This window comes from Streptomyces sp. NPDC051219, assembly GCF_040682335.1.
In the GTDB taxonomy this organism is placed as follows: domain Bacteria; phylum Actinomycetota; class Actinomycetes; order Streptomycetales; family Streptomycetaceae; genus Streptomyces.
This window is the reverse complement of the sequence record NZ_JBFBAS010000008.1, coordinates 113483-171153: the sequence shown is the minus strand read 5'-3', so window position 1 is coordinate 171153 and position 57671 is coordinate 113483. Positions and strand designations below refer to the sequence as shown.

Below are 57671 nucleotides of genomic sequence, written 5' to 3'. Positions count from 1 at the left end.
CGACCACCGTGCCGGTGCCCTGGAACTGCATGGTGAACAGGGCGCCGCCGGGGATGCCGTGGCCCTCGATCCTGCGGACCTCGTGCTGCAGCGACTCGTCGAAGGCGAGGACGTTCTCCGCGGAGACACAGATCCCGTCGCCCTGCAGTTCGATCGAGTGCAGGTGCGCTCCCTCGTCGGCGAGGAACACCTGGCCGCGGCCGGTGCAGCGCATCAGCTGCATCTCCTGGCCGGTGGCATTGCCCACGATACGGCCGGCGAATCCGGCGCTCTTGTAGCTGAAGTCGACCTTGCCCTGGTAGAGCACCATGCTGCCCTGACGGGCGAGCACGGCGGTGCCGCCCATCGACAGATCCACGCGCATGAGCTGCTGGTTCTGGGGCGTCCAGCGGGAACCGGTCGCGGCTTCCTTGTACGGCTGCAAGGCGGCCTGAAGTCCGGCGCCGGTCTGCGGGACGTTCTGGGGGACGCCCTGGGGCTGTCCGTACGCACCGGGCGGCTGGCCCGGAACCTGGCCGAACGGCGGCTGCTGGGGCGGCTGTCCGTACTGCTGCGGCGGCGCCGGGGGCTGTCCGTACGGCGCGGGCGCCGCCGGGGCCTGGCCCGGGATCTGGCCGAACTGCGGCGGCGTGGGCGGCTGTCCGTACGGGGCCGGGGCGGCCGGCGGAGCCAACGGGGCAGCCATCGTCGGCGCCGTGTGCATCTGCCCGGCGGGAGACTGCGGCGCCTGGGGAGCGGCCGGGGCGCCGAAGGAGGGTGCGGGGGCGGCGGCCTGCGGCGGCGGGGCGAAAGACGGGGCGGCGGCCTGCGGCTGTGCCGCTGACTGGTCCTCGGCGACCTCGCCGCCGAAGTTCCGCAGCAGCGCGTCGAGCCCGCCGTCGAAGCCCTGACCGACGGCGGCGAAACGCCACACGTCCTTCAGGTAGAAGTCACCGAGCATGACCGCGCGCTCGGTGGTGAACTCCGAGCCGGTGAAGGCGTACCTGACGACCTCTTCACCACCCGCGACGATACGGATGTAACCGGGGCCGACCTGGGACATCTGTCCCGCGCCGTCGATGGTGGCGGTGAAGGACAGCTTGTGGATGTTCGCGGGGACACGGTCCAGGGTGACGCGGAAGGACTCGGTGTCACCGGCCTGCGCACCCAACTGCTGAATGGACTCTTCCGGTGACTTCGGCTGGTTGAAGAAGATGAAATAGCGGTCGTCCGACAGCTGCTCATTCGCATCGAGGCCGAAGCAGCTGATGTCGAACGTCAGCCCGGGGCCGGCGATCTGCACACCTACGTACAGATCCGTCCCCGCTGTGAGGTCACTGACTTTGGCCTTGTGGCCGCGTTGGAATTCCCTGGCCATGCGTAACGACCGTCCCCCATCCCGAATGTGAATGCGTCGCGCCAGGCTAACCGCAAAACCCGACAATGAGCGAAGTCGGTACAGAGCCGGTACAGATCACTTTGCGTCACTCGCCCCGCGCGGCCGGCAGGTGCGGCAACCGGTCGGCGGCCACCACTCCTTCGAGGTAACCGCGGGCCCGTTCGGTCCGAGGATAGGCCTCCAGCAGCCGCCAGAAACGCGGCCCGTGCCCGGGGACCAGGAGATGGGCCAGCTCGTGGAGGAGTACGTAGTCGACGACGTACTCGGGCATGCCCTGCAGCCGGTGCGAGAGGCGGATACTGCCCTCCGCCGGAGTGCAGGAGCCCCAGCGGGTGTTCTGGTTGGTGACCCAGCGGACCAAGGTGGGCTTGGCCCGTCCCTCGAAATACTGGGCCGACAAGCGCTCGGCGCGCTCGGTCAGTTCCGAGTCGCCGAGGATGCGCTTGCTCTCCTGGGCGGCGAGCTTGTCGAGCATCACGGTCACCCACCTACGCTCCTCCGCCTCGGACATCCGGGCGGGGATCAGGACGACCGTGCGATCGCCCTCGCGGTAGGCGGAGACCGTTCTGTTGCGTCGCGTGCTCCTGCGGACCTCGACCGCGCTCGCCCACGGGCCGCCGGGAGGCTGGCTGGTCATGCTGCGCTTCGGGCCGGTGGCGCGGTGCAGTGGGTCGGCGGGCACGCCACGACGTTACCCGCTGTCAGTGGGTGAAGTCCCGCCCCGGTGACGGTTCCGGCGTGATCCACTCCACGAGGTGCACCATTTGAACGACTAATGGCCGCTACCTGTGGACAACTTTCCGCGGCCTTCGCCCGCGGCGGGCATTCTGACTGCACCGACAACGGGGGTTCCGGGAAGATCCGGAAACAGATCGGGGGCACAGATGTATCCGATGGTGAAGCCCGCCTTGCGGCGTGGCTGGCGAGATCGTCAGACCGTGCAATTCGGAGTGACACCCGCGCATGCGGTGGTGCTCGGTCCGGTGGACACCGCGACGGGAAGTTTCCTCGGCCTGCTCGACGGCACACGCGGGATGGCGCTGCTGCGGGAAGAGGGCCGGGCGATGGGACTGCCGGACGGGCACGTGGACGCGCTCGTCCGGCGACTCGCGGCGGCGGGGCTCATCGATGACGCGACTGCCGGCGGTCCGGGCGCCGAGGCCATACGTAAGCGGACCGCCGCACTGGACCGGCTGCGCCCCGATCTGGCGTCGCTTTCGCTGGTTCATCCGGAACCGGGCGGTGGGATACGGCGATTGGCTTCGCGGCGGGCTCTGCGCGTGCAGGTGCGCGGGGCGGGCCGGGTCGGGGCGGCCATCGCCGCTCTGCTCTCCGGATCGGGGGTGGGCCGGGTCGACGTCATGGACGGCGGATGCGCCGACGCCGGGGACGTCTCCCCCGGTGGACTGCCGTTGGAGTCCGTCGGGGACCGCAGGGACGCGGCCGCGCGCCGGACGGTGCGCAGAGCCGCGCCGGACCGGGCCCCGCGGGCATCGGAGGTGTCGGAGAGCACCCCCGGGGCCGAGCCGGGTCTGTCCCTGGTGGTCGTCGCGCCGCGGGACGGGCTCGCCGCGTACGCGCCGGATCCGGCCGCCACCGAAACCTGGATCGCGTCCGGCACCCCCCATCTGTACGCCGGAGTGATCGAGGGCACGGGCTTGGTCGGTCCGCTGGTGCTCCCCGGCGGTACGGCGTGCGCGGGCTGTCTGGCACTGGAGCGGGCGGACCGGGATCCGGCGTGGCCACGCATGTTGGCACAGTGGCGGTCCGGGCGTGGTTGCGTTCCGGCGTGTGACCTGGCGCTCGCCTCGGCAGTGGCGGGACTGGCCGCCGCTCATGCCCTGGCTTTTCTGGACGGGGAGCTGCCGGCTAGTACGGGCGCACGCTGGGAGGCCGCTCTGCCGCTGCTGGAATGGCAGTCGACGCGGATCACACCACAACGCGACTGTACCTGCGGCGCCATTGGGAACACTGAAGGGGAGCACTCCTCGGGGACCAGGGAGCCACAGGACACAATGGCCGGGTAACCGCCGTTCGCGGCACGGCTGTCTGGGATTTGGAGGGGCGAATGTCTGATCTTCCCCGGAAGGCGGTCACCCGAACCGCCAAGCTGGCCGCGCTGCCACTTGGCATCGCGGGCAGGGCGACGTGGGGCCTCGGCAAGAGAATCGGCGGGAAGTCCGCGGAGATAGTGGCGCGGGAACTGCAACAGCGCACGGCCGAGCAGCTGTTCAAAGTGCTCGGGGAGCTCAAAGGCGGGGCCATGAAGTTCGGGCAGGCGCTGTCCGTCTTCGAGTCGGCCCTCCCCGAGGAGATCGCCGGACCGTACCGGGCCGCACTGACGAAGCTCCAGGAGGCCGCACCGCCGATGCCGACGCGCACGGTGCACTCGGTGCTGGAACAGCGGCTCGGGGAGGACTGGCGCGAACTGTTCCTGGACTTCGAGGAAAAGCCGTCGGCAGCCGCCTCGATCGGCCAGGTGCACCGGGCGGTTTGGCACGACGGCCGGGAGGTCGCCGTCAAGGTGCAGTACCCGGGGGCCGGGGAGGCACTTCTCTCTGACCTCGCGCAGCTGAGCCGGTTCGCCCGGATGCTGGGACCGCTGATCCCCGGCATGGACATCAAGCCGCTCATCTCCGAACTGCGCGACCGGGTGTCGGAGGAGCTGGACTACGAGCTGGAGGCTCAGGCCCAGCGCGCCCACGCGGCGGAGTTCGCCGGGGACGTGGATGTCGTGGTGCCGGATGTCGTGCACCAGAGCGACCAGGTCCTGGTGACCGAGTGGATCGACGGCATACCGCTGGCCGAGGTGATCGCGGACGGTACACCCGAGCAGCGGAACAGGGCCGGGCAGCTGCTCGCACGGTTCCTGTTCTCAGGCCCGGCACGTACCGGACTGCTGCACGCGGACCCACATCCGGGGAACTTCCGGCTGCTGCCCGAGGCGGGCGGCTGGCGCCTCGGCGTACTGGACTTCGGCACGGTGGACCGGTTGCCGGGCGGGCTGCCGAGGACCATCGGCGAGTCGCTGCGGATGACGATCGAGGGTGATGGCGGGGCGGTGTACGAGCTGCTTCGCGCGGAGGGGTTCGTCAAGGAGTCCATAGAGCTCGCCCCGGACTCGGTGCTGGACTATCTGCGGCCGATCATCGAGCCGGCCGAGGCGGAGGAGTTCACATTCACCCGAGGGTGGATGCGCAATCAGGCGGCGCGCATCGCCGATCCACGTTCGCCCGCCCACCAGTTGGGCAAGCAGCTCAACCTTCCGCCGGCCTATCTGCTGATACACCGGGTGACGCTGAGCACCATCGGGGTGCTGTGCCAGCTCGGGGCGGAAGTCCGGCTGCGGGAGGAATTGGAGGCGTGGCTTCCCGGGTTCCTCCCCGATGCCGAGGAGGAAGGGGACGAACGGGCTGTCGGAGCGGAGGCTTGAATCACCACCATGACGAATCGAGCCGGCCTTCGATCGCTCTGAGGTTGGCCCGGGCGCAGTCGTCGCAGAAGTAGAGACAGCGGCCGTTCTCCATCGAGCAGGTCCAGGTCGGCGGTGCTCCCTCGGCCGACGTCTTACCGCAGCGGGAGCACACCATGGTCTCGGTCTCGGCACCCGGCTTCCCAGGGTGAGGAGTCTGCTGGTCCACCTCCAGACGATATCGCCGCGGACGGTCGACGGCCGTCCGCAACGCACGTGGGGACCGGTCCGTTCGGACCGGTCCCCAGGTGATGTCTTTCGGCGCTTCCGCCTACTGAACCATTTGACTAGTGCATGACCGCCATGGCCAGCGCACGCCGGGCACGCATCGACACACGCTCGGCGCGACGCTGCATGCGGCGGGCGGCGACCAGGCGCACGGCCTGGCGTTGAGCGTCGGCCTCACGCATGCGGTCGTGCATATGCGCACGCGCCATGGCTTCTGGGATGAGTTGCATCTCGCGGGTCCTGTTCTGACGCGAGGCGTTCGCGCCGATGGTGGTGACGTCTGAAGTCGCGGAGCCGGACGGCTCGCTGGTGGAGGGGATCATCGGGGCCTGCTTCTGGGGATCGTGCGTATGCGGTCGGTCGATGGTTCCGGTGATGTTCATGCCGCAACCGGGTTCTTGCGCGGACGGCCACGCGGACGCTTGCGGGCGACGACGACACCCTGGACGAAGAGCTCGCCACCCCAGACACCCCACGGCTCGCGGCGCTCCTTGGCACCGGCGAGGCAGGCCTCGACCAGCGGGCAGGTGCGGCAGAGCGACTTGGCGTACTCGACATCGGCCGGCGACTCGGCGAAGAAGACCTCCGGGTCGTACGAACGGCAGGGGACGGGTACCCCGAGGTTCTCGATGGCGTCGTCGAGCGCGGTGAGCGCGGTGAGCGGAGTCAAGGTGGAGTCCTCCGGGACATCGGGCGGGGAGATCGGGCGGGAAGGCGGTACGGACGGGGCGTGCGCTTCGAGTTGCACGGTGGTTTCTTTCCTCGTCTGGTCGTTCCGGCCTGTTGGCCGGGTGTCGGCAGGTACCGGGTGCTGCTGTCCCGAGGCCCCTTCGTCCGTCTCATCCGTTCGGACAAAACAGAAGGGCCGCGGATCCCGGGTGGGGTTCCGCGGCCCTGAAGGCGCCGGCCTGATCTGGATCAGACTGGATCACTCCAGGGTTCGAGCCCACGGAAGGCCCACATCGTGTGGTGCTGCGTCGTCTGCTTCTTGCATCCGGCACCGGCTGCCGCAGAGGCATAGGCATGCGCCTGAGCCACTGCTACTGCTGCTTCCGGTGCCTGGGTCGGTCGCTCATTGCGCTCCCGCACGGGGAGGCCCGCAAGGGACGCAGGGCTGGCGGCGGAAATGCCGGACAGACCGGTGCCACGGAGCGAGGAGCCGAGCGGGCAGGTGGCGACGACCGAGCGATCGGTCATTTTGGTGAAGGTCATGAAGCTGGTCACTGGTCTCGCCTCCTCTCGGCGTCTCGGGGAGCCGGCCCAAAGGGCCTACTCCCATGCGTATTCGGATAAGTACAGCACGAAGACAGGGCTTCAGAGAAGCCGCCGTTCCCGTGGTTAAGAACCTATGGGGCTTCGCGGGGCATGCGCAAACTATTTTCTCGACGAGTTTGCATCAGTCCTCCTCGTCTGCTTCTCCAACCTCTTCACCTGCGCAGATGGCCAGCACATCGGCGCCGAAGCGCTCGACTTTGCGTCCACCGACGCCGGAGATCTGCTGGAGCTCTGCCTCGCTGCCCGGCACCGCCTCGGCGATCGCCATCAGCGTCTTGTCGGTGAACACACAGAAGGCCGGCTGGCCCAGTTCCTGCGCCTGGCCGACACGCCACTCCCGCAGTCGCTCGTACAGGCCCTCGTCCATGTCCGAGGGGCAGTCCTCACAGCGCATCAGTTTCATCTCGCCGGCGTCGGTCAGCGTCCTGCCGCAGACCCGGCACTGGACGGGACCCCGGCGCCCGCGCTTGCGCCCACTGCCGCGCTCCACCCCTGCGCCGCCGACCGCACCACGGGTGCCCGCCGCCGCAGAGCCGGGGCGCAGCCCGCTCAGGAAACGGCTGGGGCGGCGCGAGGCCCGGCCGCCCGGGGCCCGGGACAGTGCCCAGGACAGATTCAGATGCAATCGCGCCCGGGTCACCCCTACATAGAGGAGGCGCCGTTCCTCCTCGACCTGCTCGTCGGTCTTGGCGTACGTGATCGGCATCATGCCGTCGGTGAGACCGACCAGGAACACGGCATCCCACTCCAGGCCCTTGGCCGCGTGCAGCGAGGCGAGGGTGACGCCCTGGACGGTGGGCGCGTGCTGGGCGGCCGCCCGCTCGTCGAGCTCGGTGACCAGGTCGGACAGGGATGCGGTGGTCCCGGCCTTCCCACCCGCGTCTGCGCGGCTCAGGTGCAGTTGCTCCGCGAGGCGAACCAGCGCGGCGAGCGACTCCCACTGGTCGCGGACCGCTCCTGAACCCGCCGGCGGCTCGGGGCTCCAGCCGTTGCCGCTGAGGACCGCGCGCACCTGGGAGGGCAGGTCCACGACATCGTCGAGCAGCGGGTCGTTGCCCCCGAAGCGGGCCGCGCTGCGCAGGCCCGCGATCGCCTTGCGCACCTCCTGCCGCTCGAAGAACCGCTCGGCGCCGCGCAACTGGTAGGGCACTCCGGCGTCGGCGAGCGCCTGTTCGTACACCTCGGACTGGGCGTTGATCCGGTACAGCACGGCGATCTCACCGGCGGGGACTCCGGCCGCGATCAGGTCGCGGATCCGGCGGGCGGTGCCTTCGGCCTCGGCCGGCTCGTCCGCGTACTCCGCGTAGACCGGCTCCGGGCCCGGCTCGCGCTGGGAGACCAGCTCGAGCCGGTGCTCCGCGGCGCGGCCCTTGGCCTGGTTGAGCAGACCGTTGGCAAGATGCACCACCTGCGGGGTGGAGCGGTAGTCGCGGATCAGCTTCACGACGGTCGCGTGGGGGTGGCGGGTGCGGAAGTTCAGCAGATGGTCGGGGGTGGCGCCGGTGAACGAGTAGATCGTCTGGCTGGCGTCGCCGACCACGCACAGGCTGTCCCGGTCTCCCATCCAGAGCTCGAGCAGCCGCTGCTGGAGGGGACTGACGTCCTGGTACTCGTCAACCACGAAGTGCTGGTACTGGCGCCGGATCTGCTCCGCGATGTCGTGCCGGTCCTGGAGGATGCCGACGGTGAGCAGCAGCACGTCCTCGAAGTCGATCATTGACCGATCACGCTTGAGCTGCTCGTACAGACCGTAGATCTGGGAGATCTCCGCCGCGTCCCGCGGTGCCTCACGGCCGGCTTTCGCCGCGGCCGCCGGATAGTCGGCGGGTACGGTCTGGGTGACCTTCGCCCACTCGATCTCTCCCGTCACGTCCCGCAGCTCATTGCGGTCGAGGCGGATCCGGCAGCGCGCCGCCGCCTCGGCGACCAGCTGCACCTTGCGCTCGAGGAGCCGCGGCAGATCCCCGCCGACGGCTCTCGGCCAGAAGTACTGGAGCTGGCGCAGGGCCGCGGAGTGGAACGTCCGGGCCTGCACCCCGCCCGCGCCGAGCTCGCGCAGCCGGCCGCGCATCTCGCCCGCGGCGCGGTTGGTGAAGGTGACGGCCAGCACACTCGCGGGCTGCAGGATCCCGGCCCGCACGCCGTACGCGATCCGGTGGGTGATCGCGCGCGTCTTGCCCGTGCCCGCCCCCGCCAGCACGCACACCGGACCGTGCAGGGCCGTGGCCACCTCGCGCTGCTCGGGGTCGAGCCCGGCGAGCACGGCGTCAGGTGAGTCAGGGACCTGCGGGAAGGAGGAGGAGGAGGAGGAGTGCGTTGCTGCTGTCACCCCGCCATGCTGCCAGGTCCGCGGAGGCGCTTGCTCCACGTTGTCCACAGGGAGACGGGTGCGGTCGTACAAGTGCGGGAATGGCAACCGGTTGGCGTACGTTCCCCTTCATTGCGGCCACGTACCGACCTACCGACCCACGTAATCGACGTAGGGGCGTACCGACGTGCCGGCCGACGTACTACCGACTCAGCGAGCGAACCAGAGGAGCGCGGGAGACCATGCAGGGACCTGTGACGATGTACAGCACAACGTGGTGCGGATACTGCCGTCGGCTGAAGAGCCAGATGGACCGCGAGGGCATCGCGTACACCGAGATCAACATCGAGCAGGACCCGGCCTCCGCGGCCTTCGTCGAGAAGGCGAACGGTGGCAACCAGACGGTGCCGACCGTTCTCTTCACGGACGGTTCGACGCTGACCAACCCCTCGCTGGCGCAGGTCAAGCAGAAGGTCGGCCTCGGAGCCTGAACCGTCGCCGAGACGCGGCCCGGACCGGGCGCGAGCCCGGACCGGGCCGGCCCGGTGAGGCCCTACCGGTTCAGGCCCGACCCGGCCCGGTCAGGCCAGTGGCTTCGGCAGGGGCTCGCCGTACCAGAGCTCGACCAGACGGGCCGCGATCGAGATACCCGACGGAGGCAGGACCTCCCCGGACTCGAACGCGGCCCGCAGGTCTTCGCGCGAGAACCAGCGGGCCTCGTGGATCTCCTCGCCGTCCACATCGATCACGGAGCCCTCCGGCGACGCGGCGCGGGCCATGAAGCCCAGCATCAGGCTCGACGGGAACGGCCAGGGCTGGCTGGCGACGTACTCGACGTGGCCGACCGTCACGCCCACCTCCTCGAACACCTCGCGCGCCACCGACTGCTCGATGGACTCGCCCGGCTCGACGAAGCCGGCGAGCGTCGAGAAGCGGCCTTCCGGCCAGTGCACCTGGCGGCCCAGCAGCGCCCGGTCCTCGTCGTCCGTGACGAGCATGATCACGGCCGGATCGGTACGCGGGTAGTGCTCGGCTCCGCATGCCTGGCAGCGGCGGATGTGGCCGGCCGCCGCGACAACCGTGCGCTCGCCGCAGCGCGAACAGAAGCGGTGCAGCCGCTGCCAGTTCTCCAGGGCGACCGCGTGAACCATCAGGCCCGCGTCCCGGGGGGACAGGAGAAGTCCCGCCTCGCGGAGTCCGGCGGGACGGGCCGACTGGTCCATGCGACCGGGCAGCGCGTCCTTCTGCAGTGCGAAGTAACTGACCCCGTCCTCGTCCGTGCCGAGGAAATAGCGGTGCGTCTCCGTCGGCGGGGCTTCGAAGGCCGGCGTCATGACGAGTGCGGTTCCGCCGTCGGGGGTGTCGTCGACCAGCACCTGCCCGCCGGAGACCACGAAGACCCGGGTCGTCGGGTGGCTCCAGGCGGCGGCGAGCCAGGCCTCGTCGAGGCGGTGGTGGGCCGCGCGGTCGATGCCGCTCGGGGCGGTGAGCCCGATCGGACGGTCGGCGCCGAGCTCGGGGTGGCCGTAGTGGTCGGTCGTGGTGCTCACAGGTGCTTCCAACTCCCCCGGTGGGTGTGGGTGGTACGGGCTGCTCAGGCGCTGTGCCAGGTGGCGGCGAGGTCGCCCCAGAGGTAGGCGGTGGTTTCGACTCCCTTGAGGAGCAGGTCGAGTTCGACCTTCTCGTTCGGGGCATGCCAGCCGTCGGACGGTACGGAGATACCGAGGAAGAGCACCGGCGCGCCGAGCACGTCGCGCAGGTCGGCGGCCGGCCCCGAGCCCCCTTCACGGGTGAAGAGGATCTTCCGGCCGAAGGCCCGGCCCATGCTTCGTACGACCGACTGGAGAGCGGGGTGGTCCAGCGGGGTCAGACATGGGCGGGTCGCCGCACCAAAAGTGATCTTGTGGCGGATACCGGCCGGCACGTGGGCGGCGACCCAGTCGCATACGGACTGCTCGATCCTGTCCGGGTCCTGGCCCTCGACCAGCCGGAACGACAGCTTCAGATGGGCGCTCGACGGGATGATCGTCTTGCCGCCCGGTCCCTGGTAGCCGCCGCCGATGCCGTTGACCTCTGCGGTCGGGCGGGCCCAGATCCGTTCCAGGGTGGTAAGACCGGCCTCCCCGAGGGTTCCGTACGACTTGGCCGTACGCAGCCACTCGGCCTCGTCGAACGGCAGCTCCGCGAACAGTTCGCGCTCCCGCTCGGAGAGCTCGACGATGCCGTCGTAGAACCCGGGGACCGCGACCCGCTCGTCGGCGTCGTGCAGGGCCGCGACCAGGCGGGCCGCGATCGTCGCCGGGTTGGGCACGGCGCCGCCGAAGGAGCCCGAGTGAATGTCCTGGTCCGGTCCGTACAGCTCGATCTCGCAGTCCGCGAGGCCGCGCATGCCGGTGCACACGGTGGGGGTCGTCTCCGACCACATGCCGGTGTCGGAGACGATGACGGCGTCGGCGGTGAGGCGCGCCGCGTGCCGTTCCACCAGGGCCCGGAAGTGCGGCGACCCGGACTCCTCCTCGCCCTCGACGAGAAGCTTGAGGTTCACCGCGGGGGCGCTCCGGCCGGTGGCAGCGAGGTGGGCCCGTACACCCAGGGTGTGGAAGAACACCTGGCCCTTGTCGTCGGCCGCGCCGCGTCCGTACATTCGGCCGTCGATGATCTCCGGCTCGAACGGGTCCGTGTGCCAGCCGTCCTCACGCGCCGCCGGCTGTACGTCGTGGTGGCCGTACACCAGCACCGTGGGCGCCCCGGGGTCGCCGGAGGGCCACTCGGCGAAGACCGCGGGTGCGCCGTCGGTCGGCCAGATCTCGGTGACCGGGAAGCCGGTCTCGGCGAGCTTCGCCGCGAGCCAGTCGGCGCTGCGCCGTACGTCCCCGGCATGGTCCGGCTGCGCCGATACGGACGGGATGCGCAGCCAGTCGGCGAGGTCGGCGAGGAAGGCGGCGCGGTGGTTCTGTATGTACGTACGGACGGCGCTGTCCGGGGTGTCGCTCATGCCCCCGAGCCTATCTGTCCTGCTCCACCTGGCTTTCCTCGCCCAGCAGGATGCGCTCCAGCCCTGCCCGGTCCGGCAGGCCCGCGGGGCGGACCACCTCGCCGCTGCGTACGTAGAGGAAAGCCGCACGGACCTCGTCAGGGGAGAGGTCGTGCTGTTCGGCCCACGCGAGCCGGTAGACGGCGAGCTGGAGGGGATCGGCGGTGCGGGCGCGGGCGGTCTTCCAGTCGACGATCTCGTACGTGTCCGTGTCGTCGTCCCGGTAGACGGCGTCGATCCGGCCGCGGATCACCCGGCCGGCCAGGGTCAGCTGGATGGGCACCTCGATCCGATGGGGGGTGCGGCCGGCGTACGGGCTGCGCTCGAACGCCTCCTTGAGCGCCTCCAGGTCCCGTTCGTCCGCGATCTCCGCGTCCGTGCCGGGCAGCTCGTCCGGCTCGAGCATCGGGAGCTGCAGCGCCTCGAACCGTGATTCCACCCAGGCATGGAAGCGGGTGCCGCGACGGGCGGCCGGCTGCGGCGGGCGGGGCATGGGCCGGGCCAGCTCCTGGGCGAAGCCGTCGGGATCGGCGGCGAGCCGCAGCAACTGGGAAGCGGAGAGGGCGCTCGGCAGGGGGACGTCACGGACGGTGGCGCGGGCCCGGCGCAGCTCGCCGGTGAGCGCGTCGAGGTCGCGGTCCCAGGACGCGAGGAGGCGGGCCTCTTCGCCCACGACGCGCTCACGGGGAGCGGGGATGCCGGGGGCGGCGGGGGCGGCCAGGGCGCCCGCTTCGCGGCGCCCACGGTCGGCGTCCCGAGCGGACATGGCCGGGGGCGCCTGGGCGCCCGCTTCGCCGCGCCAGGCATCAGCGTCCCCGGCCGGTCCGGAGTCCGGAGCGCCGGGACGGACCGCCGGGGCGGCTTCGGCGTGGCAGGGGTCCTCCTCCGCCCAGGGGGCCCAGTCCTCCGGGCCCTCCGTGTCATCCCAGTCCACCGGGCAGTCCTCCGGGGCTGCCGGGTCCACCGGGCAGTCCTCCGGGGCTGCCGGGTCCACCTGCCCTTCCCAGTCCTCCGGATCTGCCGGGCCTTCCGGAAAGTGCTCGCCGTACGAGCGCTGGGTCCCCGCCGCGTCCTCGTCGGCGAGCGCGTCCAGGTGCGTCAGTACCGTTTCGGCCGCCTTCCGGCGCCGGGCCAGTGACGCCGGGTCCAGCGGAAGCGGCCAGGCGTGGTCCGCAGCTGCCGCGCGCAGAGCCGGGTTCTCCTCGTCCTCGGCCGGCTCGTCCGCCCACACCTCGATCTCGCCGTGCCCGGCGGCACAGTGGTCGTACAGCGCGCGCAGGAAGCCGGAGGGACCCCGGTACCGCTTCTGAGTCCGGCCCCACCAGTGCCCGGAGCCGAGGAGCAGCGAGCGGGGGCGGGTGAAGGTCACGTACCCCAGGCGCAGTTCCTCCGTCGTCTGATGATCCTTCATGGCGTCCTTGAACGCCTTCAGGCCCTTCGCGTCCCACTCGGAGACGTCCGGGAGCGTCTCCGCGTCGCCGCGCAGCGCGTGTGGAAGGACCTTGGGCTGGGCGGTCCAGGACTCTCGGCCCTGCTCGCTCGGGAACTGCTTGGCGACCAGGCCGGGCACGGCCACGACGTCCCACTCCAGGCCCTTGGACTTGTGGGCCGTGAGTACCTTGACCGTGTTCTCGCCTCCCGGGAGGGCGTTGTCGAGGCCCTTCTCGTACTGGGCGGCCGTGCGCAGGAACCCGAGAAAGGCGAGCAGGCTCGCCTGACCGTCGAGCGCGGCGAAGCCCGCCGCGATGTCGAGGAAGTTGGAGAGAGTCTCGCGGCGGCGGGCGGCCAGGGCGTGCGGCGAGGCGGACAATTCCACGTCGAGGCCTGTCGTCGCGAGCACCCTGTGGAGTACGTCCATCAACGGGTCGGCGAGGGAACGGCGCAGGTCCCTCAGTTCGGCCGCCAAGCGTGCGAACCGGACGCGGGCGTCGGTGGAGAAAGGGAGGTCGTCGTAAGTGGCGTCCGATTCGATGAAGGTGTCGAGGGCGTCTGCCAGCGAGATGACCTCAAAGGGGTCGACGCCTTCCACCGCCTCGGCCAGGCGGCGGTCGGGGTCGTCGTCCCGGCCGGCTGTTTCGTACCGTACGAGCTGCCGCGCCCGGCGCCCCAGCAGCGCCAGGTCCCGGGCACCGATCCGCCAGCGCGGGCCGATCAGCAGCCGGACGAGGGCGGCGTTGGCACCTGGATCCTGAAGGACTTCGCAGACCGCGACCAGGTCGGCGACCTCGGGCAGGTGCAGCAGGCCGGACAGCCCGACGACCTCGACCGGGATGTCGCGGGCGACCAGCGCACCCTGAATCTCGGCGAAGTCGGCCGCGGTGCGGCACAGCACGGCGATCTCGCCGGGCTCCTTGCCGGTACGGACGAGGTGCGCGATCGAGTCGCCCAACCAGTCCAGCTCGTCGGCGTGGGTCGGCAGCAGCGCGCAACGGACGATGCCGTCGCGCTCGGCGCCGGGCGCGGGGCGCAGCGCCTCGACGCCCTCGTGCAGGGCGCGCAGCGGGGCGGCGAGTCCATTGGCGAGATCGAGGAGGCGACCGCCGCTTCGCCGGTTCTCGCTGAGCGAGAAACGGTCGGCGGGACGGCCGTCGGCGTACGGAAAGTGGGCCGGGAAGTCGTCGAGGTTGGCCACGGACGCGCCGCGCCAGCCGTAGATGGCCTGGCACGGGTCACCGACCGCGGTGACCGCGTGGCCTGTACCGCCGCCGAACAGACCGGAGAGCAGGAGTCGCTGGGCGACGGACGTGTCCTGGTACTCGTCGAGCAGGACGACACGGAACTCGTCGCGCAGGATCCGGCCGACCTCCGGGCGGCTGGTCGCGAGCTGCGCGGAGAGGGCGATCTGGTCGCCGAAGTCAAGGAGGTCGCGGCTCCGCTTCTGCTCGCGGTAGCGGGTGGTCAGCTCCAGCAGTTCGAGCCGGGCCGCCGCAGCCTCGGGAACCTTGCGCAGGTCGGCGTTGGTGAGCTTGGTGTGCGCCAGGACGTCGAGCAGCTCGGTGTCGAACGCGCGGAGGCGGCCGGGGTCCACCAGGTGCTCGGCAAGCTCCGCGTCCAGCGCGAGGAGGTCGCTGACCAGGGAGGGAACGGATTTCGTCAGCGCGGGATACGGGCCGGGCGCCTCCCGCAGCACCCGCGCGGCGAGCTGGAAGCGCGTGGCGTCGGCGAGCAGCCGGGCGGACGGCTCCAGCCCGATGCGCAGGCCGTGGTCGGTCAGCAGCTGCCCCGCGAAGGCGTGGTACGTCGAGATGCGCGGCTCACCCGGAGGGTGATCCGGGTCCAGAGCCTCGGGATCGGTCACCCCGGCGCGTATCAGCGCGGTCCGCACCCGCTCGGCCAGCTCGCCCGCGGCCTTGTTGGTGAAGGTCAGGCCGAGCACCTGCTCGGGGGCCACCTGACCGGTGCCGACCAGCCAGACCACCCGGGCGGCCATCACCGTCGTCTTGCCGGATCCGGCTCCGGCCACGATGACCTGCGGGGCGGGCGGCGCGGTGATACAGGCCGTCTGCTCCGGGGTGAAGGGGATACCGAGGAGCTCTTTGAGCTGCTCGGGGTCGGTGATGCGTGCGGACACCCGGGAGAGGCTATCCGGGCCCGCTGACAATCCGGCACGGCCGACCGGCTTCCTGGCGCCGGCCGCGGGGTGGTGTGCTGAGCATCACCCCCACCGCCGCCCGTCCCGGTCAGTCCGGCTCCCTGTGCTGCCGCCCAGCTCGGCTACTCGGCTACTCGACGATCTGCCGGCCCTCCGGCTGCGCGCTGCACGACGCCCGGAAGGAGCAGTGCGCGCAGTGCTGTCCCGCCGAGGGCGTGAAGCGCTCGTCGAGGACGCGCCCCGCCGCGGTCGCGAGCAGATCGCCCACCCACTCCCCCGTCGGCGGCTCCTGCGCCTGCACCCGCGGGACGCTCTCGCCGCCGTCCTTCTTCGGCGCCCCTTGGCGCAGCTGGACCAGTTCGGCCCCTCCCGGCGGCGGGCGGAGGCCGCCGAACGCCTCGTCCACCGCGCCCTCGCGGACCGCGAGCTGATAGACCGCCAGCTGAGGGTGGCGCGCGACCTCGTCCTTCGTGGGCGTCTGTTTGCCGGTCTTGAAGTCGACGACGTACGCGCGTCCCTCGGCGTCCGTCTCCACCCGGTCCATCGAGCCCCTGATCCGTACCCCGTACTGGCCTGCCTCGAGCGTCACGTCGAAGTCGTGCTCGGTGGCGACGGGAGTACGGCCCGCGCGGTCCATGACGTGCCAGCGCAGGAAGCGCTCCAGCGCGGCTCGCGCGTTCTCCTTCTCCTGCTGCGACTTCCAGGGCGCGTCGAAGGCGAGCCCGTCCCATACGGAGTCGAGCCGCTCCATGAGGACGGCGAGGTCGGCCGGGGTACGGCCGGAGGCGACCTCGTCGGCCAGCACGTGCACGACATTGCCGAACCCCTGCGCGGCCGTGGCCGGCGCGTCCGCCCTCACCTCGCGGCCCAGGAACCACTGGAGGGAGCAGGTGTTCGCGAGCTGGTCCAGCGCGCTACCGGACAGCGTGACCGGCTTCGTCCGGTCGCGCAGCGGTACGGCGCTGTGCGTGGGCTCGTACAGCCCCCACCAGCGGTACGGATGCGCCGCCGGTACGAGCGGCCGGCCGTCCTCGTCGCTGAGTGCGGCGAGTCGCGCCAGTCGCCGGGCCGCGGCATCGCGCAGCGCGGCGGAGGCCTGCGGGTCGACGGTGGTGGCTCGCAGCTCGGCGACGAGCGCGGCGACGGAGAGCGGGCGGCGGGGGCGGCCGGTCACGTCCTTCGGCTCGACGCCGAGTTCGGTGAGGAAGCGGGAAGGCTGGTCTCCGTCGTCGGCCGGCGCCTTGACCGCGGTGACGACGAGGCGTTCGCGAGCCCGGGTCGCGGCGACGTAGAAGAGTCTTCTCTCCTCGGCGAGGAGTGCGCCGGGGGTGAGCGGCTCGGCGAGTCCGTCTCGGCCGATCCGGTCCGCCTCCAGCAGCGAACCGCGGCGCCGGAGGTCGGGCCACAGGCCTTCCTGCACGCCGGCCACGACGACGAGCCGCCACTGAAGCCCCTTGGAGCGGTGCGCGGTCATCAGTCGTACGGCGTCACGGCGGACCGCCCGCTTGCTGAGCGTGTCCGCGGCGATGTCCTCGGCGTCCAGCTCCTCCAGAAAGTTCAGTGCGCCGCGTCCGCCGGTGCGCTCCTCGGCGCGGGCGGCGGTGTCGAACAGCGCGCAGACGGCGTCGAGGTCGCGGTCGGCGTTGCGGCCGGACGCGCCGCCGCGCCGCGCGGCGCGCTCCAGCCGCTGCGGCCACGGTGTGCCGTTCCACAGCTCCCACAGTGCCTCTTCGGCGGTGCCGCCGCCCTGGAGCAGCTCGCGCGCCTTGCGGAGCAGCGCGCCCAGGCGCTGTGCACCGCGGGCGTACGCCGGGTCGTGCGCGACCAGCCGCTCGGGCTCCGCGAGGGCGCGGGCCAGCAACTCGTCGGACGGCGGGGGTACCCGGTTGCCGGCGGCCCGCTCCTCGTCGCGCAGGGCCCGCCCGAGCCGGCGCAGATCAGCGGCGTCCATACCGCCGATTGGCGACGCGAGCAGTTCGATCGCGGTCTCGACCTCGAGCCACCCGCCCTCGTCGGCCGGGGCGGTCGCACCGCCGCCCGCCGGGACGTCGTCGGCCTCCGCCTGGGGCTCCGGCAGACGGTGCCCCGCGTCGGGGGAAGCGGCCGTCGCGGGGAAGGCCGGCGTCATCGACGGCGCCGGCGAAGTGGTCGGCGCCGAAGCGGGCGCCGGCGAAGCGCTCGCCGCCGAGGGGAGGGATGCTGTCGCCACCGCTCTCAGCGCCGTCAGCAGCGGGGTCACCGCCGGCTCGTGGCGCAGGGGGACGTCGTCGCCGTCCGTTTCCAGCGGGACGCCCGCCGAGGTCAGCGCCCGGCGGATGGACGGGATCGTCCGGCCGCCCGCGCGGACCAGGACCGCCATCTCGCTCCAGGGCACGCCCTCCTCCAGGTGGGCGCGGCGCAGCAGGTCCGCGATGTTGTCGAGTTCGGTGCCGGGCGCCGGGTACGTGTAGGCCTCGACACGGCCGCCCTCCCGCACCGCCGCGAGCTCCCGGTGCGCCCGGACCTTCTCCGCCGGCAGCCGGGTCAGCGGCATCCGGCGGGTCAGCAGCCGGGTCGCCGCCAGCAGGGCGGCTCCCGAGCGGCGGGATGTGGTGAGGACCTCGACGGCTGCGGGGCTCCCGTCGGCGCGGCGGAAGGTGTGCGGGAAGTCGAGGATGCCGTTGACGTCGGCTCCGCGGAACGCGTAGATCGACTGGTCGGGGTCGCCGAAAGCGACCAGCGTGCGGCCCCGGCCGGCGAGTGCGTGCAGCAGCCGGACCTGTGCCGGGTCGGTGTCCTGGTACTCGTCGACGAAGACGGCGTCGTACTGCGTCCACAGCCGCTGCGCGACGTCCGGGCGCTCGGCGAGCAGCACAGCCCGGTGGACGAGTTCGGCGTAGTCCAGGACGCCCTGCAGATCGAGTATGTCGAGGTACTCGGCGAGGAAGGCCGCCGCCGCCCCCCAGTCCGGCCGTCCGGTACGGGCCGCGAAGGCGGCGAGGGCATCGGGCCCGAGCCCCAGTTCACGGGAGCGGGCGAGCACCGCCCGTACCTCGTCCGCGAAGCCGCGCGTGGTGAGGCAGGCGCGCAGTTCGTCGGGCCAGCGGATGGTCCGCAGCTCCTCCTGGCCGGCCAGGAGGTCCCGTACCGCAACGTCCTGCTCGGGACCCGAGAGCAGCCGCAGCGGATCGGCGAACAGATCGCTGTCCTGGTTCGCACGCACCAGGGCGTAACAGAAGGAATGGAAGGTGGTCGCCTGCGGTCCGGGCGCACCGCCCAGCCGCAGCGCGGTCCGGTCGCGCAGTTCCACCGCCGCCTTGCGGCTGAAGGTGAGGACCAGGATCCGGTGAGGATCCGTGCCGGCCGCGACCCGGGCGGCGACCGACTCGACCAGGGTCGTGGTCTTGCCCGTGCCCGGTCCGGCAAGGACCAGCAGCGGTCCGGCGGTGTGGTCAACCACCGCGCGCTGGCGTGCGTCAAGAAGAGGAGGATCCACCGGCCCCGGCGGGGTACGCACCAGCCGGTACGCGCCGGGGGTCCGCTGCCGTGTCTCACGACGGTGCGGTGGCGTGTGCCGAGTGGATGGGAAGGAGCTCACGTGGGTCGCCGGTCCTGGTGGGTGTGCTGGGTGGTGGCGGCGTGCAGGGGGCCGCGTGCTGGAGACGCTACGCCAGCGGGAGGCGGGGTCGCAGCGAGTCCGCCGGGTAGCCCGTACAGTCCTCCGGCCCTCCGCCGCGCCGCCGGATGGCGGAAGCTGTCAGGTGTGAGCCTCGCTCGTTCCGCCGTCGCCGGCCCACCGCGCGCGTTTCATGTCGACGCGCGGAAGGTGGCCGTCCGCGCCGCGGCCGGCCTCGCGCAGCGGGGTCCCCTCGGCCCGGTAGTGGCCGAGCGCGCGCAGCTCGTGCCCGGGCAGCAGCACCCCGTCGGACCGCATGACCCGCCACCACGGCACGACTCCGCCGTACAGGGCCATCACCCGGCCCACCTGCCGGGGGCCGCCCTCGCCGAGCCACTCCGCGACATCTCCGTACGTCATCACCCGGCCGGGCGGAATCCCCTCCGCCACTTCCAGGACCCGTTCCGCGTACTCGGGCAGCTCGTCGCTCATCCGTCCCATACTGCCGCACCCCACCGACAGAGCCGCCGGGCGCATGTTACGCATCGCACGCCTGCGCAGTGCCCCCTGATGCCCCACTCGGGCGCCTGGGCGTGCCACCATCATCCGGGCGGTGACCGGTGATACGAGATAAAGAAGAGACGGCGAAGGAGCAGGGCGTGCAGCCTCCGCAGACGGAGACGGCCCCTGCCGCAGAATCACGCCCCGACGTGCCCGCAGCGCCGCCCGAAGCCCCGGACGGGACCGCGGACGGGACCGCGGAAGCGACTCCGAACGCGACCCCGGACGGGACCGCGGAAGCGACCGCGGCCGGGGAGACCGCGCACCGGACGCCGGACGACGCCCAGGCAGGCCCCGTGGAGGGCGACGAACCGCTGCTTCCCGCCCGCGTACACCGACCGTCCGACCTGGTGCGGCTGCTGGTCGGCGTCCTCGGCATCGCCGTGGTGCTGGCCATCGCGGCCTTCGCGCACGGTACGACCGAGGGCCTGGAGCAGGACATCAGCAAGGGCACGGGCCGGGCGCCCGACCTGCTGATCAAACTCGCGGGCCTGGTCTCCAGCATCGCCGTACTGCTCGTGCCGGTCGCCTTCGCCATCGAGCGGCTGATCAAACGCGACGGACTGCGCATCGCGGACGGTGTACTAGCGGCCGTCCTCGCCCACGGCGTCACCCTCGCCACCGACCTCTGGGTGGCCGAGGCCGCCCCCGGCTCCATCCGGGACGCGCTCACCCAGCAGGCCGTCGGCGACGCGCTGACCGATCCCGTGCACGGCTATCTCGCGCCCGTCATCGCCTATATGACGGCCGTCGGGATGACCCGCAGACCCCGCTGGCGGGTCGTGCTGTGGGTGGTGCTGCTGCTGGACGCCTTCGCGATGCTGGTCGGCGGATACACCACGCCGTTCTCGATCATCCTCACCGTGCTGATCGGCTGGACCGTCGCGTACGGGACGGTGTACGCGGTCGGCTCCCCCAACGTCCGCCCCACCGGCCAGACCCTCCTCGCCGGCCTGCGCCACGTCGGCTTCCGCCCGGTCAGCGCAATGCGCGCGGAGGAGGTGCCCGACTCCGCCGACCACGGCGACCGCGGCCGCCGCTACCTGGTCGCCCTCGAGGACGGGCCGCCGCTCGACGTCACCGTGGTGGACCGCGAGCAGCAGGCGCAGGGCTTCTTCTACCGGGTGTGGCGCCGCGTCACCCTGCGCGGCATCACCCAGCGCCGCAGCCTCCAGTCGCTGCGCCAGGCGCTGGAGCAGGAAGCACTCCTCGCGTACGCGGCGATCGCCGCCGGCGCCAATGCCCCCAAACTGATCGCCACCTCCGAGCTGGGGCCGGACGCGGTCATGCTCGTGTACGAGCACATCGGCGGCCGCTCGCTGGACTCCCTGACCGACGAGGAGATCACCGACGAGCTCACTCGCAGCGCGTGGCGCCAGGTGAAGGCCCTCCAGTCGCGGCGGATCGCGCACCGCCGCCTGGTCGGTGACGCCATCCTGGTGGATCGTTCCGGCAGTGTGATCCTTACTGACCTGCGCGGCGGCGAGATCGCCGCGAGCGACATCGTCCTGCGGATGGACATCGCGCAGCTGCTCACCACGCTCGGCCTGCGGGTGGGCGCCGAGCGCTCGGTGGCCGCGGCGGTCGCGGTGCTCGGCGGCGACGCGGTCGCGGACTGTCTGCCGCTGCTGCAGCCGATCGCGCTGAGCCGCTCCACCCGCGCGACGCTGCGCAAACTGGCCCGGGAGCGTTCCCAGCGCGAGCGCGAAGCCGTCCTGGAGGCATCGCGGGCCGACCGGACCGAGGCGGCCGACGAACAGGGCGCCGGACCCAAGTCCGTACGCGCGGAGAAGCAGGCCGGGAAAGCCGGCAAGCGGGCGGAGAAGCGCGCCATCGACGAGGCTCTGGACGAGGCGCGCGAGGAGGACCTGCTCACCCAGATGCGCGGCCAGGTGCTGCTCATCCGGCCGCAAGCGCCCGTCGAGCCTGCCCGGCTGGAGCGGATCAAGCCCAAGACGCTGGTCAGCTTTATCGCCGGCGCGTTCGCGGCGTACTTCCTCCTCTCGCAGCTGACGCACATCGAGTTCGGCACACTCATCGACCGGGCGGAGTGGGGCTGGGTGGCCGCGGCCGTCCTCTTCTCCGCGCTCAGCTATGTCGCGGCCGCGATGAGCCTGCTGGGCTTCGTGCCCGAGCGGGTGCCGTTCGTACGGACCGTCCTGGCGCAGGTCGCCGGGTCGTTCGTAAAGCTGGTCGCGCCGGCGGCGGTCGGCGGCGTGGCACTCAACACCCGATTCCTGCAGCGCGCCGGTGTACGCCCGGGGCTGGCCGTCGCGAGCGTCGGCGCTTCCCAGCTGTTCGGCCTCGCCAGCCACATCCTGCTGCTGCTCGCCTTCGGCTATCTGACGGGGACGGAGAAGACGCCGTTCCTCACCCCCTCCCGGACAGTGATCGCGGGCCTGCTGACGGTCGCCGTGCTGGCGCTGGTGGTGACGGCGATCCCGTTCATGCGGAAGTTCGTCGCCACGCGGGTCCGCTCGCTCTTCGCCGGTGTGGTGCCGCGCATGCTGGACGTACTCCAGCGGCCGCAGAAACTGCTCACCGGCATCGGCGGCATGCTGCTGCTGACCGGCACCTTCGTCATGTGCCTCGACGCGTCGATCCGCGCCTTCGGCGGCAGTCAGACGATCAGTTACGCGAGCGTCGCCGTGGTCTTCCTGGCGGGCAACGCGCTGGGGTCGGCCGCGCCGACGCCTGGCGGTGTGGGCGCGGTGGAGACGGCCCTCATCGCTGGCCTGATCGCCGTGGGGCTGGAGAAGGAGATCGCGGTCCCGGCCGTACTGCTCTTCCGGCTGATGACGTTCTGGCTGCCGGTGCTGCCGGGCTGGCTGTCCTTCAACCACCTCACGCGCAAGGGCGCGCTGTAAGCCCTCTCCGGTCGCGACGGACGCTGGTCCCGGGGGTTCCGGCGTCCCGGGAAATCGAAGGTCCGCAGTATCCGGCCGTGCAGCCGTCCCCCGCTGGAGACACGCCGGGACGGTGGGCCCGAGCCACTCGCACGGCCCACGCCCCGCGCGCTGCGCGGGCTAAGCCGTCGCACGATGGAACCATGCCGACTTCCGCCACCCTCCGCGCCGCCGCGCTGGCCGCCTCCGCCGCCGCTCTGCTGTCTCTCACAGGGTGCTCGGACGACAGCGGCGAGAACAACGACCTGAGCAAGCAGACGCTCGAATGGGAGGACTGCCCGGCCCCGTCGACCGCCGAGGGCGGGGGACCCCCGCCCTCGCCGCTCCCGGGCGGCGCCGACTGGCAGTGCTCGACCCTCCAGGTCCCGCGCGACTACGGAGTCCCGGACGGGGAGACGATCGACCTCGCCCTGATCCGGGGGCCGGCACGCGACCAGGACAGGCGCATCGGCTCTCTGATCTACAACTTCGGCGGCCCCGGCGGCTCCGGCGTGGCCACTCTGCCCAGCGCGGCGAAGGACTACGAGAGGCTCCGCGAGCGGTACGACCTGGTGAGCTTCGACCCGCGCGGCGTCGGCCGCAGCGCGGGTGTGAAGTGCCTGAACGACCAGCAGCTCGACGCGTACTACTCCCAGGACGCCACGCCCGACAACGCCACCGAGGAGAAAATCCTCGCCGACTACCGCAAGAGGTACTCGGCGGCCTGCGAGAGAAACTCCGGCGCCGTCCTCCCCTACGTCGGGACACTCAACGCCGCCCGCGACATGGACCTGATGCGTCAGGTCCTCGGCGACGACAAGCTGCACTACTTCGGCATCTCGTACGGCACCGAATTGGGCGGCGTGTACGCCCACCAGTTCCCGCAGAACGTGGGCAGGGCCGTCTTCGACGCCGTGGTCGACCCCACCAAGGACTACGAGCAGTCCTCTCTCGCCCAGGCCAGGGGATTCCAGCAGGCGCTGAACAACTTCGCCCAGGACTGCGTGGACCGCGGGGACGAGTGCCAGCTGCAGGGCAGCACCGCGGAGGAGATCGAGCAGAACATCATCAAGTTCCTCCAGCAGCTCGACAAGAAGCCGATCGCGGGCATCGGCGACCGCGAACTGACCCAGTCCGCCGCCACCAGCGGCATAGCCCAGACCCTCTACTCCACGGAGTTCTGGCCGCTGCTCGAACAAGGCCTCGACGAGGCGTACGCGGGCAACGGCCAGCTGCTGCTCGCCCTGTCGGACGCCATGAACGGCCGCAACGAGGACGGCACGTACAGCAATCTGGGCGCCGCGAATACCGCCATCAACTGCGTCGACTCCAAGGACCGTTTCACCCCCGCCCAGGCCAAGGCCGAGCTCCCCACGTTCAGTGCTGCCTCGCCCGTGTTCGGCGACTGGCTGGGCTGGGGACTGCTGGGATGCACCGACTGGCCGGTGGCCGGTGCGTGGGAGGACCCGGACGTCAGCGCGCCGGGCGCGGCTCCGATCGTGCTGATCGGCACCACCGGTGACCCGGCGACGCCGTACGAGGGCGCGCGGGCAATGGCTCAGGAGCTGGGCAAGGGCGTCGGCTTCGAGGTGACGCACCGGGGCGAGGGCCACGGCGCCTACAACAGCGGCAACAAGTGCGTGCAGGCCGTTGTGGACAACTACCTGCTCCGGGGCAGAGTCCCGGCCGCGGGGACGGTCTGCGACTGACCCCGTCCGACCAGGCCTAGGATGTCGAACATTCGTCCTGTCGTTGAGCTGGGGGTCCGTCTTGTCGAAGTTGGTACGGACGGGCGCGCTGGCCGCCGTCGCGCTGCTCATGACCGGTGCACTGACCGCCTGCGGCGACGGCCCCGAAAAGCCTTCCGACAACGGGAAGGCGGCCCGCGTGCCCTCGGCCGCCGGGAAGCCGGCCGGCACCCCGGCCCCCACCCCGAAGAGCCCGGTCCTGCCCGCCGAGCTCACCGGGCAGCGGCTGGACTGGAAGGCCTGCGAGGCACCGGTGAAGGTCCGCGGCAGCCATGCCCGGGCGCCTGGCAGCGCCTGGCAGTGCGCCACGATGAAGGCGCCGCTCGACTACACCGAGCCGGACGGTGAGACGCTCGGAATCGCCCTGATCCGGTCCCGGGCCACCGGCTCGGGCGACCGCCTCGGCTCGCTCGTACTGAACTTCGGCGGCCCCGGCGGCTCCGGCGTGGCCGCGCTGCCGGGCGCCGCCCAGGCCTTCACCAAGCTGCACTCCCGCTACGACCTGGTCAGCTTCGACCCGCGCGGGGTCGGCGACTCCTCGGCGGTGGTCTGCCAGGACGACGCGCAGGCCGAGGCCTCGTTCGCCATCGACTACACCCCCGACACCGCCGCCGAGGTGAAGACCTACCTCGACGACTCGGCCGCCTTCGGCGCGGGCTGCCTCAAGCGTTCGGGCAAGGTGCTGCCATACGTCGGCACCACCAGCGCCGCCCGGGACATGGACCTGATCCGCCAGGTACTCGGCGACCGCAGGCTCAACTACTTCGGCTTCTCGTACGGCACCGAACTGGGCGGAGTGTACGCCCACTTGTATCCGCAGCACGTCGGACGCCTCACGCTGGACGCGGTCGTCGACCCATCCGCCGACTTCGTCGGCCACTCCCGCAACCAGGCCATGGGCTTCCAGCGCGCCCTGGAGAACTACTTCCGGTCGACCGGCACCACGGCCGAGGCCGGTACCAGGCGTGTCGTGCGGCTGCTGGACCGGCTCGACAGGAATCCGCTGCCGACCGGAGGCGGCCGGCAGCTCACCCAGAGCCTCGCCATCACGGGCATCATCAAGCCGCTCTACAGCCAGGAGAGCTGGCCGCTCCTGACCGACGCCCTTCGGGAGGCCGAGAGGGGCGACGGCACGCGGCTCCTGAGGCTGGCCGACTCGTACAACAACCGTGACGACAACGGCCACTACAGCACCGGGCACCACGCCCAACGGGCCGTCTCCTGCGCCGACGCCAAGGACCGGGTGACCGCCGACGAGGTCCGGGCGCGCCACCTGGCGGACTTCACCAAGGTCTCGCCGGCCTTCGGGCCCTACCTCGCCTGGGATCTGGCCGGCTGGTGCGCTTCCTGGCCCGTCGCGGGTGAGTCCGAGACTCCCGAGGTGAACGCGCCGGGCGCGGCTCCGATCCTCGTCGTCGGCGGTACCGGCGATCCGGCCACGCCGTACGAAGGCGCGCAGCGGATGGCCGAGGAACTGGGCCGGGGCGTGGGCGTCCAGATCACCTACAAGGGCGAGGGCCATGGCGCCTACACCACGGGCAACGCCTGCATCGCCGACGCCGTGGACCCGTACTTCCTGGAGGGCAGGGTCCCGGTTTCCGGCACGACCTGCTCGTAGCCGGGCCTGCGCATGGCGTTACGAGTCTCCGGCATTGCAGCGCAGATGGAAAAAGGTGCCGGCCCGCACCACCTGGTGCGGGCCGGCACCTTTTCCGCGTACGTCAGGTACAGCCGGTCTCAGTAGATCGGCTTCTCCGGCTCGATCTGGTTGACCCAGCCGATCACGCCGCCGCCCACGTGCACCGCGTCCGCGAAGCCCGCCGACTTCAGCACCGCGAGGACCTCCGCACTGCGGACACCCGTCTTGCAATGCAGGACGATCCGCTTGTCCTGAGGAAGGTCCTGGAGGGCGGTGCCCATCAGGAACTCGTTCTTCGGGATCAGCCTGGCGCCGGGGATCGAGACGATCTCGTACTCGTTGACCTCGCGGACATCGATGATGTCGATATTCTCGCCCTCGTCGATCCACTCCTTGAGCTGCTTGGGAGTGATCGTCGCGCCGAGCGCCGCTTCCTGGGCCTCCTCGGAGACGACACCGCAGAAGGCCTCGTAGTCGATGAGCTCGGTGACGGTCGGGTTCTCGCCGCAGACCGCGCAGTCGGGGTCCTTGCGGACCTTGACCTGGCGGTACTGCATCTCCAGGGCGTCGTAGATCATCAGACGGCCGACCAGCGGCTCACCGATGCCGGCGAGCAGCTTGATGGCCTCGTTGACCTGGATGGAGCCGATGGACGCGCAGAGCACGCCCAGTACGCCGCCCTCGGCGCAGCTGGGGACCATGCCCGGCGGCGGGGGCTCCGGGTAGAGGCAGCGGTAGCAGGGGCCGTGCTCGGACCAGAAGACCGATGCCTGGCCGTCGAAGCGGTAGATCGAGCCCCACACGTACGGCTTGTTCAGCAGCACGCAGGCGTCGTTGACGAGGTAACGGGTGGCGAAGTTGTCCGTACCGTCGACGATCAGGTCGTACTGGGAGAAGATCTCCATCACGTTCTCGGCCTCGAGCCGCTCTTCGTGAAGGACCACGTTGACGTACGGGTTGATCCCCAGCACCGAGTCACGGGCGGACTCGGCCTTCGACCGGCCGATGTCAGCCTGGCTGTGGATGATCTGGCGCTGCAGATTCGACTCGTCGACCTCGTCGAACTCCACGATGCCCAGCGTGCCCACGCCCGCGGCGGCCAGGTACATCAGGGCGGGCGAGCCCAGGCCGCCCGCGCCCACGGCGAGCACCTTGGCGTTCTTCAGCCGCTTCTGCCCGTCCATCCCGACATCGGGGATGATCAGGTGGCGGGAGTACCTGCGGACCTCATCGACGGTGAGCTCAGCAGCTGGCTCGACCAGGGGTGGCAGCGACACGGGGACTCCGTAGATCGGTAAGTCAGTACGGTTGTTCTCTGCGTAACCCTGCCACGCCCTTCTTCATTCCGAGACACCCGGTCCGATCCGCGAGACGATTTCGTCCCAGTAGCCGGGCAGCGCCTCCCAGGGATCGGCGGTGCCGCCCCGGTCCGAGCGGTCGGTGAAGTAGATCGTGCCGGCACCCTGCCAACGGGCGATCCGCATGGCCTCCTCCAGATGCGTGCGCGGCACGCCGTGGACGAAGTGGCAGAACCGCTCGGGCGGGTGGTCGGCCGTCCACTCCGCCACTTGGGACCAGCGGTACTCGCTCCACGGCCCGGCGAAGGTGACCAGCTGGTCGGCGGTCTCGGCGTAGCCGGCGTACGGATGGGTTCCGTGGCCGAGCACCAGATGCCCCCCCTTCAGCAGCGAGCGCAGGGTGCTCGTGGTCCGCCGCACCTCAGGCAGGGCCGCCCGCTCCGTGGGACAGCGGTCCAGGCAGAAGCCGTCGACCTGGTACCAGTCGAGGAACCGGTGTGCGTCGGAGAGGAGCTCCCCGAAGGAGCGCGTCCCGTGCGCCATGTCGAGGTGGCCCAGGACGCGGGTCCCCGCGTTGCGCAGCTTGCCCGCGGCCTCCAGGCAGTGCGGGTCGGGCCGGGTGCCCGGCCCGTTCGCAACATTGAGCACGGCCCAGTGCAAAGGCGCACCGGGGCGGGTGAGTTCGGCCCACTCGACCGGTGCCACCAGCGGGTGGGCGTAACCCGGGATGCCGAAGCCGAGACTTCCCGCGTCGGTGGCGGAGCTCCGGGCGCCGGTCCTGGTCAGATGCGGCATGCCGCCTCCATCCAGATGTCGGCCAAGGACTCCTCGAGGTTGATCCGGGGCCGCCAGCCGAGCCGGTCCCGCGCGGTACGGACGTCGGCCTGCTGCCAACTGCCGCAACCGTCGGGGTACGGGTACGGCGGCGGGGCGCCGAGCTGTTCCGCGGAGGGTTCGGAGCGCGGGGCGCCGATGGATGCCCCGAGGCCGCCGGGGCGTCCGGTGGGGGGCCCTCCGGCGTATCCGGAGGGAGAGTCGAGTTCGTGCAGGGCGCCGCCGTAGCCGGCGACCCTGGCCAGTACGGCGGCCGCGTCCCGCAGCCGTACGGCACGACCCGTGCCGATGTTGACCACACCCTGGGCGGCGGAGAGCGAAGCGGCGTGCACGGCGCGGGCGACATCCCGTACGTCCACGAAGTCGCGCTGCACCCCCAGACCGCTGAGCTTGAGTTCCCCGTCGCCGGACTGCATCGCGCGGCGCATGGCCTCGGCAAGGCGGCCCAGCGGTGAGCCGGCCGGCGTGCCGGGGCCGACCGGCGAGAAGACGCGCAGGACGACCGCGTCGAGACCGGAGCCGAGGACCAGCTCGGTCGCGGCGAGCTTGCTCACGCCGTACGGCCCGCCGGGGCGGGGTACCGCGTCCTCGGCGGTGGACGAGCCGGGCTGGCTGGGCCCGTACTCGGCGGCGCAGCCGAGCTGCACCAGGCGCGCCGCGCAGCCGCTGCGGCGCAGCGATTCGCAGACGGTGGCGACGGCGACGGTGTTGTGCCGGGTGAGCTCGCGTGCCCCGCCGCGGGTGGCGCCGGAACAGTTGATCACGACTCCGGGGTGTACGGCGTCCAGGAAGCGGGTCAGCGCACCGGGACTGCCGGTGGCGAGGTCGAACCGGACGTCGGCGTCATCACCCCGGCCCAGCGCGGTGAGCTGGACGGCCGGGTCGGCGAGCAACCTGTCGGCGACATAGCGGCCGAGGTATCCGTTGGCTCCGAGCAGCAGCACCCTCATCGTGCGGCCCCTTGGTGCCGACGGGCCGGTGCGGGTGGTTGGGCGGTCATCTCAGTTTCTCCTTCTGGTGTTGCGATGGGGGGTGCTGGGGGCCGCGGCGTCGGCTCCGCGGCGTTCGGACGGGACCGTCCGGGTCTGTGTCTCAGCCCGTACGGGCCGGGGAGTGCGCGGAGGCCCGGGACAGGGCCACCGTGGCGTGGACCAGCAGTGCCACGGCCGCGGTGGCGCAGATGGCCGCGGGGACGGAGGCCGGGCCCCAGGCCCGCTGGGCGGCCTCGACCGGTCCGGCGAGGAAGCCGCAACCGGGCAGCCGTCCGGCGAGGACGCTGGTGAGTGCCGCGGCCTCGGCGGCGCAGGCCGCGCCGAGTCCGGTCGCGGCGGCATCGGGAAAGCCGTGGACGGTGAGCAGGCGGGCGAGGAACAGCAGCGCGCCGAGCGCGGCCGGCGCGAGCAGTGCCCCCTCACCGAACGCGAGCCGGGAGAGCAGCAGCAGAGCGGTGAGGCCGCAGAGGAAGAGCGCGAACACGCCCAGCAGCAGCGGCCGTACGACTCCCGCGAACTCCTCCAGCGCGCGGCTGGTGGTCAGCCGCCTGCGCGCCTGCAGGCCGAACAGCCCCGCGCACCACGCGGCAGGCGCTACGGCCAGTGCCAGGCCGGCCACCGGGGCCGGCGAGACGCGCCAGTGCCCGCCGGACCCGCCCGACCCGTCGCCGACGTAGTAGGTCAGCAGTCCGTCCCCGAACAACGCGTAGGCGAGGAGCAAGCCCACCCACAGGCGCGCGGCAGGCACCGTGCGCCCCTCGGCACGCAGCGGCCCGCGCCGCAGACACAGTCGCAGCGCGACGGCGAGTGCCAGCGCGCCGGCAGCCCCGGCCGCAACGCGTGCCTGCCCGTCGGTTGCCTGCACCGCGGCCACGGCGAGGACGCACGTGGCGCCCGGCAGGAGCGCGAGGGCGCTCCACGCCCCGCGGCCGGGGGGCTCGGGGGCGCGCTCCGGCGCGTCGGCGCGCGGTACCCGGGCGTACAGCTCGTCGGCGAGCGAGAACACGTCCCGGTGCCGGAAACGTGCGGCGGTGCGGTCGGTGACGCCGTGCGCTTCGAGCCCGGCGGCGATCTCCAGGGGGTCGACGGCCCGCTCGCACAGTTCCCGGTGCCGGTGCATGAGCGCCTTGACGGGGTCGGCGGGGCCGCGCCGGACGGCGCTCTTGCGCGCCGGCCCGTCGGCGCCCAGCCTTTCGGCCGGACTCGGTTGCGGGGCCGACCGCGCGCTGGACGCGCTGGTCGCGGGCTGCTCCTCGGAGCGGCTGTCCCGGCTACCGGGGCCGGCCGGCATTCTCGGTGTGTCCGTGCTCATCGGCCGGCCTCCGCGGACGTCGTGCCCACGCCGACGGGCCGGTCCGCCCAGCTCGGCGCGCCGCCGGTCCAGCGCCCGGGAAAGCGGGCCTCCGGGGGACGGGCGAAGGGCAGGGGTTCGCCGTCGTGGCCCACCGCCTCGCGCCGCACCGGACAGTGCGAGATCAGCTCCAGGTAAATGCTGCGAAATGCCGCGATGTTCTGCTCGACGGTGAACAGTTCGAGCGCCCGCGCCCGCGCCGCCGCGCCCAGCCGTTCCCGGCGCTCCGGGTCCCGCAGCAGCGCGAGGCACGTGTCCGCGAGTGCGCGCGGGTTGCGCGGCGGGACCACCAGTCCGGTACCGCCGATGACTTCGCACACCGCGCCCACGTCGGTCGACACCGTGGCGCGTCCGCAGAACATCGCTTCGACCAGGCTGAGCGGGAAGCCCTCCACCACGCTGGAGAGGACCACCACGCTCCCCGCCGCATAGGCGTCGGCCGGTTCCGGGGTCTCCGGGCCACCGATCCCCTCGAAGGAGACGGGGTTGTCCCCCATGGTCAGAGCGTCAGCCGCCTCGTCGGGGAAGAGCTGTGCGGCCAGCGCCCGGCAGTGCGCGAGGTAGGTGGCCCCCTCCGGTCCCCGGGCGGGCGCCCCGAAGATACGGAGCCGGGCCGCCGGCTCCTCCTTGCGTACTTCGGCGAAGGCGTGCAGCAGCGCGATGAGGTCCTTGGCCGGCTCGATCCGCCCGACCCAGACGAGGGTGTGCGGGTCGCCACGGTCCTCGCCCTCTCCCACCGCGGTGAAGCGCTCCTCCTCCATGCCGGGATACACCGTGCGCAGCTTGGCGCGGTCCGCGCCGCAGCGCTCCTGCCAGCGGCGGGCGTGCGTGTTGCCGGGAGTGATGAGGGCGGCCTGCCGGTACACCTCGGACGCCAGCTTGCCGTGGAAGGCGGCGAGCAGGGCGCGCACCGGCACGCTCAGGCGTCCGTCCGCGCGGTCGAGATAGTGCGCGCGCAGATGTACGCCGTACTCGGTGACCAGCAGCGGGACCCCGAAGAAGCGTTTGGCCAACAGCCCGGGCAGGGCCGCGGTGCCGCCGGACGTGGCGTGGCAGAGGTCGACTCCACCGAGTCCGCCGTCGGCCTGCTCGAACCAGTCGAGCGACAGCGGACGAAGAGCACGCTCCAACTGGTCGACGAAGACGAGGAAGTCGGGCACCTGGGCGGCCTGCACGGCGCGGCTCGCGCCGGGAGCACGACACGCCGACTCCAGGGCGCGTACGGCGACCTCGGAGCGCAGTGCGGCGTACAGCCCCCCCTCGTCGCGGGCGAGTTCGGCGAGCCCGTAGAGGCCGGCGGCGAACCGCTCCGGCGCGTCCGGGTCGTCCCCCGCGCAGATGGCCGCGACAAGCTGCTTGAAGTGCAGTGCGAAGCGGCGCCGTTCGCGCCGGCCGTAGGTTCGCCCGTCGTCCTCGGGCGTCCACAGGGGTGCGGTACGCACGCGCTGCACCTGGTGGGGCAGCTGCACCCAGCCCTGCTCCTCCTGGTGAGCGCTGCGGCTCAGCGCGTAGATCTCGAACTCGTGGTGCGCGAGCCCGCGCACGAGCCGGTCGCACCAGAGTCTCGCTTCACCCGTCGCATACGGATAACCACCTTCCGTGAGCAGTCCGATCCGCACGAGTGCACCCCCGATCTCCCGTATGGGCGGCCGCCGTTGGTCGGGCGACTCGCCGCGGGAAGAACGTAAGCGGATATGCCGGTGGCGCGATGGACGGTTGTCCATCGCGCCACCGGAAGGGGTGAAGACTCGTAACTTTCACATCCCCGTAGCGTTCCGTCGCGCTACAGGGGTTTTTCGTCACTCAGCGTCAGGCTGAGGCCAACTGGTCAACTGCCGGGATGCACCCACGGGTTGGGCTTGCACTTGAACCCGTCGACGTCCAGCGACTTGGTCTGCTGCTGCATGATCGGCGCGAGTGCGCCGGGTGTCTTGCAGTTCACGTGTCCGTGGCCCAGGCGGTGCCCGACCTCGTGATTGATCAGCATCTGGCGGTAGGCCAGCATCTGGCTGGGGCCGTAGGTGTCGGCTCCCTGCGCCCACCGGAACGCGTTGATCATGACGCGGTCGGTGGAGGCCGAATCGCAGGACACGTTGTCGACCGTCGTGTCGAGACCCGACTTCGCGCACCAGACGCCCGTGGTTCCCGGACTGGCCAGAGTGATGACGAACTCGGCTTCGCCGGAGGACACGCGCTCGAAGGTCATGCCCCCGTTGTGCGCCCAACTGCGGTCGTCGTTGAGGGTCTTCTGCACCGCTTCGGCGAAGAGCGCGCCGTCGAGCAGGAGCCCCTTCTCGACATCGACGCGATAGCGGATGCGTTGGCCCCTGCCGGGGGCCCTGTCGAAGCCGGGCACCGCCTCGAAGTCGCCGGAGGCCTTCAGCTGAGGGTCGATCGGATACTGCTTCGCCATCTTCTGCGCGAACGTCGCCGGCTGGGCGGGGGGAGCCTCCGGCGCTAGGGGCGGCGCGGGCCGTTGGTCCGAGCGCGAGGCCGAGTCGGCGGCCCCCCGGTCGCCCGCCGTCCCGGAGGCCTGCGTGCCGGCCGGCTTCTCGCCGCCGTCGGCGACCTGTCCCGCCACCACGACCGCGAGCACCGTGGTCACAGCGGCGGCCGCGATGCCGGTGAAGGTCCGCCCCCGGCCGCCCTTGGCCGAGTGCCCCGGCTCTTCGGACTCCTCGGTGTCTCCGGCGGCTGCCGGCTGTTCCGGCATCTGCGTCACCCGCCGGTGCGCCCCGGTGGAGAAGACCTCGTCCTCGAACGCCTCGATGTCCCCGCTCCGCGGGCCGGGGACGAACGGACGGGTCGCCTGCGCGACCCGTCCATGCGGTCCCCCGTGCGCGGGAGTGCCGTGCGCCGGAGTGCCGTAATCGGGGCTGCCGTACGGGAGACCGGACTGTGCCGGAGTCCCGTACATGGGGGTGCCGTGCGCCGGAGTCCCGTACGCGGGAGCGCCGTGCGCCGGAGTCCCGTAGGCCTGTGCGGCGGTCTGCGGATTCGCCCGCGGGGTGCCCCGCCAGTCGCCGTACACCCCGGCGGCCTGCGCCGACGGGCCGGGCGCTCCGCCCTGGGAACCGCCGACAGTGCCCCAGCCGCCGCCCGCTTCACGCGTTTCGGGGTGACCGCCGCGTACGGGCGGTCCCGCCGCCATGGGGCCGCGCGGCTGGCTTCCGTACCCCTGATGAGCGACCGGCGGCTCGTCGCGCCCGCGTCCGCCCGCGCCGGACGCCGGCCGCGCGGCACCACTCGCCCGGTTGGGTCCCTTCGCCCCGGTCGTTACGAACGGAATCCCCGACGTGTCGGTGAGCGAGGTACTGGCCCCTTTGGGTGCGGGGCCCTTGCGGCTGTGTCGTCCCACGCGTCCCGTCAGCTCCTGCCGCTGTCTTCGAGCAGTTCCCGGAAGGCCTTGGCGACGGTCTCCGGGTACTCCATCATCGCCACATGCCCGGCGTCGGGCAGCGTCAGCAGCCGGGAGTCGCGGTAGGCCGCGGACGCCCTGCGCGCCATCCGGAACGAGACCAGAAGATCCCGTCCGCCGTAGATCAAGAGCGTCGGCGCGAGCACTCGCTCCGCCTGCCGCCACAGCCCGTGTTGCCCACCCAGTGTGTAGGCGTCCACGATGCCACGCGACGACCGGGTCATCGCATCCCAGAAGTACGGCAGCGCCATCCGCCGTTCCATCTCTTCCACCGCGTTTCGGAAGCCCTCGGGAGTGACCTGCGTCGGGTCGCCGTAACAGAGTGCCAGAACTCCGCGGGTACGCTGCTCCGCCGTCCAGTCCCGGGTGAGCTTGCCGAACAGTGTTGCGATGCCGGGCACCGCGAGCAGCGCTGTCGGTACCGCCTGGCGCTGCACCCTGAGCTCCGGGAGGGCGGGCGAGACGAGGGTGAGCGTGCGGACCAGATCCGGCCGGACGGCGGCGACGCGGGTGGTCACCGCGCCGCCCATCGAGTTGCCGAGGAGGTGCACCGGCCCGCGTCCGGTCGAGTCGAGATAACGGATGACCGCCCGGGCGTGTCCCGTGAGCGAGTAGTTCCCGTCGTCCGGCGGCGGCGAGTCGCCGAAACCGGGCAGATCGAGCGCTTCGCCGTCGACGACGTCCTCGAGCAGCGGCATCAGCGCCGACCAGTTCTGCGAGGATCCGCCGAGTCCGTGGACGTACAGCGCGGGCGGAAGTCCGGTGGCGGCCGCGGGCCGGGACCGTACGGTCAGGGTCAGCCCCGGCAGGGCGACGGAGCGCAGCCGCTCCCCCTCGGCCACTCGCACGGCGCTGACCTGGGGCGCTACCGCGGTGGCGGCGAGAACTCCCGGCGGCTCGGTCGAAGACATGCGGCAATGTTACGAGACGATCACGCGGTGGATCGTGTGTTCGCCATCACAGATCGCGTAGCGCCTCGTTTCGTACTCTCCTACGCTCGGTACTGGAGGGCGCCCGCCCAGACCCCCTGCTTCCTGAGAGAGAAGGGGATGCAACATGACCGTCGACCCCAGCGATCCGGATACCTTCGAAGAGATCCTCGAGGAAGTCCTGCAGGAAGCGACTCGCGACGACGAGGCGCCCGAGGCGGACGCGGCCGAGCAGCACACGGAGGTGGTCCAGAACCGCGACGACACCGTGTCGGATCGGGACCTCGTCGAGGCGAACGAAGCGGACGCCGCGGAACAGGCCCGAGTCGTCGAGCTCGGCGAGGACGATTACCGGTGAGTTGAGATGTCCGAGGGCCGAGAAAACTCGACCCGGACCCCCCATTGGCGGTTACTCAAAAGTACGATGGCGGGCGCGGCGCACACCGCACACTGAACACGGTGTTTGTTCCAAGAAAGTGGGAGGCGGCGTGACAGCCATCGAGCAGACAGAGGCGGCGCGCCCGCGGGGCACGCGCCTGCCGCGCCGAGCCCGACGCAATCAGCTCCTGGGCGCGGCCCAGGAAGTTTTCGTCGCACAGGGGTACCACGCTGCCGCGATGGACGACATCGCCGAGCGGGCCGGGGTCAGCAAGCCGGTCCTCTACCAGCACTTCCCCGGAAAGCTCGACCTGTACCTGGCCCTGCTGGACCAGCACTGCGAGTCGTTGCTCCAGGCAGTCCGTACCGCGCTCGCCTCGACCAGCGACAACAAGCTGCGTGTCACGGCGACCATGGACGCGTACTTCGCCTACGTGGAGGACGAGGGCGGCGCGTTCCGCCTGGTCTTCGAGTCCGACCTGACGAACGAGCCCGCGGTGCGCGAGCGCGTCGACCGGGTCTCGCTCCAGTGTGCCGAGGCGATCTCCGACGTCATCGCCGAGGACACCGGGCTGTCCAAGGAGGAATCGATGCTGCTGGCCGTGGGCCTGGGCGGCGTCTCCCAGGTGGTGGCTCGTTACTGGCTCTCCAGCGAGAGCGCCATCCCGCGTGACATGGCGGTGCAACTGCTGACCTCGCTGGCCTGGCGCGGCATCGCCGGCTTCCCGCTGCACGGCACGGAGCAGAACGCCTGATCCGCTTGTTCGCTGCGAGCGTTCAGGGGCGCGGCATACCGGTCCACTCACCGGGCTAATGTGTCCGAGTACGGCGCGGCACATCGCGCGACCCCAGACCGTCGGAGGGACTTAGCCGTGGAGGTCAAGATCGGCGTGCAGCACGCACCCCGGGAGATCGTTCTGGAGAGCGGGCAGTCCGCCGAGGAGGTCGAGAGCGCAGTGGCCGACGCGCTGGCCGGCAAGGCGAAGCTGCTCAGCCTGACGGACGACAAGGGCCGCAGGGTCCTGGTGCCCGCCGAACGGCTGGCATACGTGGAAATCGGCGAGCCGACGACCCGCAAGGTCGGCTTCGGCCCGCTGTAGCACACAACTGACAGCAACGGCCCGGTGGTTGCTCCACCGGGCCGTTTGTGTACTCCCCGGCCGCCGGGGAGGGTTGTTTTCCGTGCGCTTCGGGTAGGACCGCCTACGACCGATTTGCCCTTTGCCGTGCGGGAGGAACTTCATGCTTTGGGAAGCGCTCGGCTCAGCTCTGCTCGGCTTCGCCCTGTCCTGGGCGGCCGTCCGGCGCCTGCCCGACCGACTCCCGGCATCGCGCCTGGTTCTGGTCACCGGCCCGCTCGGGGCGCTGTTCGGCGCCTACCTCACCCACTTCGCGCTCGGCTCCGGCCATATCGCCGCGACGCTGGGCGGCGCTGTCCTGGTTGCGGCAGTGGTGCTGTCGCTGCTGATCCGGCCGACCGGCCGCACCCCTTTTTCGGTCCCCTCGGGCGGATAGTCCGGAGCAGCCCGGGGAAGCGGAGAAACCCGGGCGACCGGAGGAACCCGAACAGGGAGACGGCGGCACGGAAGCGGACCGGCGGCAGGACGGGGGCTAGACAGGGCTGGGCCGGGTCTAGGTCGGTCTGGGTCCGCAGGAGTTCCCCGGTCAGGCAGCGAGGCCCAGTGCCGCCATCCGCTTGGTGTGGGCCTCGGTGATCCGCGAGAACATCCGGCCCACCTCCGCCAGGTCGAAGCCGTCCGCCACACCGCCCACCAGCATGGTCGACAGCGCGTCACGGTCGGCGACCACGCGCTGCGCCTGCGAGAGCGCCTCGCCCATCAGCCGGCGCGCCCACAGCGCGAGCCGGCCACCGACCCGCGGGTCGGCCTCGATCGCGGCGCGCACCTTCTCCACGGCGAAGTTCCCGTGACCCGTGTCGTCGAGCACGCCGAGCACGAGGGAGCGGGTGTCGGAGTCCAGCCGGGCCGCGACCTCGCGGTAGAAGTCGCTGGCGATCGAGTCCCCGACGTACGCCTTGACCAGGCCCTCCAGCCAGTCCGACGGCGCGGTCTGGCGGTGGAACCCGTCCAGTGCCGCGGCGAAGGGCTCCATCGCGGCGGTCGGCTCCGCGTCGATGGCCGTCAGGCGGTCCCGCAGCTGCTCGAAGTGGTGGAACTCGGCGGAAGCCATCTTCGCCAGTTCCGCCTTGTCGTCCAGCGTCGGCGCCAGCTTCGCGTCCTCGGCGAGCCGCTCGAACGCCGCCAGCTCGCCGTACGCCAGCGCGCCCAGTAGGTCCACGACCGCAGCACGGTACTGGGGCTGCGCGGCAGAAGCCTGCTCCCAGTCCTGGGCGGCGATTCCGGTGAGTTCTTCGGCTGCGTGTCCGTCAGTGGCGTTGTCAGGCGTCTCCATGGAGCGCACAATAGCCCGCTCGCCGCACGGCGGAAGGGCCTGGTCAGTCACTCCGGCAACAGAGTCCCGGGAAATTCCCCCAACACAGATGCGCGAATCCGGGGTACAGTGGTAATGCGCCTGCCGAAGAATCGGCGGGCGATCTGAATGAGGATGCCCGGTCGGTGGCCCGATCGGCTCCACCCGACCGCCCTCCGCGCGGATCGTACGCACCGTACGACCGCAAGATGAGGGGCCCCCTCAGCGGCACGAGCGCTCGAGCGACGGCAGTGGTCCCGCGCCATCCGGCCCTATTCATGGCCGGACGTACACCCGGCACGGTACGACCCCCATCGCCGCCTCGCGTCGCGTCTCACAGAAGAGGCAGCACCCTGACTACGTTCCGAGACCTCGGGATTCTTCCCGAGACCGCCGAAGCCCTCGAGGCAGTAGGCATCACCTCCCCCTTTCCCATCCAGGAGATGACTCTCCCCGTCGCACTCTCCGGCTCCGATGTCATCGGACAGGCCAAGACCGGAACGGGCAAGACGCTCGGTTTCGGTCTTCCGCTGCTGGAGCGCGTCACCGTCCCCGCGGACGTCGAGGCGGGCCGGGCCAAGCCCGAGCAGCTGACCGACGCGCCGCAGGCGCTCGTCGTCGTCCCCACCCGCGAGCTGTGCCAGCAGGTCACAAACGACCTGCTGACGGCCGGCAAGGTCCGTAACGTCCGCGTGCTCGCCATATACGGCGGCCGGGCCTACGAGCCGCAGGTCGAGGCGCTCAAGAAGGGCGTCGACGTGATCGTCGGCACCCCGGGCCGCCTGCTGGACCTCGCGGGCCAGAAGAAGCTCAGCCTGGCGCACGTCAAGGCGCTCGTCCTCGACGAGGCCGACGAGATGCTCGACCTGGGCTTCCTGCCCGACGTCGAGAGGATCATCAACCTGCTGCCGGCCAAGCGTCAGACCATGCTGTTCTCGGCGACCATGCCGGGCGCGGTCATCGGCCTGGCCCGCCGGTACATGTCGCAGCCCACGCACATCCGCGCCACCGCGCCGGACGACGAGGGCGCGACCGTAGCGAACATCACGCAGCACGTTTTCCGCGCCCACTCCATGGACAAGCCGGAGATGGTCTCGCGCATCCTGCAAGCCGACGGCCGCGGGCTCGCGATGATCTTCTGCCGTACGAAGCGGACGGCCGCGGACATCGCCGAGCAGCTGGAGCGACGCGGCTTCGCGTCCGGCGCGGTCCACGGCGACCTTGGACAGGGCGCCCGTGAGCAGGCGCTGCGTGCCTTCCGCAACGGCAAGGTGGACGTCCTCGTCTGCACCGACGTCGCGGCTCGCGGTATCGATGTCGAGGGCGTCACGCATGTGATCAACTACCAGACGCCCGAGGACGAGAAGACGTACCTCCACCGTGTCGGCCGCACCGGCCGCGCGGGCGCCAAGGGCATCGCGATCACCCTGGTCGACTGGGACGACATCCCGCGCTGGCAGCTGATCAACAAGGCGCTGGACCTGCCGTTCAACGACCCGGAGGAGACGTACTCCACGTCTGAGCACCTCTACGAGCTCCTGAACATCCCCGCCGGCACCAAGGGGATCCTGCCGCGTGCGGAGCGGACTCGTGCCGGTCTGCGCGCGGAGGAGGTCGAGGACCTCGGCGAGACGGGCGGCCGCGGCCGCAAGTCCGCCGCGTCGGCCCCGGTCGCCACGGAGGAGCGCCCCGCGCGCACCCGCACCCCGCGCCAGCGCCGCCGCACCCGCAGCGGTGCGGAGCTGGACGGAGACAGCACGGCCCCCGTCACCGAGGCCGCGACCACGACCGTGGTCGTGGCCGAGACCGAGGAGCCGCGCGCCCCGCGCCGCCGCCGTCGCACCCGGGTGAACGGAACCGCCGAGGCCGTCGCCGTCGCCACGGAGGAGGCCCCGGCGAAGCCGAGGCGCCGCCGGACGCGAGCGGCCGAGGCGCCGGCTGCCGAGGCCGTTTCCGCCACGGAGGCCGCCGAGCCCAAGCCCCGCCGCCGTCGCACCCGCAGCACCACCGCGGAAGCCACGCCGGAGAGCTGACACTTGCCGTTGGCCCGGACCCCTAAAAGGGTCCGGGCCATCGGCGTTCCCGGCCCCGGAGCATGCGGCCCGCGCCACAGCCGTACCCGTACCGCCGCGCTGTCCCGCACCGCTAGCGTGGGCGCATGAGCAAGCCGCCCAGCCTTACGCTGCCCGACTGCGCCCGCGCGTACCGACTCCGGACCGGGCGCGGCGACTTCGCCGTGCACGAGGCACGCCCGGACACCGAGCCACGCGGCACCGCGCTGCTGGTGCCCGGGTTCACCGGGAGCAAGGAGGACTTCATCGGGCTGCTCGAACCGCTTGCCGCCGCCGGCTTCAGGACCATCGCCGTCGACGGGCGAGGCCAGCACGAGAGCGGCGGTCCGCGCGACGAACTCGCCTATGATCAGGCGGAGTTGGCAGAGGACGTACTCGCCCAGACGGCAGCTCTCGGTAACGGTCCCGTGCACCTGCTGGGGCACTCACTCGGCGGACTCATCACCCGCGCCGCCACCCTGCGCGCCCCGGCGCGGTTCGCTTCGCTCACTCTCATGAGCTCCGGCCCGGCGGCCATCTCCGAGTCACAGCAGGCCCGCACGAAGCTGCTGATCGACGCCCTCACCGTGCTGGACATGGAGGGGGTCTGGCGGGCGATCCAGGAGCACGACCGCGAGGACGCCGCCGACGCGACCACACCGCCCGCCGTACGGGAGTTCCTTCACCGGCGCTTCGTCAGCAACGTCCCGGAACAGCTGATCGTCACCGGCAGGCAGTTGATCGACGAGCCCGACCGGGTGGACCAGCTGGCCGCGGCGACGCCCGCGCTCCCCAAGCACGTGCTGTCGGGCGCGGTGGACTACGCCTGGCCGGTGCCCCTGATGGACGACATGGCCGTACGCCTGGACGCACAGCGCACCGTGATCGACGGCACAGAGCACTCCCCCAACGCCGAGCGCCCCGCGGCGACGGCAGCCGCCCTGGCGGACTTCTGGTCGCAGCACGACGGGCACCCCGGGACCGGGCGCACTCAGAACTGAGCCTGCAGGTGCTGCCAGAAGCCGTCCCTCAGGGCCCGCCTCAGATCCGCGTGGCCACGCAGTGAGTACTGGAGCAGCGCCTCCGCCTCTATGAGGAGTTCCTGGTCGACCGATCCGGGCAGGTAGGGATGTCCGGGCAGCAGGTCCACCAGCGAATCGCGCCCGCGTGATCCGACCCAGGTCGCGGCGATCTGCGCGCCGACGAAGCGCACGTCCTCGCGCGACGGCCGTGGCAGGCCCTCGGTCTCGGGCTCGTACGCGACGGCCGTGCGCCGCGTCACGTACGGCTTGCAGAAGTCGAGGTCGAACGTGCGCTGGCTGTCGACCTCCCACAGCAGCGGCTCGGCCTGGTTGCGGCCCTCGGACGCCTCGATGCCCCACAGGTGGACGCGCGCACCGTACCCCTGTGCCGCCTCGACCGCCGAGACGAGATCCTCGTCACCGCCCACGAGCGCGGCGTCGCTGATGGCACGGTGCCGGGCGAGTGATTCCAGATCCGTCCGGATCAGCGAGTCGACGCCCTTTTGCTGGTTGTTGGCGTTGAGGTTGCCGAGCCGCACTTTGACGTCGGGCAGCTCGGCTATGGACTGCTGCTCAGCGGTGTGGATGCGGCGCCGGGCGCCGTCGTACCAGTACACCCGCAGGAGCCGGCTGTCCGCGAAGATCGTGCGCGCCTTGTCGATAAAGGCCTCGATGAGCCCCTCGGCGTCGAGGTCGAAGGATCTGCGGTCCTCGGTGCCGGCCACCAGCCGTCCGGCGGCCGCGTAGACGTATCCGGCGTCGACGAAGATCGCGTGCGTGGAGGGGGTCTTCGCCACCTCCGCAAGCATCCGCTGGAGGAGTTCGTTGGTGCGCTCGAGCCGAGCGCTGATCTCGTCGCTCATACCGGCTCCATTGTCCGGGTGGTCACGCAGCGAACACAACCCGTCCCGCTACCGGCCAGTAGTTAGACAGGTTAAAAATTTCCTTAGCGTAGGGAATGTTTGTAGGGGGCACCCCGTTGAGAGGGATGGAAGGTGCGGACCACGCACCCACCAACAGTTCTCCAGCAGGAGGATCAGACGAAGGGAGAAGCCTGTGCGCTTCGAAATCATGCGCCTCGACGACATCGACGGCACCGCCGTGGACAGCACCGTCGTGGACGCCGCCTCCGTCAACCGGATGGTGCAGCAGGCCGCCGCAATCGGCCAGCGCATCTACATCCGGCCGGCCGACTCCTCGGCCTCATAATGCCTGACAAGCTTGTGTGACAGCGTGACAGCGCCCCCGTACACGATGTACGGGGGCGCTTCGGTGTTCATGGGGCAGTTCACGGCCAGTTCACGCGCCCTGGATCACCTGGGTGACGCCGTTGATGATCTGCTGCACCGCGATTGCGGAGAGCATCATGCCGGCGAGCCGGGTCACCAGCACCACACCGCCGTCCTTGATCACACGGATGATCACGAGCGAGTAGCGCATGGTCAGCCACAGCACGATGTGCATGGCCACGATCGCCGCCCAGACGGAGAGCTGCCCGCCGATGCCGTCCGCCTTCTGCACGGCGAGAATCACCGACACGATCGCGCCGGGGCCGGCCAGCAGCGGCATGCCCAGCGGAACGAGCGCGACATTGACGTCCTTGGTCTGGGTCGGCTCGTCGGTCTTGCCGGTCAGCAGGTCGAGCGCGATCAGGAGGAGCAGCAGACCGCCCGCGATCATCAGCGCGGGCACGGACACATGCAGGTAGTCGAGGATCTGCTGTCCACAGATGCCGAAGACGGTGATGACGCCGAACGCGACGGCCACCGCCTGCCAGGCCATCCTGCGCTGCACCTTGGCAGGCCGCCCGGAGGTCAGGGCGAGGAAGATCGGGGTAATCCCCGGGGGGTCCATAATCACGAAAAGCGTGAGAAAGAGGGATCCGAAAACGGCAACGTCGAACACAGTAATGGCCTTGCGGGGAGAGGGGGTCGAGCAGAACGGGCCTACGCGCGGGGGCGTCCACCCGTGCCGGGCACCGGAAACGCGCCGGTCGCGCGGCGCGTGATCTCACCGTAGATCTCGGGGTCGGTGGTGTACTCCCCGAGCCGGCAGGTCTTGCGGGTGCCGTGGTAGTCGCTGGAGCCGGTGGGCAGCAGGCCCAGCTCGGCGGCGAGGACGCGTAGCCTGGCTCGCGAGGGTGCGTCGTGGTCCATGTGGTCGACCTCGATGCCGTCGAGGCCGGCCGAGGCAAGCTCGGCTATCACGCTCTCCGGTACGACCTGGCCCCGCTTGACGGCGAGGGGGTGCGCGAAGACGGTGACCCCACCTGCCGCCTTGACCAGGCGGATCGCCTCGAAGGGGTCGAGCTCGTGCTTCTCGGCGTACGCGCGTCCGCCGTTGGCCAGCCACTGCGGTGTGAAGGCGTCCGAGACGGTCGGCACCACTCCCAGGTCGACCAGGGCGGTGGCGATGTGCGGCCGCCCGACCGAACCGTCGCCCGCGATCCGGGCGACCTGGTCCCACGTGACCGGCACGCCGAGCTCCTGGAGTTTGCCCACCATCGTCCGGGCCCGGGGCACCCTGTCGTCCCGTACCAGCTCGCGTTCGCGCGCGAGTTCCGGCTCGGCCGGGTCGAAGAGGTACGCGAGCATGTGCAACCCCACGCCGTCGACACGGCAGGACAGCTCGGCGCCCGTGACGAGGGTGAGCCCTTCGGGGGTGGCGGCGATCGCTTCCGCGTGACCGCCGACGGTGTCGTGGTCGGTCAGCGCGACGACGTCGAGCCCGGCGGCGGCCGCGTGACGGACCAGCTCGGCCGGGGTGTCCGTACCGTCCGAAGCCGTGGAGTGGGTGTGCAGGTCGATGCGCACAGCACAGGCTCCAGGGGTTCGACGCGGACCGGGGGACACTCCAGGATAACCGCGCTCCGGCGCCCCTCCGTCACCGCGGACCCGTCGTGACGGGGGCGTCGGGGGGCAGCGTCGTCAGGACAGGATGCGCGGCGACAGCGCTCCGCACGGCAGCAGGTCCACCTCGGCCCCGGCGTCGCGCAGGTCCGTGAGCACCAGCTCGTCGTACAGCAGCAGCCCCGACTGCTCGGGCCAGACGATCGCCCACACCCACAGCCCGCGCGCCTCTCCCGCGAAGACCGCCCGGTCCTCGGGGGTGCCGGTGACATGCCAGAGGGGGGTGGGGCGGCCTGCCGCGACGACCTTGGCGTCCGGTGGTTTGTCGACGCTCAGGTACTCACCGGGGTCCGGGCCGTCGATGCCGGCGTACCGAGCGCCGAGCCCGACTCCGAGCTCCTCGGCCACGAGCAGCAGCTCGCCCATGCCCCCGAGCGGGCCGGGGCCCGAGCAGGCGACGGCGGTGGCGCGCCCGCCGCTGCGGTCGTCACCCGCGCACGCGACTCCGGTGAACAGCCAGCCGACGGGCAGCGGCCACGGCATCCACACCGGCACCCTGGCCCGGTGCACCACCACGCCGAGAGCCTCGACACTGGGCGGAAGCACGGGCTGTAACGGGTGGACGTTGCCATGGACAGCGCACTGCCAGGAGTCGGCAAAGAGACCGGGCGCCCTGACCCGGCCACCGCACTTCGGGCAACTGGGTTCGCCCCTCATAGGGCACCACGGTCCTCCCCGGCCGACGCCGCGTCAAGGACGATCACCCGTCCGGAGGCGACTCCAGTTCGCATTCGGTGCTCATCGCCGTTCCCTCGTTCGAATCAGTCGAGCGGTACGGACGTACGCAGCGGGTCCCGCAGGTCCGTTCCGCGTGCGAGCCACCGCTCCTGAAGAGCGCCGGCCCCGTGCACCCGCTTCCACGCCGCCTCGTTCGCCGTCATCGGCAGCAATGGCAGAAAGCGCACCGGCTCCATCGGCTCGTCCAGGTCGAGGTCCTCGACCAGTCCGCCCGGCTCGGCCACCAGTACGGAGCTGAACGGGGCGGCCGGCCACAGCGGTTCACCGACGTCCAGTGAGGCGCCGGGCGCCACCACCACGCCCTCGACCTGAGGGGACGCGGCGAGAACAGCGAGGGTGCGAAGCACCTTGTCCGTGTCGGCGCGGCCGGCACGTACGGACAGCACCAACTCGGCTCGCGGACCGCGGACCGGGTCGGCGAGCGCCGCTGTGGGGTCCGTCATGGGGTGCGCGGACATGCCGAGGGTCGCGTAGCGCACCACGTCGCCGTCGACGAAGCGCAGTACCTCGATGCGGTCGGTACCGAGAAAGGTCACCGCCGCGCGCGCGTCCGGTTCGCCCAGCGTCGTACGCAGCCGGGCCTCGACCAGAGCAAGAACATCTCCCATGCCCCGAGCATAGAAGCAGTATCGAAACTGCCGGACCATCAGAGAAAGCGGTCTTGACCATCTGTCGGCTGATAGTGTTGGCCGCTGGTCGGGGCAGCACGCTGAAGCGTTGCTTTCCAGCCCCGGAATGATGTCGTCCCTCACGGGGGACCGGCCGGAGGAGGTGGGGCTGCGGTGGATCGAAGTCGACCGTGCAGTAGTAGCCGCTCTTCCGCAGGAGACCGTTCTCCCGCGATCTGAAGCCTCCCGTACCCAGTCAGCGACGACTGAAAACCGTACGGGACTCATGGCACATCGCACGACGGAAGAGCACTTCGTTTTGCCTGATCCGTGTCTGTAGCGAACGCCGTCACCACGACCGTGCGGTGCCGCCCGCTTTGCTGACGTACCGGCTGCGCCGCCGTACGTCTCCATTCCGGGCAGTGCCGGCGTCGCCCGACGGCCCCTCCGCGAAGGAGCCAGCCATGTCGATGATCCGTGACCTGCGCGCAGCCGTCCGTCCGTCGCTGCGCAAGGGCAGCGCCTCGTACAGCGGGTACGACGCCACCCGCGACCCGTCCGCGACCAGCGCGGTCGTCGACTGCGCGGTGTACCGCGACGGCTGCCGGGTGAAAGGGGACTCCTGCCGCACACCGCACGAGGCGATGCTCCAGGTGCGCGAGCGGGGAGGTTTTGCCTGGATCGGTCTGCACGAGCCGACGGAAGCCGAATTCGCCGGTATCGCTGCGGAGTTCGGGCTGCACCCGCTGGCCGTGGAGGACGCGGTCCACGCACACCAGCGGCCCAAGCTGGAGCGGTACGACGACACTCTCTTCACCGTCTTCAAGACCATCCACTATGTCGAGCACGCCGAACTCACCGCCACGAGCGAGGTGGTGGAGACCGGCGAGGTGATGTGCTTCACCGGCCGGGATTTCGTTATCACGGTGCGGCACGGTGGCCAGGGCTCGCTGCGCGCGCTGCGGCACCGGCTGCAGGAGGACCCCGAGCTGCTCGCCAAGGGGCCCTCCGCGGTGCTGCACTCCATCGCCGACCATGTCGTCGACGGTTACATCGCGGTGGCGGCAGCCGTTCAGGACGACATCGAAGAGGTCGAGAGCGATGTCTTCGCCCCGCCCGCGAAGGGCAGCCCGCGCGGCACCGACGCCGGCCGGATCTACCAGCTCAAGCGCGAGGTGCTGGAGTTCAAGCGGGCCGTCTCGCCGCTGCTGCGGCCGATGCAGCTGCTCAGCGAGCGGCCGATGCGGCTGGTCGACCCCGACATCCAGAAGTACTTCCGTGACGTGGCCGACCACCTCGCCAGGGTGCAGGAGCAGGTCGTCGGTTTCGACGAACTGCTGAACTCCATCCTCCAGGCGAACCTGGCGCAGGCGACCGTCGCGCAGAACGAGGACATGCGCAAGATCACCTCCTGGGCGGCCATCATCGCCGTACCCACCATGATCTGCGGTGTGTACGGCATGAACTTCAAGCACATGCCCGAGCTGGAGTGGCGGTTGGGCTACCCGATGGTGATGGCCGCGATCGTCGGCATCTGCTTCACGATCCACCGCGCGCTGCGCCGGAACGGCTGGCTCTGATCACCAGGGCGAGACCGGCCAGGATCACCAGCAGCGCCGGCCAGGCGGCCACGGGCGGCACCTGTCCCAGCCAGAGTGCGGCGATCAGGGCCGCGCCGGGCGTCTCCAGCAGGATCGCGGTCGAAGTGACGGACGGGCCGATGGTGCTGACGACGCGATTGAGCAGCGAGTGGCCGATCAGCTGGGCGGCGACGGTCAGCGCGGCGAGCTGGGCCCAGGTCGTCGCGCTGTAGCCCCCGAGTTCTGCGCCCGAGACGAGGCAGGCGGCGAGCAGCACGAGGGCGGTCGTCGAGTAACAGACCAGGGTGTACGAGGTGGTGCTCACCGTGCGCCGCACTTCCGCGCCGAGCAGGACGTACCCGGCGGCCGCGATACCGCCGCCGAGTGCGAGCGCGTCGCCCGCGAGCGCGCGGGGGGACAGCGTGAGGTCGACGCCGGTCAGGATGACCACTCCGAGGAAGGCCACGGCCGTACCGGCCCAGACGAGCCCCGGTGACCGGTGGCCGCGCATCCGCATCAGCAGTGTCGTCCAGATCGGCGTGGTGGTGCACAGCGCGGTGGAGGAGGCGACGGAGGTCATCCGCAGACTCGGCAGCCAGAGAGCGAAGTGCAGCGCGAGCATGAGGCCGGCGGCGACGGCGAGCAGTGTGGCCCGGCCCCCCATGCCGCGCAGCTCGGCCCGGTGCCGGACCAGCGCGACAGGTGCCAGCACGCCCACCGCCATCGCGTTGCGCCAGAAGGCGATCGCGAGGGCGGGCGCGGCGGTGGCCGCGATGAGCGGCGCCGAGAGCGACACCCCTGCGAGGGCGACGGCGAGCAGCACGAAATCCATGCGGGGCGCGGCGGGTATCCCTGCTGTCCGGGATTTTTCGGGTACGGGGAGGGCGGCGGGGGCGGAAGGCACGCCCCAGAGTAAGGCGCGTTTCAGGTTTACGGAACTGTCGTCTCGCACTCCGGTCCCACGCCCCTAAGGTGGGCCCATGACGTTGACGTTGCTCGATCAGGCCCTCGTCGAGGAGGCCACCAAGAAGTCCGGCCTCATCTGGGTGCAGGGCACCGGACCGGCCCGGGCGCTGTGGCACGTGTGGCACGACGGCGCCGCACACATCGTCGGGGACGGGCCCGGCGAGCAGCCGTTCCCGGGACTGGCCGACGGCTCCGTCGCCGAGGTCACCGTACGCAGCAAGGACAAGGGCGGACGCCTGGTCGCCTGGAGTGCCGCCGTGGTCGAGCTCGCGCCCGGGTCGGAGGCCTGGGAGGCGGCCACGGCAGAGCTGAAGGGCAAGCGTCTCAACGCACCCGATGCCGAGCAGGTCACCGAGCGCTGGGCCCGTGAGTGCCGGGTGTTGCGGCTGGAGCCGCAGGGCACGCAGAAGGAGCTGCCGCAGGGGCCGTTGTCGGCGGCGCCGCTGCCGACGGAGGCGACGACCCGCCGGCCGGTGCCGGCCGGCCTGCCCAGGCTGCTGTTCAAGCGCCGAGGCAAGGGCAGGAAGAACTAGCAGACGTCTTCAGGGGGTGCCGCGCCCGGGAGGCCCGGCAGGATCGCCCTGACCCGGCCCGGGCAGGGCCTAGTCGCCCGTGGGGAGCTGGCGGCCGTAGTCCACGGTCTGGTCCTTGCCGGGTGCGGCGAGCGCGAACTCCTCGTTCCAGTCCGCGAGTTCCACGACCCCCGCGCCGCCCGCGCGCTCCATCCTCAGCGGGAACGGCGTGCCCTGCAACGACACCTCGAGCTTGCCGCCCGCGCCCTGGTCGGCCGTGACCTGGATCGTACGGATGCCGCCGACCTTGGAACGGTCGCCCTTCTCGAGCTTGCCGTGGAGCCCGAGGAGGCCGTCCAGCAGGATGTCCATCTCGGTGAAGCCACGCAGCTGCTTGTACGCCGGGTCGCCTTCCGGCACCTTCACGTACTTGTCCTCCAGCTTGTCGGCGGCCGTCGAGTCGGACGGACTGGGCTTCGCCTCGTCGTGGGACCAGAACGCCGCGTCCGCCTTCAGGTAGAGCTGCTCATCCACCCGCAGAAGCTGGAAGGTCATGTCCTTGGAGGTGACCACACCGGTTCCGCCGTCACCCTTGAGCCGCATGTCGATTCTGTAGGTGCGGCCCTTGCTGATCACCGTGCCGGACAGCCGTACCGCGTCGGCCCCGTCGACGGCCGCCTGCGCCCGGTCCTCGATCTTCTCGGCGGTCAGCTTGCCCACGCCGTTGGTCCCCGCGTCCGGATCCTCTCCGCACCCCGAGCTTGCCGCGGCCAGCCCCGCGCACACCGCGCCGACGACTGCGGCCCGGCGGATCCGGGCGGCCGGGGGAAATGCGGTCACAAGCGCACTGCCTCTCATACGGGTGTCCTGTACAGCAGACGGCAGCGTACCTGTGCCTTCCGGGCCGGTGAGCAAGAGCCGTCCGGACGCCGAGGGGGCGCGGTCCGGACCGGCACGGGCTAGCCTGAACCCCGTATCAGGCGGTAAATGCAGTAACCGTTACAAAGGAGGCGCTCGGCATGGCAGCAGGCGCCTCCCGGCTCTTCGTCTCCCACCTCGCCGGTGTGGCGGTCTTCGACCCCAACGGCGACCAGGTGGGCCGGGTCCGCGACGTGGTCGCGATGCTGCGGGTGGGGGGACGCCCGCCCCGAGTGCTGGGCCTAGTCGTCGAGGTGGTGAGCCGGCGCCGGATCTTCCTGCCCATGACCCGGGTCACGGGTGTGGAGTCGGGCCAGGTCATCACGACGGGCGTGGTCAACATGCGGCGCTTCGAGCAGCGCCCCACGGAACGGCTGATCCTCGGCGAGCTCCTCGACCGCCGGGTACGTCTCGTGGCGACCGGCGAGGAGGTGACGGTCCTCGATGTGGCGATCCAGCAGTTGCCGGCCCGTCGCGACTGGGAGATCGACAAGATCTTCGTACGCAAGGGGAAGGGCGGGGCCCTGCGCCGCAAGGGCGAGACGCTGACCGTGGAGTGGTCGGCAGTCACCGGGTTCTCGCTCGAGGAGCACGGGCAGGGCGCGGAGAACCTGCTGGCCACGTTCGAGCAACTGCGCCCCGCCGACCTGGCGAACGTGCTTCACCACTTGTCTCCCAAGCGCCGCGCCGAGGTCGCGGCCGCACTGGACGACGACCGGCTCGCGGACGTCCTCGAAGAACTGCCGGACGATGACCAGGTCGAGATCCTCGGCAAGCTGAAGGAGGAACGCGCGGCCGACGTGCTGGAGGCGATGGACCCGGACGACGCGGCCGACCTGCTGTCGGAGCTGCCCGAGGAGGAGAAGGAGCGGCTGCTCGCGCTGATGCGGCCGGAGGACGCGGCGGACGTGCGTCGGCTGCTGTCGTACGAGGAGCGGACGGCCGGCGGCCTGATGACCACCGACCCGATCGTGCTCCGGCCGGACGCGACGGTCGCCGACGCGCTCGCCCGGGTGCGCCAGCAGGACCTGTCACCGGCGCTGGCCGCCCAGGTGTACGTGTGCCGGCCACCGGACGAGACGCCGACCGGCAAGTACCTCGGCACGGTGCACTTCCAACGACTGCTGCGCGACCCGCCGTTCACCCTGGTCAGCTCGATCGTCGAAGCCGACCTGCCTCCCCTGTCGCCGGGCACCTCGCTGCCGGCCGTGACCAGCTACCTCGCCGCCTACAACATGATCGCGGCCCCGGTGGTGGACGAGAGCGGCTCGCTGCTCGGTGCGGTGACCGTCGACGACGTACTCGACCATCTGCTGCCGGACGACTGGCGGGAGACGGAGTTCCACACGGAGGAGGCCGTCCGTGGGCAATGACCGCAGCCGCGAGTACGGGCTCGCCGACCGGGGGGAGAAGGCCGACGCGAAGGAGCGCGCGAAGTCGGCCACCGGCGCGAGCGCACTGGTGCGTACCCCGCGCGTCCGGCTCGACCAGCCACGCGCGCCCCGCCGCAGCGTGTGGCCCGAGTACGACCCCGAGTCCTTCGCCCGCTTCTCGGAGAAGATCGCCCGGTTCCTGGGCACCGGCCGCTTCATCGTCTGGATGACACTGACCATCATCGTGTGGGTGACCTGGAACGTCTCGGCGCCCGAGCGTCTGCGCTTCGACGAGTTCCCGTTCATCTTCCTGACGCTGATGCTGTCCCTTCAGGCCTCCTACGCCGCCCCGCTCATCCTGCTCGCGCAGAACCGCCAGGACGACCGGGACCGCGTCAACCTCGAACAGGACCGCAAGCAGAACGAGCGCAGCATCGCCGACACCGAGTACCTGACCCGCGAGATCGCGGCGCTGCGGATGGGTCTGGGCGAGGTCGCCACCCGGGACTGGATCCGCTCCGAGTTCCAGGAGCTGATCAAGGAAATGGACGACCGGCGCCTATTCCCGCACGAGAGTGACGAAGGCGACCGCTGACAGGCTTTCCAGGGCCGCCACCGAGCGCCGTACCATCAGGGCATGGCTACCGACACTCCCACAACCGTCCCCGCCGAAGAAGCGGTACGCGAAGCGCTGGCGACGGTGAACGACCCCGAGATCAACCGGCCGATCACCGAGCTCGGCATGGTCAAATCGGTGGAGATCGGGACGGACGGGTCGGTTGCCGTCACGGTGTACCTCACCGTCTCCGGCTGCCCGATGCGCGAGACCATCACCAGGACCGTCACCGAAGCGGTGGCACAGGTGCCCGGTGTCACGCACGTCGCCGTCGACCTCGATGTCATGAGCGACGAGCAGCGCAAGGAACTCGCCTCCTCGCTGCGCGGCGGCACCGCCGAGCGCGAGGTGCCGTTCGCCAAGCCCGGCTCGCTGACCCGGGTGTACGCGGTGGCCTCCGGCAAGGGCGGCGTGGGCAAGTCGTCGGTGACCGTCAACCTGGCCGCGGCGATGGCGGCGGACGGACTGAAGGTCGGCGTCGTGGACGCCGACATCTACGGCCACAGCGTGCCGCGCATGCTGGGCGTCGACGGCAGGCCCACCCAGGTCGAGAACATGATCATGCCGCCGTCCGCCAACGGCGTGAAGGTCATTTCGATCGGGATGTTCACCCCGGGCAACGCCCCGGTGGTGTGGCGCGGCCCGATGCTGCACCGCGCGCTTCAGCAGTTCCTCGCGGACGTGTACTGGGGCGACCTGGACGTCCTGCTGCTCGACCTGCCGCCGGGCACCGGCGACATCGCGATCTCGGTGGCTCAGCTGGTGCCGAACGCCGAGATCCTGGTCGTCACCACCCCGCAGCAGGCCGCGGCCGAGGTCGCCGAGCGGGCCGGCTCGATCGCCGTACAGACCCACCAGAAGATCGTCGGTGTCGTCGAGAACATGTCCGGGCTGCCCTGCCCGCACTGCGACGAGATGGTCGACGTCTTCGGCACCGGCGGCGGCCAGTCGGTCGCCGAGGGGCTGACGCGCACGACCGGCGCGACGGTGCCGGTACTCGGTTCCATCCCCATCGACGTACGGCTGCGGGAGGGCGGCGACGAGGGCAAGCCGGTCGTGATCACGGACCCGGACTCCCCTGCGGGCAGCGCGCTGCGCGCCATCGCCGGCAAGCTGGGCGGCCGGCAGCGCGGCCTGTCGGGCATGTCGCTGGGGATCACCCCGCGCAACAAGTTCTAGCTGTACTGGTCAGCGGCTCGAGTCCCAGGAAGGGGCGGCACCCGGCGGGTGCCGCCCCTTTCGCCTGTCTCATCACTCGTACGTGGTGATGTCCCTGACCACTGAGAAGCCCAGACCGTACGCGCTCATGCCGCGCCCGTAGGCGCCGATGTGCACGCCCCCGGCCGGCGAGCCCGCCAGCACCCAGCCGAACTCGGACTCGCGGTAGTGGAAGGGCGTGGGCACGCCGTCCACCGGCAGCGACAGCATCGACCAGTCCGGCCCGCTGAGGTCGTCCGCCAGTTCCCAGGCCGTCTCGGTCTGCTGGTCCAGCCAGTCGTCGCGCAGTGAGTGGTCCATCTGCCCCGGCCAGGTGAAAGCCAGCAGACCGGAGCCGGCCAGCCAGGCCGCCGAGGAGACCGAGGTGGCCTCGAGCACGCCGGTACCGTCTCCGCTGCGCCGCACCGGGCTGCTCGCGACGGTCACCACGACCGCGAAGCGGTGCTTGTCCTGGCTCGCCTCACCGCGTACCAGCGGCTCGTCTCCGTGGCCCGTGGAACCGTGCTCCACCGTGCCGTCCGCGGCGACGCCCACCTGCATCAGCCAGCGCGGGCCGGTGAACGCCTCGTCCAGCCCGTACCAGGGGAAGCCCGCCGCCAGATAGCCGCCGACCGTACGCCGGGCCGCCTGCACTCCTCCCGGACCGGGCGTTCCCTGCGCCTGCGTTCCTACCCGACTCGTCGTCTCCATCTGTTCCGGCCGCCTCCTTGTTCACAGGGCCCGGACCGGCCCGCCCCCCTCGGGCGTCCTTGTTCCGGACAGATGGAGGATAGCCACCTCACTCCGGCACAACGGGAAGATGTGACTCAGGTGGCGTCTGCGTCGAAGGGCGGACGGTCGGCCGGGGCTTGCTGTCCGGGCTTCTTCAGCAGGTCGGGGGCGCCGCCTGCGACGGGTGCGGGCGACGGCCCGTTCGGCGCAGGGCCGAGGGCGGTCGCGGAGTCCTTGCCCTGGACCGCGTCCGAGACCTCGGCCATTTCCTTCCTGAGGTCGAAGCCGTTACGGATCTCGTTCAGGCCCAGATCGTCGTTGTCCATGAGCTGCTTGCGGACGAACGTCTTGGGATTGAGGTCCTCGAATTCGAAGTCCTTGAACTCCGGACCGAGTTCCGACCGGATGTCGTGCTTCGCGCTCTCCGAGAACTCACGGATCTTGCGGACGAAGCGCGAGACGTCCTGGATGACCTTGGGCAGCTTGTCGGGGCCGAAGACGAGCACGGCGAGGACCACGAGCGTCACCAGCTCGAGTGCGCCTATGTCATTGAACACCTAGCTGCTCCTTGGATTTCCGCGTCCCGCAGGTCGGTTTCCGGTCTCCGCACCGGAGGCGGGTGACAGGTCCGGGCCCGGTCCACGGTACCCGCCGCACCTGTCCGGGCGGTACCTTCACGTGTCCGTCACGTGCCGTTCGCGGAACCGAGGACGACCTCGATGGTCCGGTCCCGGCCGTCCCTGACCACGGTCAGCTCCAGCCGGTCGCCCGGGCGGTGGGCGCGGATTTTGACGATGAGCTCTTCACCGCTGTGCACCCGCTGGCCGTCGACCTTGGTGATGATGTCCTGCGGCTCGATACCGGCCTTGTCGCCAGGTCCGCCCACGGTGACCGGGGGCTTGCCGTCGTTGTTCCGCCTGCCCACGCGAGCACCGTCGCCCGTGTACTGCATGTCGAGCGTGACGCCGATGACCGGGTGGGTGGCCTTGCCGGTGCTGATCAGCTCCTCGGCCACCCTCTTGCCCTGGTTGATGGGGATGGCGAAGCCGAGGCCGATGCTGCCGGCCTGGCCGTCGGCCAGGTCCGATCCGTCGTCGGCGGCCCGGATCGCACTGTTGATACCGATCACGCGGGCCTTGGAGTCGACCAACGGCCCGCCCGAATTCCCGGGATTGATGGGAGCGTCGGTCTGCAGGGCGTCGACATAGCTGATGTCGCTGCCGTCGCCCTTCTCGCCGCCCGCGGTGATGGGCCGCTCCTTGGCGCTGATGATGCCGGAGGTGACGGTGTTCGACAGGTCGAAGGGGGCGCCGATGGCCACGACCGGGTCACCGACCCGCACATTGTCGGAGTTGCCCAGGGGCAGGGGCTTCAGCCCGGAGACGCCGGTGACCTTGACCACCGCCAGGTCGTATCCGCTGTCCCGGCCGACGATCTCGGCCTTGGCGGTCTCGCCGCCGCTGAAGGTCACCGTTATCCCCCCGGAGGAGGACGCGGACTCCACCACGTGGTTGTTGGTGAGGATGTGGCCACGGCTGTCCAGGACGAAGCCGGTACCGGTGCCCTGCGAACCGCCTCCCTGGACGTGCAGGGTGACCACGCTCGGCAGGGCGCTCGCGGCGATTCCGGCGACGCTGTCCGGCGCGCGGTCCCCGCTCTCCCGGCCCGCCTGCGGCAGCTCGACCGTCGTGACGCCGCCGTTGCGCTCGACGTACGCGCCGATGCCGCCGCCGATGCCGCCGGCGACAAGGGACAGCAGCAGCGCGCCGGCGAACAGACCGCCGCGGCGGGGCTTCTTCGGACGGGCGGTCTCGCCGCCGTCGGACAACTGCAGGGGGGCGCCCCACGGGTCGTACTGACCCCACTGCGGCCGTGGCTGGTGCTGCGGCTGCGGCGGAGCCGCGTGCTGGGCGGCCGTGTGCTGGGCGGCCCGGTGCTGGGGGCCAGGGGTCCCCGTGAAGGCCGGAGGCGGTACGGGCGTGCCGTGCGCGGGCGTCGGCACCGGGCGCTGCACGGGAGGGGCGGGCGCCCAGGGCCCCGGGCCTCCGTACGGCGGGGTGCCGTACGGGTCGGGGGCGTGCAGAGGCTGCGGACGTGGAGCGGGCTGTGCCGCTGGGGCGACATCGACCGGCGGCAGCACTTCGGTGACCACCTCCCGCTGGGAGGCGTCGTCCATGAGGCCCGACTGCTCCGAACGGTCCGGTGACGGCGACGCGCTCGGCACCGGAGGGACGGTCGGCGCCGGAGAGGGAGCCGCAGCCGGATCGCCCGGGATCCCGCCCGTCCGGGGCCGGCTCCACCACTTCGCCCTGAGCCCGGTGGGCTTGCCCTCGTCCATGTTCTCCCCGCAACGTCCTGGTATCCGCGTCCCCCGGTCCGAAAGGCCGGGGGAACACCCCTCCCCGGATTCAACCAGGTTTGGCGAGACCCGCGCAGTGGCCGGTCAGCGCCCGGTGTACGCCTGAAGACCCGGGTGCGCGGTGAGGCGGGTCGGCATGGGAGGCACCGCCGGGGCCTGGGCCTTCGCCTTCGTGGTACCGGTTTGGCCGGCCGGTCGTATCAGCGGGGATCCCGTGGAACCGGTCACAGCGGCCGCGAAGGGCGGAGCCAATGGCACGAGAGGACCCGTGGCCGTGGGAAACGCGACGGGTGCCACGAACGCCGGCGGGAGTGTGGAGCCGAGAGGACCGATCTCCCCCGCCTCGGAAACGTCCTGGATTCCGGCCGCCCCGCCCTGGCGGCGGGCCGGACCGGTGGCTCCGCGGGACGTGGACGGCGTCGCCGTCGCACGCAGGGGGGTGATGTGGGCGCCGTTCTCACCGCGGGCACGAGGCTCGACCGTCGCGTCCAGCGGCAGGGCACCACCGAGAGCGATCGCGGCAAGCGAGACGGCACCCGCCGCGGCGAACGCGAATCTGCGCCCGCGCCAAGCCTGCCGGTCGGCCTCCCGGCCCCCGACATCGTGAATACGGAAGCCGCGCTCGGGCGGCACCGTGGCATGGCTGCCCCCCGGCACATAGCCGAGGGGGCCAAGGGGCCCCGGCTGTTCCGCGCTCACTCCGAAGACTCCGTTGCCGAAGGACCCGCCGCCGAACGGTCTGCCCCGACCGTCGTCGTCGCCACCCCCGGGCAATCCCTGGAGGCGTGCGAGAAGCCCTTCGGAGGGCGGTGGCGGTGCGGTCTCCACGAACAACGTCTTCAGCCGGCGCTGGGCGTCGGCCTCGGCCTTGCACTTCGTGCACGTCGCGAGGTGTGCGAGGACCCGCTCGCGGGCGTCATGTCCGAGTTCGCCGTCCACGAGGGCAGCGAGCCGGTCCCCCAGGTGCTGTTCGGCGGGTGTCGGGCTGAATCCACTCACGCGGCTCCGCCCTCTCCCAGCGGCACGGGGCTGCCCAGGGCGACACCCGCCAGCGCGCGCTGCTCGGCGCGGGCCTCGGGCGAGCGGTGCTGCAGCGCCTTGCGGAGGTGCGAACGGCCGCGGTGGATCCGGCTGCGCACGGTACCGAGCTTGACGCCCAGGGTGGCCGCGATCTCCTCGTACGAGAGTCCTTCGATGTCGCAGAGCACGACTGCAGCACGGAACTCGGGCGCGAGGGTGTCCAGCGCCTGCTGCACATCCGCGTCGAAGTGGGTGTCGTGCAGGACTTGCTGCGGGTTCGGCTCACGACTCGGCAGTCGCTCCGCGGCGTCGTCGCCGAGCGCGTCGAAGCGGATGCGCTGCTTGCGGCGCACCATGTCCAGGAAGAGGTTGGTGGTGATGCGGTGCAGCCAGCCCTCGAAGGTGCCCGGCGTGTACGTGGACAGGGACCGGAACACCCGGACGAAGACCTCCTGCGTGAGATCTTCGGCGTCGTGCTGGTTACCGGTCAGGCGATAGGCGAGGCGGTAGACCCGGGCACTGTGCGTGCTGACGATGTCCTCCCACGAGGGAGGCGTCCACGCCTGCGATTCCGCATCTGCGGCGAAGGTCGCGGTGGGTGCGGAGTCTGCGGTACGAGAACGGTCAGCAATGTCGGTCACGGATTTCGGCTCACCCGACGACCTGAGAAAGCGCTTCAGCACTCCTCCCCGATCCACAGGCGCAGCCGCACCTCCCCTATCGGCTCTGGTGGTGTCCAGTGGAGCCCCTACCATAGCCACCTGCCCCGTTAGCTCCGGATAAGCTTGTTTGCGCGAATTTTGACCGCGCAGTGTTTCCTGACCGTCACGATCGGCTCGACCCATCGGATCCCCCTCGCCCCTTCATAACGCCTGGTCCCATCCGCGGGTTCCCGTGGGCAACGGATACAGTCACCGTTGCGCCAACTACGGGGACAGGAGAGGGTCATTACCGGCAACCGGCAGACAGGCTGGGCGTTCGCCGACGCCTTTGTCGCCGAGGACGACGCCCTGCACTGGGCCCGGGACCGGGCCCGGGAAGCCGGCCTGCGTCCGGTGTCCCCCGGCACCGGCGCCGCGCTGGCCCTTCTCGCTGCCACCACGGACGCCAAGGCGGTGGCCGAAATCGGTACCGGCACCGGAGTCTCCGGTATCCATCTCCTGCACGGCATGCGCGCCGACGGAGTGCTGACCACGGTCGACCTCGAACCCGAGCGCCAGCAGTTCGCCCGCGAGGCCTTCCGCGCGGCCGGTTTCGCCGCGAACCGGGCGCGCTTCATCCCGGGACGCGCTCTCGACGTACTCCCGCGCCTCGCCGACGGCGGCTACGACCTCGTCTTCTGCGACGGCGACCGCATGGAGAGCCTGGACTACCTCGCTGAATCGTTGCGCCTGCTGCGACCTGGGGGTCTGGTGTGCTTCGAAGGCGTCTTCGCCGACGGCCGTACGGTCGATTCGGCAGCCCATCCCCCCGAGGTGGTACGCCTGCGCGAACTGCTTCGGGCGGTGCGCGAGAGCCAGGAACTGCAGCCCGCACTGCTGCCGGTGGGCGACGGCCTGCTCTGCGCCGTCAGACGCTGAACGCCGCCCGACGCCGACCGATCAGGTGGGACGACGGCGGCCCCGCGCGCCGAACGGGACCCGCACCCGCCCTCGCACCCGGACACACCACTGCCCCGGTGGTGTGAGCCGCCGGGGCAGTGGAGAACCGTGTGGTGCCTGCGCG

At 71.2% G+C, this 57671-nt stretch carries 51 protein-coding genes (1 of these 51 cut by a window edge); 19 read left to right on the top strand and 32 right to left on the bottom strand.

Features of this window, described 5'->3' with window-relative positions; translation table 11 throughout:
- Positions 1-1357 carry the 5' portion of a TerD family protein gene (locus AB0M62_RS12705; RefSeq protein ID WP_366074163.1) on the bottom strand. It extends 218 nt beyond the left edge of the window, so only the first 1357 of its 1575 coding nucleotides appear in the window; it begins with the start codon at positions 1355-1357; its stop codon lies beyond the left edge, outside the window.
- A 106-nt stretch (positions 1358-1463) separates the two neighbouring features.
- Positions 1464-2060, bottom strand: coding sequence for a M48 family metallopeptidase (locus AB0M62_RS12700; protein ID WP_366074162.1), 597 nt, complete (start codon positions 2058-2060; stop codon positions 1464-1466).
- Between the two features lie 202 nt (positions 2061-2262).
- Here AB0M62_RS12700 and AB0M62_RS12695 point away from each other — a divergent pair, with 202 nt between their 5' ends.
- Together AB0M62_RS12695 and AB0M62_RS12690 are read left to right on the top strand one after the other, a co-directional pair.
- Positions 2263-3405: a ThiF family adenylyltransferase gene (locus AB0M62_RS12695; RefSeq protein ID WP_366074161.1), complete on the top strand. Its 1143-nt coding sequence runs from the start codon at positions 2263-2265 to the stop codon at positions 3403-3405.
- 41 nt (positions 3406-3446) lie between these two features.
- Positions 3447-4811, top strand: a complete 1365-nt coding sequence (locus tag AB0M62_RS12690) for an AarF/ABC1/UbiB kinase family protein (protein ID WP_366074160.1) — start codon at positions 3447-3449, stop codon at positions 4809-4811.
- 1 nt (position 4812) lies between these two features.
- Here AB0M62_RS12690 and AB0M62_RS12685 read toward each other — a convergent pair whose 3' ends face one another.
- From AB0M62_RS12685 to AB0M62_RS12665, 5 genes are all read right to left on the bottom strand, one after another.
- Positions 4813-5019 (bottom strand): hypothetical protein, encoded by a 207-nt coding sequence (locus tag AB0M62_RS12685; RefSeq protein WP_366074159.1) that lies wholly within the window; start codon positions 5017-5019, stop codon positions 4813-4815.
- Between the two features lie 118 nt (positions 5020-5137).
- Positions 5138-5461 (bottom strand): hypothetical protein, encoded by a 324-nt coding sequence (locus tag AB0M62_RS12680; RefSeq protein ID WP_366074158.1) that lies wholly within the window; start codon positions 5459-5461, stop codon positions 5138-5140.
- The gene (locus AB0M62_RS12675; protein WP_366074157.1) at positions 5458-5826 is read right to left on the bottom strand and encodes a WhiB family transcriptional regulator; all 369 of its coding nucleotides are present in this window, start codon (positions 5824-5826) and stop codon (positions 5458-5460) included. Before AB0M62_RS12675 ends, AB0M62_RS12680 begins: the two co-directional genes overlap by 4 nt.
- Before the next feature lie 170 nt (positions 5827-5996).
- Positions 5997-6290, bottom strand: coding sequence for a hypothetical protein (locus tag AB0M62_RS12670; protein WP_366074234.1), 294 nt, complete (start codon positions 6288-6290; stop codon positions 5997-5999).
- Positions 6291-6474: 184 nt separating this feature from the next.
- Complete coding sequence (locus AB0M62_RS12665; protein WP_366074156.1) at positions 6475-8682, bottom strand: ATP-dependent DNA helicase UvrD2; 2208 nt, start codon at positions 8680-8682, stop codon at positions 6475-6477.
- A gap of 221 nt (positions 8683-8903) precedes the next feature.
- On the opposite strand from AB0M62_RS12665, the gene AB0M62_RS12660 reads away from it, so the two are divergent.
- The gene (locus tag AB0M62_RS12660; RefSeq protein ID WP_366074155.1) at positions 8904-9152 is read left to right on the top strand and encodes a mycoredoxin; all 249 of its coding nucleotides are present in this window, start codon (positions 8904-8906) and stop codon (positions 9150-9152) included.
- Positions 9153-9242: 90 nt separating this feature from the next.
- Here AB0M62_RS12660 and nudC read toward each other — a convergent pair whose 3' ends face one another.
- The 5 genes from nudC to AB0M62_RS12635 all read right to left on the bottom strand — a co-directional run bounded on the left by nudC (position 9243) and on the right by AB0M62_RS12635 (position 19383).
- Positions 9243-10211, bottom strand: coding sequence for an NAD(+) diphosphatase (nudC, locus tag AB0M62_RS12655; protein WP_366074154.1), 969 nt, complete (start codon positions 10209-10211; stop codon positions 9243-9245).
- 44 nt (positions 10212-10255) lie between these two features.
- Complete coding sequence (locus tag AB0M62_RS12650) at positions 10256-11656, bottom strand: dipeptidase (protein ID WP_366074153.1); 1401 nt, start codon at positions 11654-11656, stop codon at positions 10256-10258.
- 10 nt (positions 11657-11666) lie between these two features.
- Positions 11667-15266: a UvrD-helicase domain-containing protein gene (locus AB0M62_RS12645; RefSeq protein WP_366074152.1), complete on the bottom strand. Its 3600-nt coding sequence runs from the start codon at positions 15264-15266 to the stop codon at positions 11667-11669.
- Between the two features lie 151 nt (positions 15267-15417).
- Positions 15418-18864 carry an ATP-dependent DNA helicase gene (locus tag AB0M62_RS12640; protein WP_366074150.1) on the bottom strand — a complete coding sequence of 1149 codons (3447 nt, stop codon included), beginning with the start codon at positions 18862-18864 and terminating at the stop codon, positions 15418-15420.
- A 159-nt stretch (positions 18865-19023) separates the two neighbouring features.
- Entirely contained in the window at positions 19024-19383 is a 360-nt protein-coding gene (locus AB0M62_RS12635) for an MGMT family protein (RefSeq protein ID WP_366074149.1), read from the bottom strand.
- Between the two features lie 119 nt (positions 19384-19502).
- On the opposite strand from AB0M62_RS12635, the gene AB0M62_RS12630 reads away from it, so the two are divergent.
- From AB0M62_RS12630 to AB0M62_RS12620, 3 genes are all read left to right on the top strand, one after another.
- Complete coding sequence (locus AB0M62_RS12630) at positions 19503-22310, top strand: lysylphosphatidylglycerol synthase transmembrane domain-containing protein (RefSeq protein ID WP_366074148.1); 2808 nt, start codon at positions 19503-19505, stop codon at positions 22308-22310.
- Positions 22311-22492: 182 nt separating this feature from the next.
- Complete coding sequence (locus AB0M62_RS12625; protein ID WP_366074147.1) at positions 22493-24037, top strand: alpha/beta hydrolase; 1545 nt, start codon at positions 22493-22495, stop codon at positions 24035-24037.
- A gap of 109 nt (positions 24038-24146) precedes the next feature.
- Complete coding sequence (locus AB0M62_RS12620; protein WP_366074233.1) at positions 24147-25694, top strand: alpha/beta hydrolase; 1548 nt, start codon at positions 24147-24149, stop codon at positions 25692-25694.
- 119 nt (positions 25695-25813) lie between these two features.
- Here the strand turns inward: AB0M62_RS12620 and moeZ are convergent, their stop codons facing one another.
- From moeZ to AB0M62_RS12585, 7 genes are all read right to left on the bottom strand, one after another.
- Entirely contained in the window at positions 25814-26992 is a 1179-nt protein-coding gene (gene moeZ, locus AB0M62_RS12615) for an adenylyltransferase/sulfurtransferase MoeZ (protein ID WP_366074146.1), read from the bottom strand.
- 63 nt (positions 26993-27055) lie between these two features.
- Positions 27056-27808, bottom strand: coding sequence for a spherulation-specific family 4 protein (locus AB0M62_RS12610; protein WP_366074145.1), 753 nt, complete (start codon positions 27806-27808; stop codon positions 27056-27058).
- Positions 27796-28797, bottom strand: coding sequence for an NAD-dependent epimerase/dehydratase (locus AB0M62_RS12605; protein WP_366074144.1), 1002 nt, complete (start codon positions 28795-28797; stop codon positions 27796-27798). The genes AB0M62_RS12610 and AB0M62_RS12605 overlap by 13 nt, the downstream gene beginning before the upstream one ends.
- A 142-nt stretch (positions 28798-28939) precedes the next feature.
- Positions 28940-30151, bottom strand: a complete 1212-nt coding sequence (locus AB0M62_RS12600) for a hypothetical protein (RefSeq protein ID WP_366074143.1) — start codon at positions 30149-30151, stop codon at positions 28940-28942.
- Positions 30148-31809: a GT4 family glycosyltransferase PelF gene (pelF, locus tag AB0M62_RS12595; protein ID WP_366074142.1), complete on the bottom strand. Its 1662-nt coding sequence runs from the start codon at positions 31807-31809 to the stop codon at positions 30148-30150. Before pelF ends, AB0M62_RS12600 begins: the two co-directional genes overlap by 4 nt.
- 209 nt (positions 31810-32018) lie before the next feature.
- Positions 32019-33548: a DUF3152 domain-containing protein gene (locus tag AB0M62_RS12590; protein WP_366074141.1), complete on the bottom strand. Its 1530-nt coding sequence runs from the start codon at positions 33546-33548 to the stop codon at positions 32019-32021.
- Between the two features lie 8 nt (positions 33549-33556).
- The gene (locus AB0M62_RS12585; protein WP_366074140.1) at positions 33557-34519 is read right to left on the bottom strand and encodes an alpha/beta hydrolase; all 963 of its coding nucleotides are present in this window, start codon (positions 34517-34519) and stop codon (positions 33557-33559) included.
- 145 nt (positions 34520-34664) lie between these two features.
- On the opposite strand from AB0M62_RS12585, the gene AB0M62_RS12580 reads away from it, so the two are divergent.
- The 4 genes from AB0M62_RS12580 to AB0M62_RS12565 all read left to right on the top strand — a co-directional run bounded on the left by AB0M62_RS12580 (position 34665) and on the right by AB0M62_RS12565 (position 36430).
- Positions 34665-34895, top strand: a complete 231-nt coding sequence (locus AB0M62_RS12580; protein ID WP_366074139.1) for a hypothetical protein — start codon at positions 34665-34667, stop codon at positions 34893-34895.
- A 130-nt stretch (positions 34896-35025) separates the two neighbouring features.
- Positions 35026-35670: a TetR/AcrR family transcriptional regulator gene (locus tag AB0M62_RS12575; RefSeq protein WP_366074138.1), complete on the top strand. Its 645-nt coding sequence runs from the start codon at positions 35026-35028 to the stop codon at positions 35668-35670.
- 117 nt (positions 35671-35787) lie between these two features.
- Entirely contained in the window at positions 35788-36015 is a 228-nt protein-coding gene (locus tag AB0M62_RS12570) for a DUF3107 domain-containing protein (RefSeq protein ID WP_366074137.1), read from the top strand.
- Between the two features lie 142 nt (positions 36016-36157).
- A complete protein-coding gene (locus AB0M62_RS12565) occupies positions 36158-36430 on the top strand; it encodes a hypothetical protein (protein ID WP_366074136.1) in 273 nt (90 codons plus the stop codon).
- Between the two features lie 150 nt (positions 36431-36580).
- Here AB0M62_RS12565 and AB0M62_RS12560 read toward each other — a convergent pair whose 3' ends face one another.
- Positions 36581-37327, bottom strand: a complete 747-nt coding sequence (locus AB0M62_RS12560) for a ferritin-like fold-containing protein (RefSeq protein ID WP_366074135.1) — start codon at positions 37325-37327, stop codon at positions 36581-36583.
- A gap of 296 nt (positions 37328-37623) precedes the next feature.
- On the opposite strand from AB0M62_RS12560, the gene AB0M62_RS12555 reads away from it, so the two are divergent.
- Together AB0M62_RS12555 and AB0M62_RS12550 are read left to right on the top strand one after the other, a co-directional pair.
- Entirely contained in the window at positions 37624-39378 is a 1755-nt protein-coding gene (locus AB0M62_RS12555; protein ID WP_366074134.1) for a DEAD/DEAH box helicase, read from the top strand.
- A gap of 125 nt (positions 39379-39503) precedes the next feature.
- On the top strand, positions 39504-40397 hold the full coding sequence (locus AB0M62_RS12550) for an alpha/beta hydrolase (RefSeq protein WP_366074133.1): 894 nt from the start codon (positions 39504-39506) through the stop codon (positions 40395-40397).
- Here the strand turns inward: AB0M62_RS12550 and AB0M62_RS12545 are convergent.
- Positions 40388-41281 carry an NYN domain-containing protein gene (locus AB0M62_RS12545; protein ID WP_366074132.1) on the bottom strand — a complete coding sequence of 298 codons (894 nt, stop codon included), beginning with the start codon at positions 41279-41281 and terminating at the stop codon, positions 40388-40390. The two genes, AB0M62_RS12550 and AB0M62_RS12545, sit on opposite strands and share 10 nt — an antisense overlap.
- A gap of 193 nt (positions 41282-41474) precedes the next feature.
- Here AB0M62_RS12545 and AB0M62_RS12540 point away from each other — a divergent pair, with 193 nt between their 5' ends.
- Positions 41475-41627 (top strand): hypothetical protein, encoded by a 153-nt coding sequence (locus AB0M62_RS12540; protein WP_366074131.1) that lies wholly within the window; start codon positions 41475-41477, stop codon positions 41625-41627.
- 90 nt (positions 41628-41717) lie between these two features.
- Here AB0M62_RS12540 and AB0M62_RS12535 read toward each other — a convergent pair whose 3' ends face one another.
- The 4 genes from AB0M62_RS12535 to AB0M62_RS12520 all read right to left on the bottom strand — a co-directional run bounded on the left by AB0M62_RS12535 (position 41718) and on the right by AB0M62_RS12520 (position 44673).
- A complete protein-coding gene (locus AB0M62_RS12535) occupies positions 41718-42323 on the bottom strand; it encodes a MarC family protein (RefSeq protein ID WP_366074130.1) in 606 nt (201 codons plus the stop codon).
- A 41-nt stretch (positions 42324-42364) separates the two neighbouring features.
- Positions 42365-43231: a PHP domain-containing protein gene (locus tag AB0M62_RS12530; RefSeq protein ID WP_366074129.1), complete on the bottom strand. Its 867-nt coding sequence runs from the start codon at positions 43229-43231 to the stop codon at positions 42365-42367.
- A gap of 114 nt (positions 43232-43345) precedes the next feature.
- Positions 43346-43984 carry a DUF6758 family protein gene (locus tag AB0M62_RS12525; RefSeq protein WP_366074128.1) on the bottom strand — a complete coding sequence of 213 codons (639 nt, stop codon included), beginning with the start codon at positions 43982-43984 and terminating at the stop codon, positions 43346-43348.
- Between the two features lie 104 nt (positions 43985-44088).
- Positions 44089-44673: a suppressor of fused domain protein gene (locus tag AB0M62_RS12520; RefSeq protein WP_366074127.1), complete on the bottom strand. Its 585-nt coding sequence runs from the start codon at positions 44671-44673 to the stop codon at positions 44089-44091.
- Positions 44674-45137: 464 nt separating this feature from the next.
- On the opposite strand from AB0M62_RS12520, the gene AB0M62_RS12515 reads away from it, so the two are divergent.
- Positions 45138-46253 (top strand): magnesium and cobalt transport protein CorA, encoded by a 1116-nt coding sequence (locus AB0M62_RS12515; RefSeq protein WP_366074126.1) that lies wholly within the window; start codon positions 45138-45140, stop codon positions 46251-46253.
- On the opposite strand, the gene AB0M62_RS12510 is transcribed toward AB0M62_RS12515, so the two are convergent.
- Positions 46213-47085, bottom strand: a complete 873-nt coding sequence (locus AB0M62_RS12510) for a DMT family transporter (RefSeq protein ID WP_366074125.1) — start codon at positions 47083-47085, stop codon at positions 46213-46215. The genes AB0M62_RS12515 and AB0M62_RS12510 overlap by 41 nt on opposite strands.
- A gap of 148 nt (positions 47086-47233) precedes the next feature.
- Between AB0M62_RS12510 and AB0M62_RS12505 the strand changes: the two genes are divergently transcribed.
- Positions 47234-47752 carry a hypothetical protein gene (locus tag AB0M62_RS12505; protein ID WP_366074124.1) on the top strand — a complete coding sequence of 173 codons (519 nt, stop codon included), beginning with the start codon at positions 47234-47236 and terminating at the stop codon, positions 47750-47752.
- 69 nt (positions 47753-47821) lie between these two features.
- Here AB0M62_RS12505 and AB0M62_RS12500 read toward each other — a convergent pair whose 3' ends face one another.
- A complete protein-coding gene (locus AB0M62_RS12500) occupies positions 47822-48571 on the bottom strand; it encodes a hypothetical protein (protein ID WP_366074123.1) in 750 nt (249 codons plus the stop codon).
- Between the two features lie 179 nt (positions 48572-48750).
- On the opposite strand from AB0M62_RS12500, the gene AB0M62_RS12495 reads away from it, so the two are divergent.
- The 3 genes from AB0M62_RS12495 (at position 48751) to AB0M62_RS12485 (ending at position 51817) form a co-directional block, all read left to right on the top strand.
- Complete coding sequence (locus tag AB0M62_RS12495; RefSeq protein ID WP_366074122.1) at positions 48751-50022, top strand: CBS domain-containing protein; 1272 nt, start codon at positions 48751-48753, stop codon at positions 50020-50022.
- Between the two features lie 85 nt (positions 50023-50107).
- Positions 50108-50617, top strand: coding sequence for a DUF1003 domain-containing protein (locus AB0M62_RS12490; protein WP_366074232.1), 510 nt, complete (start codon positions 50108-50110; stop codon positions 50615-50617).
- Between the two features lie 42 nt (positions 50618-50659).
- Positions 50660-51817 (top strand): Mrp/NBP35 family ATP-binding protein, encoded by a 1158-nt coding sequence (locus AB0M62_RS12485; protein WP_366074121.1) that lies wholly within the window; start codon positions 50660-50662, stop codon positions 51815-51817.
- Between the two features lie 72 nt (positions 51818-51889).
- Here AB0M62_RS12485 and AB0M62_RS12480 read toward each other — a convergent pair whose 3' ends face one another.
- The 5 genes from AB0M62_RS12480 to sigE form a co-directional block, all read right to left on the bottom strand.
- Positions 51890-52546: a hypothetical protein gene (locus AB0M62_RS12480; protein WP_366074119.1), complete on the bottom strand. Its 657-nt coding sequence runs from the start codon at positions 52544-52546 to the stop codon at positions 51890-51892.
- A gap of 116 nt (positions 52547-52662) precedes the next feature.
- Positions 52663-53124 (bottom strand): sec-independent translocase, encoded by a 462-nt coding sequence (locus AB0M62_RS12475; RefSeq protein ID WP_366074118.1) that lies wholly within the window; start codon positions 53122-53124, stop codon positions 52663-52665.
- 128 nt (positions 53125-53252) lie between these two features.
- Positions 53253-54905, bottom strand: a complete 1653-nt coding sequence (locus tag AB0M62_RS12470; RefSeq protein WP_366074117.1) for a trypsin-like peptidase domain-containing protein — start codon at positions 54903-54905, stop codon at positions 53253-53255.
- A gap of 105 nt (positions 54906-55010) precedes the next feature.
- Positions 55011-55925 (bottom strand): zf-HC2 domain-containing protein, encoded by a 915-nt coding sequence (locus AB0M62_RS12465; RefSeq protein WP_366074116.1) that lies wholly within the window; start codon positions 55923-55925, stop codon positions 55011-55013.
- Positions 55922-56701 (bottom strand): RNA polymerase sigma factor SigE, encoded by a 780-nt coding sequence (sigE, locus tag AB0M62_RS12460; RefSeq protein WP_366074115.1) that lies wholly within the window; start codon positions 56699-56701, stop codon positions 55922-55924. The genes AB0M62_RS12465 and sigE overlap by 4 nt, the downstream gene beginning before the upstream one ends.
- Before the next feature lie 162 nt (positions 56702-56863).
- On the opposite strand from sigE, the gene AB0M62_RS12455 reads away from it, so the two are divergent.
- Positions 56864-57526 carry an O-methyltransferase gene (locus AB0M62_RS12455; RefSeq protein WP_366074114.1) on the top strand — a complete coding sequence of 221 codons (663 nt, stop codon included), beginning with the start codon at positions 56864-56866 and terminating at the stop codon, positions 57524-57526.
- Positions 57527-57671 lie beyond the last annotated feature (145 nt).

Bases quoted from the DNA above. Each gene is read 5' to 3' on its own strand.
- AB0M62_RS12695 (WP_366074161.1), top strand. From the start codon at position 2,263: ATGTATCCGATGGTGAAGCCCGCCTTGCGGCGTGGCTGGCGAGATCGT.
- AB0M62_RS12690 (WP_366074160.1), top strand. From the start codon at position 3,447: ATGTCTGATCTTCCCCGGAAGGCGGTCACCCGAACCGCCAAGCTGGCC.
- AB0M62_RS12680 (WP_366074158.1), bottom strand. From the start codon at position 5,461: ATGAACATCACCGGAACCATCGACCGACCGCATACGCACGATCCCCAG.
- AB0M62_RS12670 (WP_366074234.1), bottom strand. From the start codon at position 6,290: ATGACCTTCACCAAAATGACCGATCGCTCGGTCGTCGCCACCTGCCCG.
- AB0M62_RS12660 (WP_366074155.1), top strand. From the start codon at position 8,904: ATGCAGGGACCTGTGACGATGTACAGCACAACGTGGTGCGGATACTGC.
- AB0M62_RS12650 (WP_366074153.1), bottom strand. From the start codon at position 11,656: ATGAGCGACACCCCGGACAGCGCCGTCCGTACGTACATACAGAACCAC.
- AB0M62_RS12635 (WP_366074149.1), bottom strand. From the start codon at position 19,383: ATGGGACGGATGAGCGACGAGCTGCCCGAGTACGCGGAACGGGTCCTG.
- AB0M62_RS12625 (WP_366074147.1), top strand. From the start codon at position 22,493: ATGCCGACTTCCGCCACCCTCCGCGCCGCCGCGCTGGCCGCCTCCGCC.
- AB0M62_RS12620 (WP_366074233.1), top strand. From the start codon at position 24,147: ATGACCGGTGCACTGACCGCCTGCGGCGACGGCCCCGAAAAGCCTTCC.
- AB0M62_RS12610 (WP_366074145.1), bottom strand. From the start codon at position 27,808: ATGCCGCATCTGACCAGGACCGGCGCCCGGAGCTCCGCCACCGACGCG.
- AB0M62_RS12605 (WP_366074144.1), bottom strand. From the start codon at position 28,797: ATGAGGGTGCTGCTGCTCGGAGCCAACGGATACCTCGGCCGCTATGTC.
- AB0M62_RS12600 (WP_366074143.1), bottom strand. From the start codon at position 30,151: ATGAGCACGGACACACCGAGAATGCCGGCCGGCCCCGGTAGCCGGGAC.
- AB0M62_RS12585 (WP_366074140.1), bottom strand. From the start codon at position 34,519: ATGTCTTCGACCGAGCCGCCGGGAGTTCTCGCCGCCACCGCGGTAGCG.
- AB0M62_RS12580 (WP_366074139.1), top strand. From the start codon at position 34,665: ATGACCGTCGACCCCAGCGATCCGGATACCTTCGAAGAGATCCTCGAG.
- AB0M62_RS12565 (WP_366074136.1), top strand. From the start codon at position 36,158: ATGCTTTGGGAAGCGCTCGGCTCAGCTCTGCTCGGCTTCGCCCTGTCC.
- AB0M62_RS12560 (WP_366074135.1), bottom strand. From the start codon at position 37,327: ATGGAGACGCCTGACAACGCCACTGACGGACACGCAGCCGAAGAACTC.
- AB0M62_RS12555 (WP_366074134.1), top strand. From the start codon at position 37,624: ATGGCCGGACGTACACCCGGCACGGTACGACCCCCATCGCCGCCTCGC.
- AB0M62_RS12550 (WP_366074133.1), top strand. From the start codon at position 39,504: ATGAGCAAGCCGCCCAGCCTTACGCTGCCCGACTGCGCCCGCGCGTAC.
- AB0M62_RS12545 (WP_366074132.1), bottom strand. From the start codon at position 41,281: ATGAGCGACGAGATCAGCGCTCGGCTCGAGCGCACCAACGAACTCCTC.
- AB0M62_RS12525 (WP_366074128.1), bottom strand. From the start codon at position 43,984: ATGAGGGGCGAACCCAGTTGCCCGAAGTGCGGTGGCCGGGTCAGGGCG.
- AB0M62_RS12520 (WP_366074127.1), bottom strand. From the start codon at position 44,673: ATGGGAGATGTTCTTGCTCTGGTCGAGGCCCGGCTGCGTACGACGCTG.
- AB0M62_RS12515 (WP_366074126.1), top strand. From the start codon at position 45,138: ATGTCGATGATCCGTGACCTGCGCGCAGCCGTCCGTCCGTCGCTGCGC.
- AB0M62_RS12510 (WP_366074125.1), bottom strand. From the start codon at position 47,085: ATGGATTTCGTGCTGCTCGCCGTCGCCCTCGCAGGGGTGTCGCTCTCG.
- AB0M62_RS12505 (WP_366074124.1), top strand. From the start codon at position 47,234: ATGACGTTGACGTTGCTCGATCAGGCCCTCGTCGAGGAGGCCACCAAG.
- AB0M62_RS12495 (WP_366074122.1), top strand. From the start codon at position 48,751: ATGGCAGCAGGCGCCTCCCGGCTCTTCGTCTCCCACCTCGCCGGTGTG.
- AB0M62_RS12485 (WP_366074121.1), top strand. From the start codon at position 50,660: ATGGCTACCGACACTCCCACAACCGTCCCCGCCGAAGAAGCGGTACGC.
- AB0M62_RS12480 (WP_366074119.1), bottom strand. From the start codon at position 52,546: ATGGAGACGACGAGTCGGGTAGGAACGCAGGCGCAGGGAACGCCCGGT.
- AB0M62_RS12470 (WP_366074117.1), bottom strand. From the start codon at position 54,905: ATGGACGAGGGCAAGCCCACCGGGCTCAGGGCGAAGTGGTGGAGCCGG.
- sigE (WP_366074115.1), bottom strand. From the start codon at position 56,701: ATGGTAGGGGCTCCACTGGACACCACCAGAGCCGATAGGGGAGGTGCG.